The sequence below is a fragment of the Pararhizobium sp. DWP3-4 genome (genome assembly GCF_049898205.1).
In the GTDB taxonomy this organism is placed as follows: domain Bacteria; phylum Pseudomonadota; class Alphaproteobacteria; order Rhizobiales; family Rhizobiaceae; genus Pararhizobium.
This window is the reverse complement of sequence record NZ_JAFCXF010000009.1, coordinates 164,667-206,942: the sequence shown is the minus strand read 5'-3', so window position 1 is coordinate 206,942 and position 42,276 is coordinate 164,667. Positions and strand designations below refer to the sequence as shown.

The window sequence follows — 42,276 nt, the reverse complement described above, 5'->3', positions numbered from 1 at the left end:
ACCCAAAATCGTCGCCATCGTTGCGACAATGCGCAAGCTTCTCACCATTCTCAATGCCATCATCCGGGACAATAAACCATGGCAAAACGCTTGACGAACAAGACAGTCGCTCTCCCCGCCGGGGAGAAGAGGAAGCCGCCAATCAAGCCGCCATCGCCGTCCAGCGTTCGATGTCGTCGCGCTCGCCGATCAGCGCCAGTCCATGGGCGATCGAGAGCAGCTCGCCGCCGCTTTCGATGCGGTCGCTGGCAAAACGGTCTTCGAAGATGCGGCGGATGGCCGGGACGAACGAGGTGCCGCCGGTCAAGAACACCTTGTCGATGCCATCGGGCAGCGTGTTGGTGGTGACCAGCACTTCGTCGAGCGCTTCCTCGATGCGGGCGAGATCCGGGGCGATCCAGCTTTCGAAATCGCTGCGGCGCACCGTCTGCCGGCTCTTTTCGCCCAGCGGCGCGAAGTAGAACTCGGTCTCTTCCTCATGCGACAGCCGCATCTTGGTGGCCGAAATCGCCTGGTAGAGCGGATAACCCTCGTCGTGGTCGACCAGATCGACGAAGGCCTCGAGCTTTTCCGGTTCGACGGCGGAGCGCACCAGCTGCTTCAGGTCGGTAAAGTCCTTCAGCGTCTTGAAGATCGACAGCTGGTTCCAGCGGCCGAAATTGGCGTAGTAGCTGGAGGGCACGTCGAGCAGCTTGTCGAAACTCCTGAACTGGCTGCCCTTGCCGATCAGCGGCGAGACCACCGTGTCGATGATGCGGAAGTCGAAATGATCGCCGGCGACGCCGACGCCGGAATGGCCGACCGGAACCGCCGTCAGCTTGCCGGCATGGCTTTCGAAGCGGATGATCGAATAGTCGGTGGTGCCGCCGCCGAAATCGGCAACCAGCACGGTCGCGTCCTTCTTCAGGTTCTGGGCAAAGTAAAACGCCGCCGCCACCGGCTCATAGACATAGTGGACCTCGGGAAAATCAAACGACGACAGCGCCCGGTCGTAGCGCTCCAGCGCCAGGTTTTCATCCGGGCTCGAACCGGCAAACCGCACCGGACGGCCAACGACGATGCGCTTGTAATCCTGGTGCCAGCCATCGCCGGCATAGTCGGCGATGCGGGTCAGGAAGGCACGCATCAGGTCTTCAAAGCTGTTGCGCCGGGCAAAGATCAGCGTGCCCTGGAACAGCGGGCTTGCGGCAAAGGTCTTGATCGACTGGAGAAAGCGCGCCTCGCCGGGATTGTCGATGAACTGCTGGATCGCCGCCTGGCCTGCCTCGATCGACACGGCGGCGGCACCGAGCTTCGCATGCTTCATGAAGGACAGCGCCGTGCGCATCGAATCGGTGGTTCCGGCGGTGCTGGAAAAACTCAACGACTGTGTCGTGTCGCCCTTAGAGGCGGCAAGCACCGAATTGGTCGTGCCGAAATCGAAGCCGAGTGCCTTGGCCATGAAAGTCTCCGTCTTAGGTGTCCGCCTGCGGGCCGGCGGATGTCGTCTCGCCGGCGCACGCGCAGCCTCGGAATGCCTTGCGGCAACCGGTCTGCGTTTGATGGCGGAGGGCTTGGTTTATTTGGAGGGCGCGTATTCGCATGGGTCGAAGGCCAAAGCAAGGCAGGATGGGGGATTGGCCGTGTGAAAATCCCCTTCCACCGGCGGCTGCAATCGTTCTAGATGCGTGTATTGGGAGAGCCGCATGAGCCAGATACTGATCAACGCCTATTTGAACGATCTTGAACGCTACAAGAAATTTTCTGGCTCTGCGACGGAAGGCATCATTTCGGAAGCTTTCAAGGACCTGTTGAAGGCCTGGGCGCGGTCTTCCAACCTGCATTTCATCAACCAGTACGAATTCCAGTCGACGCAGAAGAACCGCATCCGGCCGGACGGCACCATCCTGCACGACCTGCGCGTACCGCTCGGCTATTGGGAAGCCAAGGACAGCGGCGACGATCTCGATGCAGAGATCGCCAAGAAACTCGCCAAGGGCTATCCGCAGGACAACATCATCTTCGAAGACAGCCGTGTCGCGGTGCTGATCCAAAACCGGCAGGAGGTGATGCGCTGCCCGATGACGGAACCGGCGCTGCTGAAGCTGCTCAACCTTTTCTTTTCCTACGAGCGTGCCGAAATCCGCGATTTCCGCAAGGCCGTCGAGCAGTTCAAGGCCGACATTCCCGCTGTCTTGAAGGCGCTGAGGGAAAAAATCGATACGGCCTATGCCGGCAATCCCGGCTTTCAGGCGGCGGCGAACAAATTCCTCGAACATGCCCGTGACACGATCAATCCTGCCGTCGGCGAGGCGGATGTGCGCGAAATGCTGATCCAGCATATCCTGACAGAGGAAATCTTCGCGCATGTGTTCGACCAGGGCGATTTCCATCGGGAAAACAACATTGCCAAGGAACTTTATGCTCTGGAGGGCAAGTTCTTTACCGGTCAGATCAAGCGGGAGACGCTCAAAGGTCTGGAAACCTATTACGCGACGATCCGGGCCAATGCGGCGCTGATCACCAGCCATTCGGAAAAACAGGCCTTCCTCAAGGTCATCTACGAGAATTTCTACAAGGTCTACGACAAGAAGAAGGCCGACCGCCTCGGGGTCGTCTATACGCCCAACGAGATCGTCAAGTTCATGATCGAGGGCGCCGACTGGCTCTGCGAAAAGCATTTTGGCAAGAACCTGATCGACGAACATGTCGAAATCCTCGATCCGGCAACGGGCACCGGCACCTTCATCTGCGAGTTGCTTGAGCATTTTCGCGGGCATCCGCAAAAGCTTGCGCATAAATACAAGAACGAGCTGCACGCCAACGAAGTGGCAATCCTGCCCTATTACGTCGCCAACCTGAACATCGAGGCGACCTATGCGGCGATCTCCGGCCAGTTCGCCGAATACCCCAATCTTTGCTTCGTCGATACATTGGACAATGTTGCCGGATTGGGCATCAAGGCAGGCTACCAGCACGATATGTTTGCGGGCTTGTCCGACGAGAACGTCGCGCGTGTGAAACGGCAGAATGCGCGGAAAATTTCGGTGATTATCGGCAATCCGCCGTATAATGCCAATCAGGCCAATGAGAACGACAACAACAAGAACCGCGATTATCCGCGCATCGATGAGCTGATCAAGTCGAGCTACATCCGGCTGTCTACGGCGCAGAAGACCAAGGTCTACGACATGTATGCCCGTTTCTTCCGCTGGGCATCGGACCGTATGCACGACGATGGCGTGCTGGCCTTCATCACCAATCGCTCCTTCATCGACAGCCGCACCTTCGACGGGTTCCGCCGGGCGGTGGAGGGCGAGTTCAACGAAATCCACGTGGTCGATCTCGGTGGCGACGTGCGCGCCAATCCGAAACTGTCGGGCACGAAGAACAATGTCTTCGGCATCCAGACCGGCGTCGCCATCGCCTTCTTCGTCAAGCGCCGCAAGCAGAAGGGCTGCAAGATTTTCTACGCCCGCCGTCCGGAAATGGACACGGCGGATGATAAACTGGCGTTTCTGGCCAGCGCGAAATTGTCATCGATGGCATTTGAGCGGATCGTGCCGGACAAAAGCGCCAACTGGATCAATCTGACGGAGAATGATTGGGACAGCCTGATTCCGGTGGCGGACAAGAAAACCAAGGCGGCGAAGACGTCCGGGCAGGAGAAGGCGATTTTCAAACTCTATTCATTGGGGACGGTTAGCAACCGAGATGAATGGGTCTACGGACACTCTAAAGATGATGTTACTTCAAAGGTAAGGCTGCTCTTGGCAACTTACGGTTCGGAGTTGGAGCGTGTCAAAAATGGTGAACTAAACCCCAAAGAACCGGACAAGCTGACCAAAAAATTGAAATGGACACGGTCTTTGAAGGGCGCTTTGGTTAAGCTTCAAAAAATCGAGTTTTTGCCGGATCAAATCGCTGTGTCTCAGTATCGGCCGTTTGTTAGAAGGTCTTGGTATTATGACGCGCGAACAAACGAATTTCTGAATCAGATTCCTAAATTAATTCCCCTTCACAATAGCAACGCCGCTATTCTTTTCTCTAACGCGCGACGTGTGCAGTTCGCCGTTTCTTCAACCAATCATCCTCCGTCTCTAGACATATTCGTTCCTGACGCGACCACAGCGCTCGCATCCTACCGCTACACCGCCGATGGCGAGCGGATCGACAATATCCCGACTGGGGCCTGAAGCAGTTCCAAAAAGCCTATGGCAAGAACGGTTCCGGGTTGATCTCTCCCCTTGAGGGGGAGATGTCGGCCGGGCCGACAGAGGGGGGTGAAACCGCATCCTCCGAGTTTGCCGCGATACCCCCCTCTGCCCCTATCGGGGCATCTCCCCCTCAAGGGGGGAGATCGGCCGCACGCTCTGTGCCCATCACCAAGGACGACATATTCCATTACGTCTATGGCGTGCTGCACGATCCCGTCTACCGCGAGACCTATGCGCAGAACCTGAAGCGTGAGTTTCCGCGCATTCCTTTCTATCCGGACTTCTTCGCCTGGGCCGGCTGGGGCAAGCGGCTGATGGAACTGCATATCGGCTACGAGACCGTCGAGCCCTGGCCGTTGTCGCGGCTTGATACGCCGGACAAAAAGGCCCGCGAAGCCGGTGTGGCGCCCAAGGCGGTGCTGAAGGCCGACAAGGACAACGGCATCATTCGGCTCGACAGCGAGACGGTGCTTTCGGGTATTCCGCCGGAGGTCTGGACCTACCGGCTCGGCAACCGCTCCGGCCTCGAATGGATCCTCGACCAGTACAAGGAAAAGACCCCGAAGGATCCAACGATCCGTGAGAAATTCAACACCTATCGCTTCGCCGACTACAAGGACCACGTCATCGACCTGATCGCTCGCGTCACCCGCGTTTCTGTCGAGACCGTTGACATCACCGAAGCGATGAAATCGGCGAAGCGATAACTCGTCCTTGTATTTTTGACGTTTACGTGCACGTCATATATTTGCAGGTGATAGGACCTCATGTTATAGATTCGCCATACTACGAGGCCGTTGCTCTTTTGCGGGACAGCTTCTCCGGCCTCCGTCACCCCGGACCTGTTCCGGGCTCCAGCACCCGACGTCCGTCGGGTTAAAGACTCTTTTCAGTCCAAGGACTTGGACTGGCTGGATTCCTGTGACAAGCACAGGAATGACGGAGCAGAAAGACGCTATCCTTCCGAGCCGGCGGGTTTCATGGATCGCCGCCGCATGACCTCATGCGCAAATGCGGGTGCCCTCTGTCGCAGACCGGCTCGACAAGTCCGGCTGCATTTGCCATGACGGAAGGCAAAATTGGGAACAAAACCGGGCAAATTCCGGGACAGGACTGGAGACCGACAATGACCGAGACCACTGAACTGCCCGAGCGCGAAAGCATGGAATTCGACGTGGTGATCGTCGGTGCCGGTCCGGCCGGTCTGTCTGCGGCCATTCGCCTGAAACAGGTCAATCCGGAGCTGTCGGTCGTCGTTCTGGAAAAGGGTGCGGAAGTCGGCGCGCATATCCTGTCGGGCGCCGTGGTCGATCCGATCGGCATCGACCGGCTGTTGCCGGGCTGGCGCGAGGAGGAGGGGCATCCCTTCAAGACCAAGGTGACGGACGACCAGTTCCTGCTGCTCGGTCCGGCCGGGTCGATCCGCCTGCCGAATTTCTTGATGCCGCCGCTGATGAACAATCACGGCAATTATATCGTCTCGCTCGGGCTGGTCTGTCGGTGGCTGGCCGAAAAGGCGGAAGGCCTCGGCGTCGAGATCTATCCAGGCTTTGCCGCGACCGAAGTGCTCTACAATGATCAAGGCGCCGTCATCGGTGTCGCCACCGGCGACATGGGCGTCGAAAAGAACGGCGAGCCCGGCCCGAACTTTGCCCGCGGCATGGAGCTGCTCGGAAAGTACACGCTGATCGGCGAGGGCGTGCGCGGTTCGCTCGCCAAGCAGCTGATTGCGAAATTCGATCTCTCGAAAGATCGCGAGCCGCAGAAATTCGGCCTCGGCATCAAGGAACTCTGGCAGGTCAAGCCGGAAAACCACAAACAGGGCCTGGTGCAGCACTCGTTCGGCTGGCCGCTCGGCATGAAGACCGGCGGCGGTTCGTTCCTCTACCATCTCGAGGACAATCTGGTTGCCGTCGGCTTCGTCGTGCACCTGAACTACAAGAACCCCTATCTCTACCCGTTCGAGGAGTTCCAGCGCTTCAAGACGCATCCCTCGATCCGGGGCACCTTCGAGGGCGGCAAGCGGCTGACCTATGGCGCCCGCGCCATCACCGAGGGCGGCTACCAGTCGGTGCCGAAGCTGACTTTTCCCGGCGGCGCGCTGATCGGCTGTTCGGCCGGTTTCGTCAACCTGCCGCGCATCAAGGGCAGCCACAATGCGGTTCTGTCGGGCATTCTCGCCGCAGAAAAACTGTCGGATGCGATCGCCGCTGGCCGCGCCAATGACGAGGTGATCGACATCGAGAACGGCTGGCGCGACAGCGCCATCGGCCAGGACCTGAAGCGGGTGCGCAACGTCAAGCCGCTGTGGTCGAAGCTCGGCACGGCTGCCGGCGTGGCGCTCGGCGGTCTCGACATGTGGACCAACACGCTGTTCGGCTTCTCCTTCTTCGGCACGCTGAAACATGGCAAGACCGATGCGCAGGCGCTGGAACCGGCGTCGATGCACAAGCCGATCGCCTATCCGCGCCCGGATGGCGTCTTGACCTTCGACCGTCTGTCCTCGGTGTTTCTGTCGAACACCAATCACGAGGAGAACGAGCCGGTGCATCTGAAGGTCAAGGACATGGCGCTGCAGAAATCGTCCGAACACGATATCTATGCCGGCCCGTCGACCCGTTACTGTCCGGCCGGCGTCTACGAATGGGTGGAAAAGGACGGGCAAGACGTCTTCGTCATCAACGCCCAGAACTGCGTCCACTGCAAGACCTGCGACATCAAGGATCCGAACCAGAACATCAACTGGGTGCCGCCGCAGGGCGGCGAGGGACCGGTGTATCCGAATATGTGATGCGTGCCGGCGGAGTTGGGGGGCTGTTGAAGACTGCTCATCGCTTTCAGCCAGCTTCTGTTGTTTTTGACGCACCTCATTCCTCCGTCATCCCGGACTTGTTCCGGGATCCAGCGCGTTCAAGTCCTTGAACGCAATAGACTCTATTCACGCCGCAGACGCGCCGTGGCTGGATTCCTGTGACAGGCACAGGAATGACGGCGGAGGGTTTTGACCCCCAAAACAATAAACGCCACTTCGGTGTTAGGCAGGAGGCGGAGAAAAGCTCGCCCTCCCGTTCCATTGAGCACAATTTCAACGGGCTTAACCGGGCATTAACCATGTTTTCCCTATTTTCGGTTGCATCAACCGGATCTTAAGGAAACTCACGATGTCGATCTCCCGCCGTGGCCTGTTGCTCGGCTTGTCTGCTCTTCTTGCCGGTTGTGCCACCAACGGAGCGAACCATGCAGCCAACTATGCTGCTCTGCCGGATGAAAAATTTCCGATGCCGGCCATGCCGCTGGAAAAGGTCAAGCCGGAACTGCGCCGCCAGCAGGTGGCCTATCCGACGAAACATGACCCAGGCACGATCGTCGTCGATACCCCGGCGCGGCGGCTCTACTACATTCTCAGTGACGGGCAGGCCGTGCGTTACGGCATCGGCGTCGGCCGCAACGGCTATGCGCTGGCGGGCTCGGCCTATATCGGCCGCAAGGCGGAATGGCCGACATGGACGCCGACCGGCAACATGATCCGGCGCGATCCGGCCAAGAACCTGAAATATGCCGGCGGCGTTCCCGGCGGGCCGAACAATCCGCTCGGCGCCCGCGCCATCTATCTCTATCAGAACGGCAATGACACGATGTTTCGCATCCATGGCACGACGCAGCCCTGGTCGATCGGCCAGGCGATGTCGAGCGGCTGCGTGCGCATGCTCAACCACGATGTCGTCGATCTCTATGAGCGCGCAACCGTTGGCGGCCGCGTCGTGGTCCTGCAGGCATAGCCCTCGTTATAGGAACACGCCCACTTTGATGGGCCGTAGGGCTTGGTCCGTGCCGCTGAGCCGCGCTGACAAAAACACCTGCAAAGCTTTCCGGCAGGCAAGATTGCCGGCAAACCGCAACCCTTGCAGATCCTGGCTCTTTGCGGATCATCCCAGTACCCCGGTCTCCTCCTTCATACCGGCCCCTGTGACGGGCGTTCGGTCAGTTCAAATCATTGAAAAAATCGTCTTTTGACCCGGCGGACGCCGGGCCGCTGGATTTCCGCCGCAGGGGGCAGCTGGAGCTGCGGCAAGCCGGACTTTGACGACGGGTGCGTCAGAAACCCGCCAGCACCAGCTTGCCTTTGGTCCTGCCGGTTTCGATCAGGGCATGCGCCTTTTTGAGGTTTTCGGCGTTGATCGACCCCAGCGTTTCGGTCAGCGTCGAGCGGATCTTTCCGCTATCGACCAGCCGCGCGATCTCGGTGAGAATCCTATTCTGCTCTTCCATGTCCTTGGTCTTGAACAGCGAGCGGGTGAACATCAGCTCCCAGTGGATGGACACGGCCTTCCGCTTGAATGGCATGACATCCAGCACTTTCGGATCGTCGATCAGCCCGAAGCGGCCCTGTGGGGCAATCAGGGCAATGATGTCTTCCAGGTGATCGGCGGTATTTGTGGTGGAGAAGACGAAGGCCGGGGCGCCGAGCGCCAGCTGGTCGATCTGGTGGGCCAGCGGCTTGGAATGATCGAGCACATGATGCGCGCCAAGATCATAGGCCCATTTCTGGGTTTCGGGGCGGGAAGCTGTGGCGATCACGGTGAGATTGGTCAGCGTCCGGGCAAGCTGGATGGCGATCGAGCCGACGCCACCGGCACCGCCGATGATCAGGATCGCGTTGGCAGCGCCCGGAACCGGATCGTTGACCTTCAGCCGGTCGAACAGCGCCTCCCAGGCGGTGAGCGAGGTCAGCGGCAAGGCCGCGGCCGCCGGGAAATCCAGAGTTTCCGGCTTGTTGCCGACGATGCGCTCGTCGACCAGATGAAATTCGGAGTTGGCGCCCGGCCGGTCGATGGCGCCGGCATAGAACACGGCATCACCCGGCTGGAACAGTTTCACGCCGGGACCGACCGCCTTGACGATACCCGCCGCATCCCAGCCGAGCACTTTCAGCTGATCCGGCTCTGGCTTGGCGTTGGCGCGAATTTTGACATCGACGGGATTGACCGAAATCGCCTTGACCTCGACCAGGATGTCTCGGCCTTCCGCCACCGGCACGGGCAGCTCCACGTCGATCAGCGAGGTCTCGGCGGAAATGGCCTGAGGAATCTTGTAGGCAATGGCGCGCATGGCTGGCTCCTTCATGTTTGAACAGAAGCTAAATGCGCATTATGCTGCAACAGCGCAAGAATGCACAACAAGTGTATATAGTACCCAAAAGGATACCGTGAGTGCCACGTGTTCGCCACAAGCTCCTGACCTGTTCTCCCGGCTGCCCGGTCGAAGGCGTGCTGCATCTGATCGATGGAAAATGGAAGGGCGTCATCCTCTATCACCTGTTGGATGGCACGATGCGCTTCAACGAAATCCGCCGCCGCCTGACCAGCGTCACCCAGCGCATGCTGACCAAGCAGCTGCGCGAACTGGAGGCCGACGGCCTTGTCGAGCGCACGGTCTTTGCCGTCGTGCCGCCAAGGGTGGATTACTGCCTGACCCCGCGCGGCCGCAGCCTTGAACCGGTGATCATGGCGATGAAGCTCTGGGGCGACGAACATATCATCCTGCAGGTTGCGTCATAGCCGGGCGCGCCGGGTCGCTTTTCCGTCCGGAATAATAAACATTCGTCAATTTGCAGGCGCTGGCTGAAAAAGCCTTAGTGCCGCGCCATATGTAGCGCAACGAGCTGCAAGGAGCACGAATGAAGATCAAGGCCATATTCAATCGCGACGGCGGAACATTCCGCACAACCGATATGGACGCCTATACGAAAAAGGCCGAGGAGGTCTTTCGCGCAGCCGGACATGAGATCGAAATCACCATCGCTTCCGGCGATGGTATGGCCGACATCCTCGAAAAAACGGCGCGCCGCGACGATCTGGATGCGATGCTGGCTGGCGGCGGTGACGGTACCATCTCGGCGGCGGCGGCGGTTGCCTGGAAGAACGGCATGCCGCTCGGCGTGGTTCCGGCCGGAACGATGAACCTGTTTGCACGGGCGCTGAAACTGCCGCTCGATATCTGGAAAGTTCTGGACGTGCTTGCCGAAGGCAGGATTGTCGATGCCGACATCGGCAGCGCCGACGGCCGGGCTTTCGTGCACCAGTTTTCCATGGGGCTGCATGCCCGCATGGTGCGCTACCGCGAATCCTTCAGCTTTGCCTCAAGGCTCGGAAAAATCCGTGCCAGCACGCGCGCGGCCCTTGGCGTGATGTTCAATCCGCCGGAGTTCGAGATCGAATTCGAGGTGGATGGCGTTCGCGAGAAGCGCGAAGTATCGGCGATATCGGTATCCAACAATCATTTCGGTTCAAATGCGTTGATGCATGCCGATGATGTGACCGGCGGTCACCTGGGCTTCTACACCGCCCCGCCGCTCAAACCGTCGGGCGTCGCAAAGCTGACCTTCGATATTCTGCGCGGAAAATTTCGCGAGAGCCCGCTGATCACCGAGATGAGCGTCACCACCGTCAACCTGCATTTCCCCAAGGCACGGCACAACACCAACTGCGTCATCGACGGCGAGCTTCTGCCGATCGGCCGCAATGTCGCACTGCGCGTCCATCCCGGTGAATTGAAGCTGCTCGTCGGCAAGTAAGCGGAATTTGCCCCGGGGTTAAGGGTTTTCCTGTGCCACCCAGAGATAGCCGAAACCGTATCGGTCATCGCCTTTGCCGAGATAGTAGGGCGTTGCGCTGTAGAGCGGCTTGATATCGCCGCTCGCCACGCCGCCTTCGATGAGCTTCTGTCGGAAAGCTTCGGAAAAGGCCGGCTCCGGTTCTCCCTGGCCGCGCCAGATCACCAGGACTGGTCCGGCCGAGCGCCAGCCCGCCGCAAGAGGCGTTGGTGGATTGAAAGCCGTGATGACGGTTGCCTGCGGCAATTGCAAACGCACGCTGCCGGCAAGATTTGTGTCGTCGGCAATCACCAAAGCCGGCTGGATTGCGTGGTTTTGCGTGATGTCGCGGATGAATGCCTCGTAGGGAATATTGAGCCTGTTGTAGGAGCCCAGCATCGGTGAGGTCACAACCCGTGCCGAAACGCCGATCAGCACCGCAAAGATCATGATGAAAAGCGGAATGGAGAAGCGCTTGAGCTTTCCGGTCGTTTCGATGCCGGCCGCATCGATCTTCAGGCAGAGATAAAGCGGCAGGAGCACGATGAACACGGCCAGCCATTTTTCGCGGATATGAGTAGCGCCGAGGCCGAGAACGATCAGCAGAACGGCTGCCAGGCAAAAACAGATGATCCGCCCTGTTATCCGGGTCCATTGGCTCTCGGCGAGACAGATGCGTTTGATATCGAAGGGAAAGACAACGGCAAAAAAGACCACCGGCAAAATGCTGGCGCCAAAGATCGCCGAGATCAGCGACAGCGTGCCATGGAACGCCTGCATCAAACGGCCGCCCGACAGGCCTTCCTTCATCTCGTTGATGGTGCCGGCCGAGGCGGATGTGAGATTGTTGAGAATCCAGTAGGCGTGCGGCAGGACGATGACGAAGGCGACCGCCAGGGCCACAATCATCCGCCAGTCGAAGATGCGTTGACGCAGATCCCGCTCCGGGAGAACGGCGAGAACGGCAGCAGCGGGCACGAGCGCAAAGTTGTATTTCGACATCAACCCGATACCGACGGCTATGCCAGTCAAAAGATAGGAAAACAGGCTTGGGCTGCGCAGCGTCCTGAAAAATCCGTAGAGAAACAGCGACACGGCAAAAAGAGCAGCGACGGTGTGCGAAAGGTCCCGCTGAGCCAGAAGGAAAACCGGCGGCAGGGTTAGCACCCCCAGCATAGCCATGGCTGCAAGCGCCCGGTCCTTGATCAGGACTTGGGCGGCCAGGCCATAGAACAGGCAACAGAGAAATAGCAGCAGATGTTTGAGGACGGTCAGCGCTGTGAGGGAAACGCCGAATATCTCTACAACGGCATATTGCAGCCAGTTGTAGAAGGGCGGCTGTGGGCCGTAGCCAAGCGCAAGGAACTGCGAGACGAAGGCCTGTTCGCCTTCGTCGATTTCGAGTGCCGGAGAGATGAACACACGCAGCGCCACGCACAGCGCAAAATACGCGGCGACAGCAAAAATCATTGCGTCGGCGCGACGGAAATCAATGCGAACCATCAGCTCTGTCCTGCTCGAAAACTTTGCGCACGATGTAGGGCGGCGTGTCGTTTTCGCCGGTGTAGAGACGTGCCATCATTTCGGCGAGAATGCCGGTTGTGATCAGCTGGACCGAGGACAGGAACAGCATGATACCGACCATCAGCATCGGCCTTGTGCCGATATCGTTGCCGAGCAGGAACTTGTCGATGAACAGGTAGATCAGGATCACTGCGCTGACGCCGCCGGCAGCCAGTCCGATCGACCCGAAGAAATGCCCCGGCCGCGCCTTGTAGCGCATGAAGAACAGCACCGACAGCAGGTCGAGGATCACCCGGAAGGTTCGCGATATCCCGTATTTCGACGTTCCATGCTGGCGCGCATGGTGGGTGACCGGCATTTCGCCGATGCGGCTGCTCGGGACAACGCCTGCGACCCAGGCCGGGATGAAACGGTGCATCTCGCCCATCAGCTTGACCTGCTTGATGATCGAGGCCTGATAGATTTTGAGGCTGCAACCGTAGTCGTGCAGTTTCACGCCGGTAATCTTGCCGATCAGGTAGTTGGCGCACCAGGACGGGATCTTGCGCAGCAGCAGACCGTCCTGGCGGTTCTTGCGCCAGCCGACCAGAAGGTCGAGTTCGCGGTCCTCGATCGCCTTGACCATCGCCGGAATATCACGCGGATCGTTCTGCAGATCGCCATCGAGCGTGGCGATCAATCTGCCGGACGCGAGGTCGATACCGGCCTGCATGGCGGCGGTCTGGCCGAAATTGCGCTGCAATTCGACGATCTTCAGCCGCAGGCCGCTGGTCAGTTCCTGGCGGGCGCTGACCAGCGTGCCGTCAGTGCTTCCGTCATTGACGAGAATCAACTCCCACGGCTTGTCGAAATTTTCCATGGCTTCCCGGATGCGGGCGACCAGTGGTCCGACGCTTTCCTCTTCGTTGTAGATCGGCACGACGACGGACAACTCGACCGGCGGGGCGGTATCGGTCTCTGCCCTGTTTGCTTCCAATATGGGATCCAAAATCAAAGCCTTTTAAAAACGCTGCAGGTTCTCTCGCCTGGGTTATCGTGATAACCAGCCGTGCCATGGCACCGGACAGGAAAGTACCAAATATATGAATGCAGGAGAGGATGCCAGCCGGGGTTCATGGCTTGTGCGCAACCGGATGACCGCCGTCTCCCTTGCGACCGTCATCGCCTACGCGGCCTTCATCCAGTGGATCTGGGGCTGGCCGGTGCTTTTGCAACAATGGACGCAGATCGGCCTCGTTCCGGTCCTGTCGGCGCTTCTGCTGCTGGTCGGAACCTATTTCATCCGTTGCTACCGGATATACGACTATTTCCCGAACGAAACCCGCGGCCGTTTCCTGCCGCTGCTGCGCGTGACGCAGGTTCACAATCTTCTCAATATCATGCTGCCCTTCCGGGCAGGCGAAACCAGTTTTCCGATCCTGATGCGTTCGGAATTTGCCATTCCTCTGACGCGCAGCACCTCGGCGCTGCTGCTCATGCGGCTTCTCGACCTTCATGCCTTGTTCGCCGCCGCCGGCATCGGCCTGATCATCGGCCGTGACAGCCAGTCGCTGGGCTGGTTGCTCTGGGGGCTCTTTTTCGTGTCGCCGCTGGCGCTGTTCCTGTTGAAGGGGCACGCGCTTGCCGTCCTGCAGCGGCGCCTGCCGGAAAAGCTCGGGCTGCTTTTGGTCGAGGTTGAAGCCGGATTGCCGCCCAATGCGCCGGTATTCGTCAGGGCTTGGCTGATGACCGTTCTCAACTGGTCGACGAAGGTCGCGGTGCTTGCCTGGGTGCTCGCCACCATCGGCGTCCTGCCGCTCGCAGCCTGTTTCGGCGGCGCGCTCGGCGGCGAACTGTCGTCGGTATTGCCGGTGCATGCCCCCGCCGGCGTCGGCACCTATCCGGCCGGTATTACCGCCGGCGCCATATCCTTCGGTGCCCCTGCCAAGGGGCCTGCCTTGGACCTGTTAGCCAGCGCCAGCGTCAACGCGCATCTGATGATCGTCGTGTCGGCGGTTGCCGGCACGCTCTTGTCTCTACTGTTGTCGCCGCGCCGCTGAGGGCTATTGGAACGCCGTTTCGAAGAAGCTGCGCAGCTTGCGCGAATGCAGCTTTTCCGGTGGCATCGCCGCAAGTTTCTGCAGCGCCAGAATACCGATCTGCAAGTGCTGGCTGACCTGCGTCTTGTAGAAGGCCGTCGCCATGCCCGGCAGTTTCAGTTCCCCATGCAACGGCTTGTCGGAGACGCAGAGCAGCGTCCCGTAAGGCACCCGGAAGCGGAAACCGTTGGCGGCAATGGTCGCCGATTCCATGTCGAGCGCTATGGCGCGCGATTGCGACAGCCGCTTGACCGGGCCGCGCTGGTCGCGCAGTTCCCAGTTGCGGTTGTCGATGGTGGCGACGGTGCCGGTGCGCATGATCCGCTTCAGGTCGTAGCCCTCGTAGCCGGTGACTTCCGCCACGGCGTCCTGCATCGCCACCTGAACTTCGGCGAGCGCCGGGATCGGAATCCAGACCGGCAGATCGTCGTCGAGCACATGGTCTTCGCGGACATAGGCATGGGCGAGCACATAGTCGCCGAGCGTCTGGCTGTTGCGCAGGCCCGCGCAATGGCCGAGCATCAGCCAGGCATGCGGGCGCAGCACAGCGATATGGTCGGTTATCGTCTTGGCATTGGACGGCCCGACGCCAATGTTGACGACGGTGATGCCGCCATGGCCCTTCTTCTTGAGATGGTAGGCCGGCATTTGCGGCAGTCGGGTGAGCGTCAGGTCCGAATCCGGCTTGTCCGATCCCGCCTGGGTGATGATGTTTCCCGGCTCGACGAAGGCTGTGTAGTCATTGCCGCCGTCAGCCATTTGCTGGCGCGCCCAGAGGCAGAATTCGTCGATATAGAACTGGTAGTTGGTGAACAGCACGAAATTCTGGAAATGCGTCGCACTGGTCGCCGTGTAGTGGCTGAGCCGCGCCAGTGAATAGTCGATCCGCTGGGCGGTGAACGGCGCAAGCGGCGAGGGTTCGCCGGGTCCTGGCTCGTAGGCGCCGTTGGCGATCTCGTCGTCGGTGGTGGTCAGGTCCGGCGTATCGAACAGGTCGCGCAGCGGGATATCGATATTCTCGGCCATCGCCGCTTCGACATAGGCGCCTTCGCCGAAGGCAAAGTGCAGCGGGATCGGCGTCGTCGATTCGGATACGGTAACGCCGACGCCGTGGCTGCGAATCAGCAGGCCGAGTTGTTCTTTCAGGTAATGCCGGAACAGTTTTGGCCGGGTAACGGTGGTCGTGTAGACCCCAGGCGCGCTGACATAGCCGTAGGACAGACGCGAATCGACATGGCTGAAGCTGCTGGTCTCGATACTGACCTGCGGATAGCAGGCGCGGTAGCGCGAGACCGGCGTTCCGGTCCGGCCAAGCTCGGTAAACGCATCGACGAGAAACTTCGTATTGCGATCGTAGAGCGCCGAGAGCGCGTCCACGGCAGCAAGCGGATCGTCAAACTTCTGCGGTTCGAAAACGTCGGGCGTTGCGATGGAAAGGGCGGAGAGGGAAGAGATTCGATTGTTCATGCGGCATTATAGGATGCCGTTTTTTACAAGCAAACGACAAGATTGGAATGCACAGGCAGCGTTTCAGGAAAAGCCGTTCAGCGCGGCCCGCCGAGGATGATGGCGCTGCCGGCAAGGGCAAGTGCGACGCCGGTTGCATCCCATCGGTCAGGCCGGACCCCTTCGACGATCCAAAGCCAGGCGAGCGATGCGGCGATATAGATGCCTCCATAGGCGGCATAGGCGCGTCCGGCTGCTGCCGTTTCAATCAGAGTGAGAAGCCAGGCGAACAGGGCAAGGCTGGCGATGCCGGGAATCAACCACCAGATTGGCTTGTCGAGTTTCAGCCAGGCCCAGAAGGCGAAGCAGCCAGCGATTTCCGCAACTGCGGCGATTGCGTAGATGGCGAATGACGTGAGGGGCATGACGTTCCTTCCTCGGGAGATTCATAGGAAGGCAGCAGCTGCAAATGCGCAAGTCCGAGAAGACTGGGCGCAGCTCTTAGCTCATCGACTGGCGCTGCAGCGTGACGAACAGGACCAGGCCGGCTCCCTGCTTGCCGATGCCAAGGCCGGAGGCCTTGCTGTAGGCAACTGCGCCCATCGGAGCCATCAAAAGGGCTGCGAGCGTGAGCATGCGCAGTGCGATGGTTGCGGAATGGGCGAGGGAGAACATGGTTTTGGACCTTTAGAGCTTGGCTTGTTCGCAGAACTTCGTGGTGTGCACGGTGCAATCGGCAATCGAGCCGGCATAGTGATGGCGGCGGCGCTGGCTATCGGCGCTGACAGCGGCTGCGAGCGTGAGTGCAAAGACGACCATAAGCATGCTGATGATGGTGAGGCGGCGGGCGAGAATGTCCATGGTTTTGTCCGTTTGGGCTGGTGTGTCGATCGGGGTTCAACTCGATGATGACCTTTTCGCACAAGCAAACTGAACTCTTCCTGAGACCTCGGTTCATCTCCCGTTCATCTTGGCTTTATGCGAGGCCGCTTACGGGATCGGGGGCGCCACCCGGCAGGCTTGCGCGGGGAGAACCGGGCGCGGCGATGGCAATCCGGAACGAATTGATAAACGCGGGGAGGGCGGTGGCGACAACACCTGCCGGAAGACAGAACGTCCGAGGGTTCTGTCCGTTGAGAGAACATGCAGGACAACGGTGCTGAAATGTCAGAAGTGGATCCGGCGGGCATCCCCGCCGGATTGCTGGCCCAGTTACATCCGTGTCCAGGTCTGCGATTTGCAGAGAACCTTCAGAACGCACCCCTGCATTTTCAGCGAGGCGCCGCTGATCGCGGCATTGCCGCTATAGGTCTTGTCATTGGCCGGGTCGGTGATCTCGCCGGAATAGCTGTCGCCGGTGCCGGCCAGGTTGCCGATGCGCTTGCCTGCATGCTTGCCCGTCTTCAGGGTGATGCAATAGCTGCCGCCGCAGGATGCGATGACGGCGGTCTCGCCGCTTGCCGTCTTCCAATTGCCGACGATCGGCTCGGCTGCGAAGCTTGAGGTTGCCATCGTCATGGCTGCCGCGACTATCAATGTACGAATCATCTTGTCCCTCCGGTAATTCGCCGAATACCCGCGCTTTGCCGCTGTATCCGGACGAAATGTTGCCTGAGCCAGTCTCCTCACCGCTCAATTCAAGGAAAATAGCTTACGCGAACGTAAACGTAAATATGTCTGGCGTTTTTTTGACGGATGGTCGCCGTCCAAAACGGCCTTCGCGGCCGTAGTTTTTGCGCGCACACAACAGACGACCGTTTTGCGTGGTTAGCAATTGGTTGAAATCGCCACCTGAATTTTCGGTAAAGATTGAGGCAAAAGCCAGCGTTTCCCGGTGGTCGGATGTTTAACAAAAACCCAAGTTTACCAATCGTTTGAACTTTGTTTGCCGCACATTAATCATGCATTTTAAGCGTGTATTGAAATCACTGCTGCATATTCAAATCCATAAGACGAGCAGGGAAAAACAACCCGCCGACAACCTTCAAGGGGCCAAAGCCGCACAAGACGGCGGCCCCTTCAAGGAGCCTCCAAAAGGCAGATAAAACAGGGACTACGACCGCAAGAAACCAGGTAAACAGGGACAGAGACAATGGCACGCTTTGACATTCAGAATGCTTCGGATGCCACAATGGGTGGCGAAAACCGCGCGGACGTCTTTTGCGAAATGGGCTTGATGTATGCAACCGGACGTGGGTGCGACGTCGATCTCGTCGCCGCGCACAAATGGCTGAACATCGCCGCCATCAAAGGCTCGGACCGGGCAGCAGCGCTGCGTGCCGACCTGACGATGACGATGAGCAAGACCGATCTCGCCACGGCCCTGCGCGCCGCCCGCGAATGGATGACAGTGCATTGAAACAGAATTGCATCGACGACAGGCGGTAGTGGCCGAGACCTCCGAAGATGAGGCGCGGTCTCTATTGCCTGCCTAGCGCTTCCAGGACTTTCGGCAATGCTTCTTCCAGAAGTGCCATGTCCGCCTCCGGTCCGGTGCTGATCCGGATACAGCGGTTTAAAGGCGCAACACCCGGCATGCGGATGAATATGCCGTGGTCGGCCATCAGCCGGTCAACGATCGCCCGCGCAAAGACGGCATCCTCGCCGCAATCAATCGTCACGAAATTCGTCGCCGAGGGCAGGGGCTTCAGCCCGTTGCTCACAGCGATTTCGGCGATTCTGCCGCGCGAGGCGGCAATTCTCTCCAGAACCTCCGCCAGATAATCCTTGTCCGCCAGTGCTGCGACAGCCGCAGCGGTACCGATCATGTTCATGCCGAAATGGTTGCGGATCTTGTCGAAGGCCTGCGCTGTGCCCGGCGTGCCGATGACATAGCCGACCCGCGCACCCGCCAGGCCGTAGGCCTTGGAGAAGGTGCGGGTACGAACGACGTTCGGCATGTCGATCAACGAACCGATCGAAGGAATGGTGCCGGCCGGTGCAGTTTCTCCATAGGCCTCGTCGAGGATGAGAAGGCATGTCTCGGGCAACGCCCGGGCAAAGGCGACAACGCTGTCTTCGTCCCACCAGCTACCCATCGGATTGTCGGGATTGGCAAAATAGACGAGCGGTGCGTCTTCGCGTTTGACGGCGGCAAGCAGCCCGTCGAGATCTTCGCGATCGTTGGCATAGGGAACCGTCACCAGCCGTCCGCCATGCCCCGCCACATGAAAATTGAACGTCGGATAGCCGCCAAGCGAGGTGACGACCGGCATGCCGGGCTCGATCACCATGCGAACGATCTGCCCAAGCAGCCCGTCGATGCCTTCACCGATGGCGATATTGTCCGCCTCGGTGCCGAGATGACCGGCAAGCGCTTTCTTCAGCTCGAAATTTTCCGGATCATTATATTGCCACACGCCGGCGGCGGCCGCCGTCATCGCCGACACAACCGATGGAGCAGGACCAAAACCGCTCTCATTGGCGCCGATCCTTGCTGCGATCGGCCGGCCACGCTGGCGCTCGATCGCTTCAGGCCCGACAAAGGGAATGGTGGAGGGAAGCGAGGCGATAAGCGGGGTAAATCTGGAAAATGCGGACATGCGGATGATCGAGCCTGACAATGGATGAAATCGCCGCGCAGACTAGCGAGGTTTCGCCGTCAGGGAAACCAAATCCATCACGTGAGGGCGCACGTTCATAGCAATACGTGCTCAAATTGCGGCGGCAGCTAGTGTTTTTTCAGCTCGCCGCCGGTGAAGAATTCGTAACGGACGATCTGATGCAGGAATTCCTCGTCGATCGGCTTGATGAAATGCACCTGGATGCGGTTGTCGCGCCGGTAGACTTCAGCACAGCCGATTCGCTTTTTGGTGCCGACGATGGTCAGATAATAGTGCTGCGGAAGGCCGATCGTCGTATTGACGACGAAGCTGGCACCGCCGCGTGAAATCTCGGTCATCTTGCAGGTCCTTGTCGAGACCCCACCAAGTGCCGGCCTCACAGCCATCAACGTGCCGGCCTGGCCGATCTTGAAACGTTCAAAACGCTGCTCGTACAGTTTGGAGCTGACCACCGAATACATCGTCGAGTTCTGCATCGTCACTCCCTCGGTAGCGATGCGGGCTGACGATCCACGTTCGCCGCATCGTTGCGTTCATCGCTCTGACCCTCCTCATGATGGCAGCGTACGACGGAGGCAGAATCGGTGAGGGATATTGCAATCCTTTGAAAGCATTCATTAAAAATTTAATGAGGATGTAAATTGACGCATACTGCTTGTCGCGGTGTCGCGAATCAGGACGCTGAATCGGCAAAATAGCGGCAGGCCAGCAGCCCGCAGGTTGCGGCAAACGCCGTGACGAAGGTGCCCCAGGCCATATCGACCACGCTGACGATGGGCGGCCAGCCCTTCAGCGTCGACAGATTGGTAATGTCGTAGGTGCCATAGGCGGCAAGTCCGAGAACCGCGCCATATCCGAGTGTGGTGAGGAGAGAGCCCGCCTTGACCCCAGGCATCACGGCCAGCAGAACGACGGCCATCGCGAAAAACACATAGAAGATAGCGGCGATAGCGAAGTTCGGCGACGGCAGCATCAGGTCGCCGAGCTGATCGCGGTAAAACGTCCGTGCCACCAGCCCGAGCCAGATGGCATCCGCAATCAACAGGGATACAAGCGTTCCCGCATAGGCGATCAGAACAGTTTTCATGATGATTGATCCTCTTTCACCCTTGCTACGGCAGCCAGCCCCGTCTGGATTGCCACCTGGCGAAAATAGGAGAGGGCTTTTGTGATGACCGGCCGGCGTTCAGATTAGCCCGCTGGTAAAGTTCATCCGGATCAGGCGGCTTAGGAATTCCGGCGCCAGCTGCATATTGAAGCGCACGCCGAGTTCGGTTCGGTGCCGATGAACCTGCGAGCAACCGATCTCCTCCTGAAAACCGTCGATCTGCAGGAAGAAATGCTTCGGCAGCAGGATGCTCGCATTGAAATCCACCATGGCGCCGCCGACCGAGATGTGGCGCAACAGGCACTGATATTTCGTCTTCGTCTTCAAATGCTGTCCGACCACAAGGATGCGGCAGGGGCGCTCGATGTAATAGTGCTTGTAGCTGGTGGTCAGTTGACCCGGCTTTGCCTCGGCGAGATGCATCACCATCGACATGGGAAACTCCGGAAAATCTGCGGCGGCGCGCCGTTACTGCTGGATGTTGCAACTTTGGATCATTCGCGTATGCGCATCTCGTCACGCCGCATGCCGCTAGGGTAGCAGTCTCCAACGCCATCCTTGCACTGAGCTTGCGCTCCCTTTGGCCTTGTCTTCATCCTTGCTTAAAAAAGCCTGAAGGCGGACATTGAAACAGGCCCGCCCATACGTAATACTTTCATGCAAAGCGCGCCGGCAGCAAAAAGGCCGGGCGAAACAGGGATCATGTTTGCGCGGTTCGCAAGGGTGCATTACACCCCGGCAGACTGCACGAGCGCGGAGGGGAAAATCATGTTCAAGCGTCATTTCCATGGCTGGTTGCCGCTCTTCGTTCTGGCGTTGTCGATCATCGCGTGTCAGTCCGGTCCTGCCGAAGCGGCAAAACGCGTCGCCCTGTTGATCGGCAACGAGAAATACGAGGCCACATCGCAGCTGAACAATCCGGCCAACGACGTCGAGCTGATGAAGACCTCCTTTGAGGAGGCCGGCTTCGATACGGTGACGGCGGTCCACGATCTCGACCGCGCCGCAATGGTCCGCGCGCTGCGCGATTTCGAGGACACCGCCGCCGGTGCCGATGTCGCCATCATCTATTATTCCGGCCATGGCATGGAGATGAACGGCCAGAATTTCCTCCTGCCGGTCGATGTCAGCCTGAAGACCGACAAGGATGTGGAAGACGAGGCGATCCCGCTCGATCGCGTGCAGCGCTCGCTCGAAGGTGCAACACGGCTGAAACTGGTCATTCTCGATGCGTGCCGCAACAATCCCTTCGAGCAATCGATGAGCCGTTCGATCTCCACCCGCGCGGTCAGCCGCGGCCTGGCGCGTGTCGAGCCCGAATCGGCCGACCTTCTGGTCGCCTTCGCCTCGAAGGCCGGCACGGTAGCGATGGACGGCGAGGGCAAGAACAGCCCGTTTGCGACGGCGCTGTCGAAATATCTGACCGAACCCGGCGTCGATGTGCGCATCGCGCTCGGCAAGGTCCGCGATGACGTGGTGACGGCGACCAATCGCGAGCAGGAGCCCTTCGTCTACGGTTCGCTCGGCGGCGCGCAGATCTTCCTCAATATCAAGGAAGTGAACATCAACATCACCAACAACGGCAACACCCAGGAAGTCTCGCCGAACGGCCAGTCGGCTGCCGCTGCCGACTGGCAGAATATCCGCGATCTCGCCGACAAGGATCTGATCGAAGTGTTTTTGGCCAAGCACGGCGCCGACCCGGTCTACAAGATGCTGGCCGAAAAGAAATTGAAGCTCTTGGACGAAGCGGCGCAGACGACTGTGACGCCGGATGAAATCGCCTGGGAAGCGCTCAAGCAATCGACCGATGGCGCAGCGCTGACCCGTTTCGTCGAGCGTTACCCCGACAGCAAGCACAGGGCCGAGGCGGAAACACAGATCGCCGCACTTGAGCCGAAGAAGGGCTTGAACATCTCGCAGACCGGCAAGGACACGCAGGCGTCGCGCGATTGCTACTTGCTCGCCGGCGAGCCGCAATCGATGCCCGGCTTCCTCGGCGTCAATTTCCTGAAGATCGATGCGGCGCGTGCACTGACGGCCTGCGCCCAGGCCGTCAACGAAAACCCCGACGACATGATGCTCGTCAATATGCTCGGACGGGCACAGGACGCTGGCCGCAATTATGTCGATGCCCGCAGCAACTATCAAAAGGCAGCCGATGGCGGCAATATGTACGGACTGACGAACCTCGCCTGGTTCTCGATCTACGGCACGGACGGTCCCGTCGATGTCGAGAAGGGCAAGGAAATGTTCGAGCACGCCGCCAACAACGGCAATTCCTACGCCCAGGCATCGCTCGGCTGGCTCTATCGTGATGGCTACGGCAGCGTTCCGCAGGACTACGCGGAATCTCTAAAATGGTACCAGCTTTCGGCCAACCAGGGTTACGCCAATGCCATGGCGACAGTGGGCTGGTTCTACCGTGAGGGCAACGGGGTGGCGAAAGACCTCGACCTGTCGCTCTCCTGGTACCAGAAAGCGGCCGAGGCCGGTGATGCCAATGCGATGTCCTCGCTCGGCTGGGCCTATCAGAATGGTCTCGGCACGCCACAGGATTATGCCCAGGCGAAGGTCTGGTATGAAAAGGCCGCCAATGTCGGCGATGCCTATTCGATGGCGCTGCTTGGCTGGTTCTATGATGACGGCAAGGCCGTGCCGCAGGACTATGCGCAGGCGCGCAACTGGTATGAAATGGCCTCCAATGCCGGCAGCGCCTATGCCATGGGCAATCTCAGCCGCCTTTATGATTGGGGATTGGGTACCAGGGCGGATCCGAAAGAGGCGGTGCGTTGGGCGGCGGCAAGTGTCGAGGGCGGCGATCCGGCCAAGCTGCAGGAGTTGAAGACCTCGCCGGACAATTTCACACCCGCCTTCCGCAAGGAAATCCAGGCACTGCTCAAGGATCGCGGCCTTTACAGCGGCCCGCTGGACGGCGATTTCGGCGCCGCCACCCAGAATGCGATCGACCGCCTGGCGAAAAAGACCTGAGATACAGCTGCCGGTAATGGCCGGAACAGAAAGGGCCAGAGCTGTAGAAACAGCTCTGGCCCTTCTGGCAGCAAGAAAAGCGGATCGGCTTAGCGGTTTTTTTCCAGCGCCTTGAGCGCGGCCTGCCCGGCGGCAATGGCTTCGATCTGGTTGGTGAACTGGCCGTGGGCGGGATAGACGACGGCGCCGCGCTTGAGCACGAAAGCCCATCGGCCATTGCGCAGCTTTTCAATCGTCACTATTATTTCCGGCTTGCTGTCATTGCTCATGGTGGATTCCGAACCTGTGCTTGTCTGCAGCGTTCCCGCTGTCGGCGGACGCGCTTCTATAAAGAGAAGGATTAGCGCAACACCCCTGTTGCGGGCAATCGGCAATACGCAATGCCAATCGTTTCCGTCGCGGCCCATGGCTGGCCATCGCGCCACGGCATCGCCGCCCCATCCTGAACAAAGCTATGGGCCGAACTCTTGATAGAGAGTGCCGCATGCCGCGCGGTCCGCATTTACAGCCTGCGGGACCGCGCCAACCGGGTGCAAAATCAACTTTGTCGCGGGAAACCGCAAAAACCCCTTGCAATGAAAGGCGCCTGACTCTAGTCAGGCGTCAACGGAGAGGTGGCCGAGTGGTCGAAGGCGCTCCCCTGCTAAGGGAGTATACCCGGAAGGGTATCGTGGGTTCGAATCCCATCTTCTCCGCCATCAGACCTCACCCGCAAGATTTTCCGTCAAGAACGCTGGCACGCATTGATTGCCGCATGTGATGTAGGCGTCCAGCTCCGCATCGTCGCTTTCTCCCTTGCATGACCTTGTGTCGCTCCGTTCGATCCCATCCTCCGTTTCATGTTGCCTTGCGCTGCCGACTGCACAGCCGCTCCGTTAAGTCTGAAACAGAAACGGAGTGGCGTTGGCGTTGGCGTCTGCCCATCGCTTGGGGATTTGCCGGATGCTCGCCGATACACGGTACTGCGCAATCCCCGTATTGAACCGGCCACTTTCTCTTCTCCGCATACCGGCTTCGGTCCCGCAGCTCTGTTCCCGGCCATCACCGATACCCGCTTGAGCGGGCCTATCCATTGAAGCGCGGCGTGGGAGCATACGGTTTTGATGGCTTGGCCGATGTCCACGCACGAATCGCCTTCGCCCCGTATCGGACCGTGATTCTGCGAATCTCTCCGTTTGCCGTCCAACCCGGCCTCGCGATTCCGGTTCGTGACTGCCGGAGAGGATCGATGCAGCCGGCGCGACATGCCCCGCCCAACACCGCGAATCCGCTTGTGCAGCGGCGTTTCGCCCCTTTTTTGCCTCGTTCTGATACGCAGAGGGCATCGTTGACCAAGGCTAAGTCCCGGCGAATAAAGGGTTTTCTTAATGTCTTGTTAAGACTATCCGGCCGCTTGGGGCGATTTTGTGTCGTTTCAGCAACAGCGCAGGGGGAAGGGCGGGCCAAACATGACGAACTGGCAAGTTGGTGATTGCGCCAGCGGTCCCGTCTTGTATTTTCAAATCCGGAAGCAAGGGCGGTTGATCGTCCGACTTCTTAAATGTTGGGGATGGGGCAGGGAATACTGTCCTTCAGTATAATACCCAGACCTGTTTGAAACTTTTGACTGGAGGTCAGAAATGAACATCAAGAGCCTTCTTCTCGGCTCCGCTGCAGCTCTCGCAGCAGTATCCGGCGCCCAGGCAGCTGACGCAATCGTTGCTGCTGAGCCGGAACCAATGGAATACGTTCGCGTTTGCGACGCTTTCGGCACTGGCTACTTCTACATCCCGGGCACGGAAACCTGCCTGAAGATCGGTGGTTACGTCCGTTTCCAGACCAACTTCGGTCGTGATCAGTCGGGCACGTCTGACTGGAACACGTTCACACGTGGCCAGCTGCAGTTCGATGCCAAGAACGACACGGAACTTGGCACGCTCGAAAGCACCATCGTTCTGCAGACCAATGCTAGCCAGGCTAGCGGCGCTGAAAGCGACGAAACGGACCGCACATTCTTGGATACGGCTTCGATCTCGATCGCTGGCTTCAAGTTCGGCTACTACTACAGCTGGTGGGACGACGGCATTGCCGGCGAAACCGACGCTCTTGCAACCAACACCCTGTTCAACTCGATCTCGTACACCTACGATGGCGGCGCATTCAAGGCCGGTATCTCGGTTGACGAACTCGAAGGCATCGGCCGCGTTGGTGGTTTCCCCGATTCGCCGAACGATTTCAGCCGCAAGGATAACGGCGTTGGCGTTGCTGCCATGCTGTCCGGTTCGGTTGGTGGCGTAACGGCGACCCTGCTCGGTGGTTATGACACGGAGCGCGAAGAAGGCGCTGTCCGCGCTATCTTGTCCGCTGAACTCGGTGCTGGCACGTTCAGCCTGGCTGGCGTCTGGGCTTCTGACCCGAACGTATACTACAACGAATCCGAGTGGACCGTTGCAGCATCGTACGAGTTCAAGGCAACCGACAAGCTGACCATCACTCCGGCAGCTCAGTACTTCAGCGACTTCGGTTTCTACGACGGTGTTGATGCTTGGCGTGTAGGCCTGACGGCTGGCTACCAGATCACTGATGGTCTGAAGTCGCTCGTAACGGTTCAGTACCAGGACGTTGACGATGGTTCGTTCACACGTTTCGACGGTACGACCAACAACATCGGTGGCGACGAAGTTTCTGGCTTCATCCGTCTGCAGCGCGACTTCTAATCTGATCGTCTGATCAGATTGTAAATTGCCCGCAGCCTCTTCAGAGGTTGCGGGCTGTTGCATTTGAGTAACTGTTGTTGACGGTGCAGACTTTGGTGATCCGTTCGAAGCAGGTTTAAATTGAATACTGAGCGCGGCCGTCTTTGAATAATTCCTCTTTGGAGGGGGTTCTTTGGGCCGAGCACGAGACAAAGCGGGCGGTAACGCCGACTTTGAAAGCGCGGGTATCGGAGCCTATAGTCTCCACTACCAATTCGCTGTCGGCCGCCCCGCCAAACCGGTGGAAAGCGTATCTCTCAAGCTGCTCTTTGAGCGCTATGGAGATTTGCTCTGGGAGCCAGGGTCTCACAAATATAATGTGACGGCCTTTATATATGAACTCCACACTCTGCTGATTACGCCTGAGTTCTCGGTATTCACTGACGAAATGCTCGATGGCCTGATCGCCTCTCTCCGCAAACGCGGCAACAGCAACGCAACCATCAATCGAAAGATGGCGGCACTGAGCAAGCTGTTGCGGAAGGCGTTAAAAATGGGAGAGATACACAGTTTACCCGAATTCCGGCGCCAGAAAGAGAAATCTGGCCGTATTCGTTTCCTTGAATACGACGAGGAAGATCGGCTCTTTGCAGCGATCGAAGGCCATTCAGAACTCTATCATCGCTTTTGTGTCTTTCTCGTTGATACTGGCGCCCGTCTGGGAGAGGCCATCAATTTAAGATGGACAGACATTAACGAAAATCGCGCGACGTTCTGGGTGACGAAATCCGGAAAGAGCCGGTCAGTCCCTCTTACGTCGCGTGCTGTCGCCGCGGTTGCCCGCCAAGCCGGTCAAAACGGACCTTTCGTTACCATCGATCAGCAACAATTCCGCGCGGTGTGGAACCAGTCCAAGCAAGAGGTGGGGTTATCGACCGATAGCGACGTCGTTCCCCACGTGCTCCGCCATACGTGTGCTTCAAGGCTTGTAAGAGGTGGCATCGACATCCGCCGCGTACAGGTATGGCTTGGTCACCAAACGCTTCACGTCACCATGCGATATGCACATCTCGCTCCATATGATCTCGATGGATGCGTGCCGATTCTGGAGCGTCACAAATAAGGGCACAGGGTCTTTTAGCGGTTGGCCTTCCCGCAACTGGTCGGGGTTGTGAAGGGGAGGTCAAACGCGCCTGGTGAGGTATTTCTGACTGGAGGTCAGAAATGAACATCAAGAGCCTTCTTCTCGGCTCCGCTGCAGCTCTCGCAGCAGTATCCGGCGCCCAGGCAGCTGACGCAATCGTTGCTGCTGAGCCGGAACCAATGGAATACGTTCGCGTTTGCGACGCTTTCGGCACTGGCTACTTCTACATCCCGGGCACGGAAACCTGCCTGAAGATCGGTGGTTACGTCCGTTTCCAGACCAACTTCGGTCGTGACCAAGTACAGAAGGGTGCTTTCGCAGGCAACGGTTCGTCCAGCTGGGATACCTTCACACGTGGTCAGCTGCAGTTCGACGCCAAGAACGACACTGAACTTGGCACGCTCGAAAGCACGATCGTTCTGCAGACCAACGCCGATGCAGCTGGCAACAGCGACTCGACCTTCCTTGATACGGCTTCGTTCGCGATCGCCGGCTTCAAGTTCGGTTACTACTACAGCTGGTGGGATGATGGCATCGCTGGCGAAACCGACGCTCTCGCAACCAACACCCTGTTCAACTCGATCTCGTACACCTACGATGGCGGCGCATTCAAGGCCGGTATCTCGGTTGACGAACTCGAAGGCATTGGTCGCGCTGCTGGTTTCCCCGCTTTGCCGAACGATTTCAGCCGCAAGGATAACGGCGTTGGCGTTGCTGCCATGCTTTCCGGTTCGGTTGGTGGCGTAACGGCTACCCTGCTCGGTGGTTATGACACGGAGCGCGAAGAAGGCGCCATCCGCGCTATCTTGTCTGCTGAACTCGGTGCTGGCACGTTCAGCCTGGCTGGCGTCTGGGCTTCGGACCCGAACGTATACTACAACGAATCCGAGTGGACCGTTGCTGCCTCGTATGAATTCAAGGCAACTGACAAGCTGACTATCACACCGGCTGCTCAGTACTTCGCTGACTACGCGTTCATCGACGGCACTGACGCTTGGCGTGTAGGCCTGACGGCTGGTTACCAGATCACCGACGGCCTCAAGGCTCTCGCAACTGTTAACTACCAGGACATCGACGACAACGCCACGTTTGGCGTCGGCGGCGACGAAGTCACCGGCTTCGTCCGTCTGCAGCGCGACTTCTAATCTCTGGTTTCATATCAGTGATGGAAAGCCCGGTCGAAAGACCGGGCTTTTTCCGTTTGGGCGTTTGGCCCCGCTTGCGGCTCGCGCAGCCGGCGCTGTTATCAAATCCTATCGATGAAAGCCGTGATTTCGGCGAGTAGATCCGGGCGATGCAGCAGCGGCGCATGTCCTTGTCCCATAGCTGTCATTGATTTCATGTCCGGATGCCGTTGCCCCATCTCCGCGAAGGTCGCTTGTGACAGAATGCGGGAGTTCTCGCCCCTGATGACCATCAACGGCACTGTCTCAAACCCCTGGTAGAGGGACCAGAGATCCGGAAGCGGGGTGTTTGCATCTATGCTTTTCAGCGGCTCGATGATGGCCGGATCGAAATCAGCGGCGAGAATGCCGTTCCTTTCGCGGAAGATGGCCTCTGCCATATCTCTCCAGTCCGTATCGTCGAGGGCGGGGAAAGCCGCGCCATGTATTTGCTTCAGGCTGTCGACAGCCTCTTCCCACGACCGCAGCGGTTGTTGTGCCTCCAAATACTGCCGGATTTGCAGGAGACCGGCGATGTCGATGACCGGCCCGATATCGTTCAGGACGACGGCGGCGAGCAGCGCCGGCCGCAGGGTTGCGAGAAGATGCAGGATCAGGCCGCCGCGCGAGGTGCCGATGAAAATTGCGCGGGCAATATCGAGGGCGGCGCAGGCGCTGAGGACGTCTTCCGCCTCCACCGGTAGCTGATACCGGCTTTTGTCTGCATCCCAATCCGAATATCCACGCCCCCGATAGTCGAGCGCGATGACCCGGCGTGGTTTGTCGGGATGAGTTGAAAACGCTGCCGCTAGAAGGTGAAAATCGCGGCTATTGCGGCTGAGACCGGGGAGGCAGACGATCGGAAGTGCCGCCGCCGTTCGCGGATCGTCCTCGCCATAGTCGCGGGCGTAAAGCTGCAATCCGTCATTGGCTAAAAAACGGCGTTCCTGAAAACTGGTTTTGGTGGCGCTCGTCACGATGTCTCCCTTCGACGATTGTCGGAAGAACCATAGCTGATCATGACGGGGCCGAAAGAGGGGCGGCGGACTTTGTGCCGTCCGGCAATCCGGGTTCGCTGCCGGAAGGCGGAGAAAGGAATGCCGTCAGCGACCGACGCGCAGATCTTTTACGATATCAGCTGTTTGCCCGAGCCGGGATTTGTAGACCTGATAGTTTTCCATCACCCGCTGCACATAATTGCGGGTTTCGGCGAAGGGGATGCGCTCGATCCAGTCGACCACGTCATCGATCGACTTGCCGCGCGGGTCGCCATAGCGGTTGATCCAGTCGGGAACACGGCGGGGGCCGGCATTATAGGCGATGAAGGTAAGAATGTAGGAACCGCCGAAATCGTCGATCTGTTCGCCGAGATAATGGGCGCCGAGCGTGGCATTATAGGCGGTGTCCGTGGTCAGGCGCTCCTGGGAATAGGCAAGGCCATGCCGTCCGGCCACGCCCTTGGCCGTGCCCGGCAGGATCTGCAGCAGTCCGCGTGCGTTCGCCGGCGAGATCGCCGCCGGATTGAAGGCGCTTTCCTGGCGGGCAATCGCGTAGGCCAGCGCCTTGCCCGCACCACTGATATTGGCATTTGCCGGGATGACGCCGATCGGGAAGGCAAGGGCCGCGACATCGATGCCGCGGCCGAACGCGAGCTTGCCGATCTGCAGCGACAGCTGATGGCCCCCGGTTTTTTCTGCACGGGCAGAAAGGATCGCAAGCTCTCCTGGACTGGTCATCTCCTCGGCCAAGGCGCGGTAGAGATTATCTGCCCGCCAGCCATGCCCTGCCTCTTCCAGCCGTGCGATGGCCTGCACCGCCTCGCGGCCTTCGAAGCGGGACCGATCGTCGGCCGTCGGCGACGGATAGGTGACGTTCAGCCCCTTACGGCCAAGCCGGGCGACCGCAAGCTGCCCATAGAATGTGCCGGGAAAGGCGGCGGCCTTGGCAAAATACTCTTTTGCGTCGCCGGGAGCACCGGCTTCCGCAGCGCGCCCCATCCAGTACCAGGCCCGCGACACCGAAATTGGCCTGTTGGAGGCCTTCAGGATGCGTTGAAAGTGCAGCGTTGCGGCCTGCGCGTCCTTCAGTCCGCGCAGGGCATACCAGCCGGCATGGAATTCAGCATCGACGATATCGGCCGGATTGACGGCGGAATTGTTTGCCGCGATCGCATAAGCCGCCTTGAACTTGCCCTGGTCCAGCAGACCCCGGCTGATGATCCGTTGCTCGACCCACCATTCGCCCGGATTCACCAGCGCGTCCTTGTCTTTCGAAAGGCCGGCCAGAAGCTTGGCTGCTTCTTCGTATTTCTCCTGCTTGCGCAGATATTCGATCCGAATGAACAGGTAGGCCGGTTCGTTGGCCCAGGATCGGTCGACAGCTGCAATCAACGCCGCCGCATTGCCGGCCTTTTTGGCCACGGCGATCCAGGCACGATAAAGCGATTGCGCCTTGCCGAGGTCGCTGAAGCGGGCAGCCTGGTCGAGGCGGGCGCGATACAGCAGCATTTCCATCCGCTGTTTGTGGTCTTCTGTGGTCAGGAAGCCCGGAAACTCTGCAAGGATCTTGGTTTCGGTGTCCTTGTCGAGGACATCCTTCAGCCAGAGGCCACGCAGCAATTTTGCGGCCGCGTTCGTGTCGCCCGCCTGCTGGAACGCGCGCGCCAGAATGATGGTGCCATCGGGCGTTTCCGGCCGCGTCGTCCCAAACGCCGAGAGAACATCGGCAGCGGCCGGGTTCTCTCGGTACATCGCACGCTCGGAATTGGCACGCAGTGCGCCGAGCCCGGGCCAGCCCTTCAGCTCCCGTTGCGCGGCGGCGATTTCATAGGACGGCACGCCCTTTTGTCCGGAGGTGGCTATTGCCCAGGTGAGAATGTGGCGGTCGAGCGTACCCTTGGCCATGGCGTTGCGGGCCACGATCGCTTGTCCCGCATTCTTGTTGGAAAGGGCGTCCAATCCGGCTTTCAGGTTCGCATTGACCGGTATCGAGGCCGTGGCGGAAATGATGGAGCCGGTCACGTCAGGGGAAGGGGCTCGTCCGGTCTTCACCAGTGCCTGCGGCTTTGGCCGGGGCAATGGAGCCTGATGGTCTTGCGCAGAAACGGTTACCGTCGAAAAAACCAATGCCGATGCGCCCAGCATCGCAATCATGTGGCGAAACATATGCCCACGCATCCACAACCCCATGCTTGCCGGCGACATTCTCTCATTTGGCGACGCAATCGCTAACGAAAGGTTACCGGTTTTCATTCAATTCCATAAATATGGGTGCGTCCATTCTGGCAGCTGGCCCGGCTCTGAAATGCGCAAAACGTCCGCTCGCCCCGATGCGATTGAGAGTAACCGGCAACGAATGGCGCGATAGAGTGCTTGCCGCAGGCACTTCACATGATTAAGGTGCGCCAGTTTTCTAACCATGAAATGCGGCTAAAGCGTGGGTTGGTTTCAAGCTCCCGGGCCGTCAGGAGTCGTGCATGTTCAAGGGATCCATTCCCGCACTCGTCACCCCGTTCACCGCTTCCGGCGCCGTGGATACGGATAGCTTTGCCGCGCATGTCGAATGGCAGATCAGCGAAGGCAGTCACGGTCTGGTGCCGGTCGGCACGACTGGTGAATCGCCCACCTTGTCGCATGCCGAGCATAAACGCGTGGTGGAACTGTGCATCGAAACCGCGGCCAAGCGCGTGCCGGTGATTGCGGGCGCCGGGTCCAACAATACGACAGAGGCTGTCGAGCTGGCGCAGCACGCCGAAAAGGCCGGCGCGGACGCCGTTCTGGTGGTGACGCCCTATTACAACAAGCCGACCCAGAAAGGGCTTTTCGCCCATTTCGCAGCGGTTGCCGAAAGCGTGAAGCTGCCGGTGGTCATTTATAATATCCCCGGCCGCTCCGTCGTGGATATGAGCGTCGAGACGATGGCTGCCCTGCACAAGGCCTACCCGTCGATCATCGGCGTCAAGGATGCGACCGGCAAGATCGAACGGGTCTCCGAACAGCGCCTGTCCTGCGGTGCAGGCTTTGTCCAGCTGTCTGGCGAGGATGCGACAGCGCTCGGCTTCAACGCCCATGGCGGCGTCGGCTGCATCTCGGTCACTGCCAATGTGGCGCCGCGCCTCTGTGCCGAATTCCAGGAAGCGACGCTGGCCGGCGATTATGCCAAGGCGCTCGATTATCAGGACAAGCTGATGCCGTTGCACAAGGCAATCTTCATGGAGCCGGGCCTGTGCGGTGCCAAATATGCGCTCAACCGCCTGCGCCAGATGAGCCGCACCGTGCGTTCGCCGCTGCTGTCGACCCTGGAACCAGCAACCGAGGCTGCCATCGACGCAGCGTTGCGCCACGCGGGGCTGATGAACTGATGGCACCCAAAGGCAGCCAGCGTGTGGTCACCAAGATTGTCGCGGAGAACCGCAAGGCCCGCTACAACTACGAGATCATGGATACCTACGAGGCCGGTCTGGTTCTGACCGGCACCGAGGTCAAGTCGCTGCGCGAAGGCAGAGCGAACATCGCTGAATCCTACGCCACCGACGAGGGTGGCGAGATGTGGCTGATCAATTCCTATCTGCCGGAATATCTGCAGGCCAACCGCTTCAATCACGAGCCGCGCCGCCGCCGCAAGCTGCTGCTGTCGAAACGTGAAGCCCACCGGCTGCAAAGCGCGATCAACCGCGACGGCATGACGCTCATCCCGCTCAAGATCTATTTCAACGATCAGGGCAGGGCAAAACTCGAACTTGCGCTCGGCAAGGGCAAGAAGCTGCACGACAAGCGCGAAACCGAAAAGGAACGCGACTGGAACCGGCAGAAGAGCCGGTTGCTGAAGGACCGTTGATCCGGTGGCGGAAGATCAGATTGAAAAAAGGACCGGCTGTGATCAACCGGTCCTTTTTCGCATTCAATCATTGAATTCTTCGGTGACGGGTTCGGTCACCCGGACCGGGCGTTCCGAAGGGTCGCGGCCGACTTCGGCCTTCAGGCTGACAAGCTCGATGAAGTGGTCGGCCTGCCGGCGCAAATCGTCGGCGATCATCGGAGGCTGGGTCGACATGGTCGAGACGACGGAGACCTTGCGTCCCTTGCGCTGCAGCGCTTCCACCAGAGTGGTGAAGTCGCCATCGCCGGAAAAGATCACCAGGTGATCCACCGTTTCGGACTGTTCCATCGCATCGATGGCCAGTTCGATGTCCATATTGCCTTTGATCTTCCGGCGCCCGAGAGAATCGGTAAATTCCTTGGCCGGCTTTGTCACAACCTTGTAACCGTTATAGTCTAGCCAATCGATCAGTGGCCGGATCGATGAATATTCCTGGTCCTCGATCAGCGCCGTGTAATAATACGCCCGAAGCAGGTAGCCACGCTTCTGGAAGGCCTTGAGAAGCTTGCGATAATCAATGTCGAAACCAAGGCTTTTCGACGCGGCGTACAGGTTGGCCCCATCGATGAAGAGCGCGATTTTTTCGCGTGGGTCGAACATCGTAATTCCTTTTTGTTGTCTTAATGTCTTTTGTATTCAACCTTGGCGAGCATAAACGTCCTCGGTAGCAGACAGTTCGAATACATTAAGCTTCCATCATATTCCAGCTTTCTAAGCCAGCATTCGCTTTAGTCTAAGAAAATTCGGCTTGGAATAGCTAGTTCTCGCAGTTTTTTGCTAAAAATATCAGATATCCAGCTCTGATTAGATTTTTTTTCTGATGGGTAAGGCGTGACGCCCTCAGCACAAATGTCAATTTCTCCATGCTTCATCAGGGTTTAACAATATTCAACCATCATTTAGGCGGATGTCAAAGCCAATCGCTCGGGAGTGGTTATTCGGATATCATTTTCGCCTCCGGCACTGCCCCAGCCGGGATTTCCGGATATCTTTTTTTGCATTGCAGGAAAAACTTGAATTTATGCGGTTTTGATTGTATCGGGCAGGGTAATTCCTGAAATCGGAGCCGCGCATGCTGTCAAGCCGACGGCTGGACGGGTTCCGGTGTTGTTAATCAGCGCAGCAGCGGATCGTCCTTATGGCATCCATGATTTCAGCTGCGCTCTTGAGATCCAAAGGACAGGCAATGGCCCGCGTCACCGTTGAAGATTGCATCGACAAAGTCGATAACCGTTTCGAGCTTGTGCTTCTGGCAAGCCATCGCGCCCGCCTGATCTCGCAGGGCGCTGCGATCACCATCGATCGCGACAACGACAAGAATCCGGTCGTCGCATTGCGCGAAATCGCCGACGAAACGTTGTCGCCGGGCGACCTCAAGGAAGACCTGATCCACTCGCTGCAGAAGCATGTCGAGGTCGATGAGCCCGAGCCCGATCCGGCTTCGATGATCAGCGGCGACGCCGGTTCGGTTTTTGCCGACCAGTCGGGCGAAGACGATCAGCCGGAAGTGGTGACCTTCGACCGCATGTCGGAAGAAGAGTTGCTGGCCGGCATCGAAGGCCTTGTTCCGCCGGAAAAAAGCGACGACTATTGAGCCAATGCGATGTCCGGCCTCTTGGCCGGACGCGCTGCTCGGATGCAATGCCGCGTTTTCGTTTGGAATTCGCGCAACGCCGGTATTTGCAAAGCAGTGCGCCACTCCTATGATTGGCGCACTTTTTGTTTCCGGATCTCTCCTGGAGTCCCTCGCGGATGATGCGCCAATACGAGCTCGTTGAGCGCGTTCAAAAATACAAGCCCGATGTAAACGAAGCACTTTTGAACAAGGCTTATGTTTACGCCATGCAGAAACATGGCCAGCAGAAGCGGGCGAGCGGCGATCCCTATATCTCCCATCCTCTCGAAGTCGCCGCTATCCTGACCGAGATGCATCTCGATGAATCGACCATTGCGGTCGCACTGCTGCATGACACGATCGAGGACACGACGGCGACGCGCGCCGAAATCGACGAACTTTTTGGCGAAGACATCGGCGCGCTGGTCGAAGGTCTCACCAAGATCAAAAAGCTCGATCTCGTGACGAAAAAGGCCAAGCAGGCGGAAAATCTGCGCAAGCTGCTTTTGGCGATTTCCGACGATGTGCGCGTTCTTCTCGTCAAGCTTGCCGACCGGCTGCACAACATGCGCACTCTCGACCATATGTCGGCGGAAAAGCGTGCCCGGATTTCCGAGGAGACGATGGATATCTATGCGCCGCTTGCCGGCCGCATGGGTATGCAGGACATGCGCGAAGAGCTTGAAAACCTTGCCTTCCGCCACATAAACCCGGAGGCCTTCCAGACGGTCACCCGGCGCCTTGAAGAGCTTTCGACCCGCAACGAAGGGCTGATCAAGAAGATCGAGGACGAGCTGGGTGAGCTGCTCCAGGCCAGAGGGCTGACGGGCACTCTCGTCAAGGGGCGGCAGAAGAAGCCCTATTCGGTTTTCAAGAAGATGCAGTCGAAGTCGCTGTCCTTCGAGCAGCTTTCCGACGTCTGGGGCTTCCGCATCATCGTTGCCGATATTCCGGACTGCTACCGGGCACTCGGGATCGTCCACACCCGCTGGCGCGTCGTCCCCGGCCGGTTCAAGGATTATATCTCGACACCGAAGCAGAACGACTACCAGTCGATCCACACGACGATCGTCGGCCCGTCCCGGCAGCGCATCGAATTGCAGATCCGCACGCGGCTGATGCACGAAGTTGCCGAATACGGCATCGCCGCCCACACGCTCTACAAGGATAGCGTCGAGCCCGTCGGCGAGGTCAAGCTGTCGCCGAAGTCGAACGCCTATTCCTGGCTGCGCCGGACGATCGAGTCGCTTGCGGAAGGGGATAATCCGGAAGAATTCCTTGAGCATACAAAGCTCGAACTGTTCCAGGATCAGGTCTTCTGCTTCACGCCGAAGGGCCAGCTGATCGCGCTGCCGCGCGGCGCGACCCCAATCGACTTTGCCTATGCCGTTCACACCAATATCGGCGATACCTGCGTTGGCGCCAAGATCAACGGCCGGATCATGCCGCTGGTCACGCGATTGAACAACGGTGATGAGGTCGAGATCGTCCGCTCCGGCATCCAGGTGCCGCCACCGGCCTGGGAAGAGATCGTCGTTACCGGCAAGGCCCGGGCCGCCATCCGCCGCGCCACGCGTGCCGCCGTACGCAAGCAGTATTCCGGGCTCGGCTACCGCATCCTTGAACGCACGTTCGAGCGGGCCGGAAAATCCTTTACCCGCGAGGGGATGAAGCCTGTCCTGCACCGGCTCGGCCACAAGGAGATCGAAGACGCGATCGCCGCCGTCGGACGTGGCGAACTGTCCTCGCTCGATGTCCTGCGCGCCGTCTATCCCGATCACCAGGACGAGCGGGTCACGGTCAAGCCTAATGACGAGGGCTGGTTCAACATGCGCAGCGCCGCCGGCATGGTCTTCAAGCTGCCTGGACGCCCGAAGGACATGTTCGACGTGCTGGACGGCGAGGGGCCGGAGGCTCTGCCGATCCGCGGGCTTTCCGGCAATGCCGAGGTGCATTTCAGCGCGTCTGGGGCAGTTCCTGGCGATCGTATCGTCGGGATCATGGAAAAGGACAAGGGGATCACCATCTATCCGATCCAGTCTCCAAGTCTGCAGAGGTTCGACGAGGAATCCGAACGCTGGATCGACGTGCGCTGGGATCTCGACGAAGCCAACAATACCCGGTTCATGGCACGCATACAGATCAATGCGCTCAACGAACCGGGAACGCTGGCCGAGATTGCCCAGGCTGTCGCCACCAGCGATATCAATATCCGCACCCTGTCGATGGGCCAGGTGGCCGCCGATTTCAGCGAGTTCCAGCTGGATATCGAGGTCTGGGACCTGCGTCAGCTCAACCACCTCATCACACAGATCCGCGACCTGCCGAGCGTTTCCACGGTCAAGCGCGTCTTCGAGTAATGCCGCCTCTCAGGCGTCATCGTTTCTCTTTCCATCGGGGCGATACCGATGGCCAGCCGCAAGTCTCATACTCATCAGGCGACGGCTGGCAGAGGCTCGTGTCCATGTTTCGCCATGATTGACGGCCGTTGCGCATAGCCTGGCGGCAATTGCACTCCGATTGTGCATTTTTTAAAGCGAAAACGTGCAGGTCATGCGCGCAGTGCATGGCTGCCGCCTTTTTGTAGCTCTGGTGAAGAGAGCCTGCTTTGACTATCTTCAGCGTCGGGAGGTAAACGAAAGAAGGTTTACCATGTTTAAGCAACTGAAGAAGATCACCAACGCCCTGCGCGTCCCGTCTGTTGAAGACCGCGAACTCAACTACCTCAATGGTTCGCTCGACCGCATCGACCTGGAATACCGTCAGCGTCAAATCGACCGCGGCCTGTTCCGCAACTCGTTCTAAACTATCGTCTTGTCCGGCTGCCTGCATCGCCAGGCTGCCGGGACCTATGCGTATAGCGTATGGCCGATCGGCTTTCTGTGCATGAAGCGCAGATATGATCCGCTTTGCGAATGCTGTCCGAATGGGCTGTCTGCACGTGCGGCGCTGGAAATGCAGTTTTTCGCGCCGAATGCCATTGAACAGCCATATCCCCATCGTCTATCAGATAGTTATGTTGTTCAGACGCAAGAAGCCGGCCACGTGGTCGGGAAAGCTCCGTGAATTCCTGTGGCCGCGAAAAGGTTTTTCGCGCGGGCTGCGTTATCTGTCGATGCGTGTGCTGAGGCTGTCGTCGTCGCCTCATTCGATCGCGGTCGGCGTTGCTGCCGGCGCTGCGTCCTCGGCGACCCCGTTCGTCGGCTTTCACATTCTCATCGCGCTGGCTTTTGCCTATCTCTTGTCCGGCAACATGATCGCGGCAGGCATATCGACGGCGCTGGCCAATCCTTTGACCATTCCGTTCATCCTGGCGGCCACTTACGAGCTTGGCTTGATCATGCTGGGCACGGAGGGCAACGGCGCCATGGCCGGTCAGGACATCCTCCACATGTTGCGCCATCTCGAAATTTCCCATCTGTGGGAACCTGTTTTGAAGCCGATGCTGATCGGCTCGGTGCCGCTTGCAGCCGCCAGCGCCGTGGTTTTCTACGCGGCGGCTTATTATGCGGCAAGACTGTTCCAGTCCCGCCGGCACATCCGCCGCCAAACCAAGATGCAGGCACGTGCCGTCGCCTGGGCCGATGATGTTTGATTTCTGACGAATTTTTAACTTGGCAGAGGGCGCACCGTTTGCTCTTGTTGCGTTTCACTAGGGTATTTTCATTTCGATGATTATCGGCATCGGCAGTGACCTGATCGACATCCGGCGTATCGCCAGTTCGTTGGAACGTTTCGGCGAGCGTTTCAGCCATCGCTGCTTCACCGATATCGAAATCCGCAAATCGGAAGGCCGCAAGAACCGCGCCGAATCCTATGCCAAGCGGTTTGCCGCAAAGGAGGCCTGTTCAAAGGCTCTTGGCACCGGCCTGGCGCAGGGGGTGTTCTGGAAGGACATGGGCGTCGTCAATCTGCCGGGCGGCAAGCCGACGATGCAGTTGACCGGAGGCGCTGCCGAGCGGCTGGCCGAAATGCTGCCGGCTGGCCATCGCGGCGTCATTCACCTGACCATCACCGACGATTTTCCGCTGGCGCAGGCCTTCGTCATAATTGAGGCTCTGCCCGTTGCTCAAGATTGAGGAAGCGTTTAGAGCATGTCCAAATGAAACGGACCGTACAATCGGGCTTGCGTTCATTTGAAAGGACGGCGCCGCGCAGGATATGCGTCAGGCAGCCGCTGATCGGATGGCCATCGGGGTACGGAACCGTAGCGAATAGATCCACCCGGCTTTGATGCGCGTGTGGTGATCAGATCAAGGAACAAGTGGCGTGGCAGAAAACATCGACAAGAAGCAGGCTGGCGGCCTTTGGGAGAACGTCAAGGTCATCATCCAGGCGCTGCTGCTCGCCGTAGTGATCCGCACCGTGTTCTTCCAGCCCTTCACCATTCCGTCGGGCTCGATGATGCCGACGCTTTTGGTCGGCGATTACATCTTCGTCAACAAGTTCGCCTATGGCTATTCGAAATATTCCCTGCCGTTTTCGCCAGACCTGTTCGAAGGCCGCATTTTCGCCAGCGAACCCAAGCGCGGCGACGTCGTGGTGTTCCGCTTCCCGCCGAACCCTGACATCGACTACATCAAGCGCCTGATCGGCTTGCCGGGTGACAAGGTCCAGGTTCGCGACAGCATTCTCTACGTCAACGACACGGCCGTTCAGCGCGTTCCGGACGGCATGTTCCGCGCCGACGACCAGTACGACACCGGCGCCGAGGTGCCGGTTTTCCGCGAAACGCTCGACAACGGCGTCAACTTCGACACGCTCGACCAGTTTCCGGATTCGCGCGGCGACAACACCCGCGAGTTCATCGTTCCCGAAGGCCATTATTTCATGATGGGCGACAACCGCGATAATTCGGCCGACAGCCGCTTCGACGTCGGCTTCGTCCCGGCACAGAACCTTGTCGGCCGCGCCTCGATGATCTTCTTCTCGCTCGGCAACGACACATCGTTCCGGGAAATCTGGAAATGGCCGGCCAACCTGCGTTACGACCGCCTGTTCAAGAGCGTCGAATGAGCAAGGGCCGTTCGCTGAACACCGAGGACCGGCAGCGGCTTGAGGTCGCGATCGGTTACAGCTTTGGCCAGAAGGAACGGCTCGACCGGGCGCTGACCCATGCCAGCGCCCGCAACGCCAAGGGCTCCAACTACGAGCGGCTGGAATTTCTGGGCGACCGGGTGCTCGGGCTCTGCGTCGCCGAACTGCTGTTCGATACCTTCAAGGATGCCGACGAGGGCGAGCTTTCCGTTCGCCTGAACCAGCTCGTCAGTGCCGACAGCTGCGCGCTCGTCGCCGATACGCTGTCGCTGCACCTGTTCATCCGCACCGGCGCCGACGTGAAGAAGCTCACCGGAAAATCGATGCTCAATGTGCGCGCCGATGTGGTAGAGTCGCTGATCGCGGCGATCTATCTCGACGGCGGGCTGGAGGCTGCACGTGGCTTCATCCAGCGCCACTGGTTGTCGCGGGCAAGCCGGGTCGATGGCGCGCGGCGCGATGCCAAGACCGAACTGCAGGAATGGGCCCACGCCAAATTCGGCTTGACACCGAGCTACCGCATCGACGACCGCTCCGGCCCGGATCACGATCCGCGCTTCACGGTGACGGTCGATATACCCGGTATAGGTCCCGAGACGGGCATCGACCGGTCCAAGCGCGCTGCCGAACAGGTGGCCGCCACGAAAATTCTGGAACGCGAAGGCGTCTGGAAGAAAGCGACGACGGCCTGATCTGTCCGGTGGCACGGTTCCTCCCGAAAGATCAGGCAATCCTTTGACAGACAATGCGATTTTGCGCGCCTCGGCGGCGCCCGGTCGCCCAATCGGAAATTACGGACACCATGAGCGAAACAGAACCAACTGCAGTAGAAACCGAAAAGGGCCCGACCCGGTCCGGTTTCGTCGCCCTGATCGGCGCCACCAATGCCGGCAAGTCGACGCTACTCAACAAGCTGGTCGGCGCCAAGGTGTCGATCGTCAGCCACAAGGTGCAGACGACGCGCGCCATCGTGCGCGGCATTGCCATCCACAAACGAGCCCAGATCGTCTTCATGGACACGCCCGGCATCTTCAAGCCGCGCCGCCGTCTCGACCGCGCCATGGTCACGAGCGCCTGGGGCGGCGCCAAGGATGCCGATGCGATCATGATGCTGATCGACAGCGAACGCGGCCTGAAGGGCGACGCGGAAACCATTCTCGAAGGTTTGAAGCATGTCGAGCAGCCGAAGATGCTGGTTCTCAACAAGATCGACCAGGTCGAGCGCGAAGATCTGCTGAAACTTGCGACGGCCGCCAATGAATTCGTCGATTTCGAACGCACCTTCATGATCTCGGCGCTGACCGGCTCCGGCTGCGACGACGTGCTCGATTATCTCGCCATGAAACTGCCGGAAGGTCCCTGGTACTATCCGGAAGACCAGATTTCCGACCTGCCGATGCGCCAGCTCGCTGCTGAAATCACCCGCGAAAAGCTGTTCCTGCGCCTGCATCAGGAATTGCCCTATTCGTCGCATGTCGAAACGGAAAAGTGGGAAGAGCGCAAGGACGGCTCGGTGCGCATCGAACAGGTCATCTATGTCGAGCGCGACAGCCAGAAGAAGATTGCGCTGGGCAAGAACGGCGACGCCATCAAGGCGATTTCCATGGCGTCGCGCAAGGAACTGTCGGAAATCCTCGAACAGCCGGTCCACCTGTTCCTGTTCGTCAAGGTTCGCGAAAACTGGGGCGACGACCCCGAGCGTTTCCGCGAGATGGGCCTGGAATTCCCGAAGTAATTTTGTCTGCAACAAACCCTGCCGGCGCCTCCGTCAGCAGGGTTCTGCCACCGCTGGTTCTGGTCGCGGCCAGCGGCCGATCGCCGTGAATGCCACGACCGCGCCGATGCCGAGAACAACGACCGATGACAATGCCACCCACGCACCGCCCTGTTCGATGAGCACGGCAAAGGCGAAGGGGGCCGCCGCCGAGACCGCCAGCCGGACGGCGGCCAGTTTTCCCAGCATTTCGCCATAGCCCGAAGCGCCGAAAAGAAACAGCGGCAGCGATCCCTGCACGATGCTGGCAAGGCCCGAGCCGAGGCCGACGAGCAGGGCAAACAGGATTGCTCCCCAAAGGTGGTCGCCGGAAACGATCAGCACCGAAGCGCCGCCGATGATGAAAACCGCCGAGAGAATGGCGAGCGTCAGCGGCGATATATTCCGCCCCATCAGCATGTTGGTGAAGCGGCTGAGCACCTGTGCTGGTCCGAACAGGGTTCCGACCAAGACGGCGCTTGCGCCAAGCCCGACCGCCCCGAGCAGAGGCAC

The 42,276-nt window shown here is 59.2% G+C and carries 40 protein-coding genes and 1 tRNA gene (1 of these 41 cut by a window edge); 23 read left to right on the top strand and 18 right to left on the bottom strand.

Annotation, left to right across the window (positions count from 1 at the left end):
- Positions 1-142: 142 nt before the first annotated feature.
- Positions 143-1,441: an Hsp70 family protein gene (locus ACP7E6_RS22580; RefSeq protein WP_426231946.1), complete on the bottom strand. Its 1,299-nt coding sequence runs from the start codon at positions 1,439-1,441 to the stop codon at positions 143-145.
- A 244-nt stretch (positions 1,442-1,685) separates the two neighbouring features.
- Here ACP7E6_RS22580 and ACP7E6_RS22575 point away from each other — a divergent pair, with 244 nt between their 5' ends.
- The 4 genes from ACP7E6_RS22575 (at position 1,686) to ACP7E6_RS22560 (ending at position 7,975) form a co-directional block, all read left to right on the top strand.
- Positions 1,686-4,175 (top strand): type ISP restriction/modification enzyme, encoded by a 2,490-nt coding sequence (locus ACP7E6_RS22575; protein WP_426231945.1) that lies wholly within the window; start codon positions 1,686-1,688, stop codon positions 4,173-4,175.
- A 179-nt stretch (positions 4,176-4,354) separates the two neighbouring features.
- Positions 4,355-4,903 carry a type ISP restriction/modification enzyme gene (locus ACP7E6_RS22570; RefSeq protein WP_426231944.1) on the top strand — a complete coding sequence of 183 codons (549 nt, stop codon included), beginning with the start codon at positions 4,355-4,357 and terminating at the stop codon, positions 4,901-4,903.
- Positions 4,904-5,322: 419 nt separating this feature from the next.
- Complete coding sequence (locus tag ACP7E6_RS22565) at positions 5,323-6,987, top strand: electron transfer flavoprotein-ubiquinone oxidoreductase (RefSeq protein WP_426231943.1); 1,665 nt, start codon at positions 5,323-5,325, stop codon at positions 6,985-6,987.
- Positions 6,988-7,357: 370 nt separating this feature from the next.
- Complete coding sequence (locus tag ACP7E6_RS22560; RefSeq protein WP_426231942.1) at positions 7,358-7,975, top strand: L,D-transpeptidase; 618 nt, start codon at positions 7,358-7,360, stop codon at positions 7,973-7,975.
- A 316-nt stretch (positions 7,976-8,291) separates the two neighbouring features.
- Here the strand turns inward: ACP7E6_RS22560 and ACP7E6_RS22555 are convergent, their stop codons facing one another.
- On the bottom strand, positions 8,292-9,305 hold the full coding sequence (locus ACP7E6_RS22555; RefSeq protein ID WP_426231941.1) for a zinc-binding alcohol dehydrogenase family protein: 1,014 nt from the start codon (positions 9,303-9,305) through the stop codon (positions 8,292-8,294).
- 101 nt (positions 9,306-9,406) lie between these two features.
- Between ACP7E6_RS22555 and ACP7E6_RS22550 the strand changes: the two genes are divergently transcribed.
- Positions 9,407-9,754 (top strand): winged helix-turn-helix transcriptional regulator, encoded by a 348-nt coding sequence (locus ACP7E6_RS22550; protein WP_426231940.1) that lies wholly within the window; start codon positions 9,407-9,409, stop codon positions 9,752-9,754.
- Between the two features lie 119 nt (positions 9,755-9,873).
- Positions 9,874-10,770: a diacylglycerol/lipid kinase family protein gene (locus tag ACP7E6_RS22545; RefSeq protein ID WP_426231939.1), complete on the top strand. Its 897-nt coding sequence runs from the start codon at positions 9,874-9,876 to the stop codon at positions 10,768-10,770.
- Positions 10,771-10,788: 18 nt separating this feature from the next.
- On the opposite strand, the gene ACP7E6_RS22540 is transcribed toward ACP7E6_RS22545, so the two are convergent.
- Complete coding sequence (locus ACP7E6_RS22540) at positions 10,789-12,291, bottom strand: ArnT family glycosyltransferase (RefSeq protein ID WP_426231938.1); 1,503 nt, start codon at positions 12,289-12,291, stop codon at positions 10,789-10,791.
- Positions 12,278-13,288, bottom strand: a complete 1,011-nt coding sequence (locus tag ACP7E6_RS22535) for a glycosyltransferase family 2 protein (RefSeq protein WP_426231937.1) — start codon at positions 13,286-13,288, stop codon at positions 12,278-12,280. Before ACP7E6_RS22535 ends, ACP7E6_RS22540 begins: the two co-directional genes overlap by 14 nt.
- Positions 13,289-13,394: 106 nt before the next feature.
- Between ACP7E6_RS22535 and ACP7E6_RS22530 the strand changes: the two genes are divergently transcribed.
- Complete coding sequence (locus ACP7E6_RS22530) at positions 13,395-14,351, top strand: lysylphosphatidylglycerol synthase domain-containing protein (protein WP_426231936.1); 957 nt, start codon at positions 13,395-13,397, stop codon at positions 14,349-14,351.
- Positions 14,352-14,354: 3 nt separating this feature from the next.
- Here the strand turns inward: ACP7E6_RS22530 and ACP7E6_RS22525 are convergent, their stop codons facing one another.
- From ACP7E6_RS22525 to ACP7E6_RS22505, 5 genes are all read right to left on the bottom strand, one after another.
- On the bottom strand, positions 14,355-15,857 hold the full coding sequence (locus tag ACP7E6_RS22525) for an AMP nucleosidase (protein ID WP_426231935.1): 1,503 nt from the start codon (positions 15,855-15,857) through the stop codon (positions 14,355-14,357).
- A 77-nt stretch (positions 15,858-15,934) separates the two neighbouring features.
- Positions 15,935-16,261: a YnfA family protein gene (locus ACP7E6_RS22520; protein ID WP_426231934.1), complete on the bottom strand. Its 327-nt coding sequence runs from the start codon at positions 16,259-16,261 to the stop codon at positions 15,935-15,937.
- 76 nt (positions 16,262-16,337) lie between these two features.
- Positions 16,338-16,511: a hypothetical protein gene (locus tag ACP7E6_RS22515; protein WP_426231933.1), complete on the bottom strand. Its 174-nt coding sequence runs from the start codon at positions 16,509-16,511 to the stop codon at positions 16,338-16,340.
- 12 nt (positions 16,512-16,523) lie between these two features.
- Positions 16,524-16,697, bottom strand: coding sequence for a hypothetical protein (locus ACP7E6_RS22510; RefSeq protein ID WP_113312591.1), 174 nt, complete (start codon positions 16,695-16,697; stop codon positions 16,524-16,526).
- A 351-nt stretch (positions 16,698-17,048) separates the two neighbouring features.
- On the bottom strand, positions 17,049-17,384 hold the full coding sequence (locus tag ACP7E6_RS22505; RefSeq protein ID WP_426231932.1) for a DUF2147 domain-containing protein: 336 nt from the start codon (positions 17,382-17,384) through the stop codon (positions 17,049-17,051).
- Positions 17,385-17,928: 544 nt separating this feature from the next.
- Between ACP7E6_RS22505 and ACP7E6_RS22500 the strand changes: the two genes are divergently transcribed.
- The gene (locus ACP7E6_RS22500) at positions 17,929-18,195 is read left to right on the top strand and encodes a tetratricopeptide repeat protein (RefSeq protein ID WP_113246086.1); all 267 of its coding nucleotides are present in this window, start codon (positions 17,929-17,931) and stop codon (positions 18,193-18,195) included.
- Between the two features lie 61 nt (positions 18,196-18,256).
- Here the strand turns inward: ACP7E6_RS22500 and ACP7E6_RS22495 are convergent, their stop codons facing one another.
- The 4 genes from ACP7E6_RS22495 to ACP7E6_RS22480 all read right to left on the bottom strand — a co-directional run bounded on the left by ACP7E6_RS22495 (position 18,257) and on the right by ACP7E6_RS22480 (position 20,942).
- A complete protein-coding gene (locus ACP7E6_RS22495) occupies positions 18,257-19,378 on the bottom strand; it encodes a pyridoxal phosphate-dependent aminotransferase (RefSeq protein WP_426231931.1) in 1,122 nt (373 codons plus the stop codon).
- Positions 19,379-19,506: 128 nt separating this feature from the next.
- Positions 19,507-19,875: a PilZ domain-containing protein gene (locus tag ACP7E6_RS22490; protein WP_426123395.1), complete on the bottom strand. Its 369-nt coding sequence runs from the start codon at positions 19,873-19,875 to the stop codon at positions 19,507-19,509.
- Positions 19,876-20,072: 197 nt separating this feature from the next.
- Positions 20,073-20,486 (bottom strand): DUF2177 family protein, encoded by a 414-nt coding sequence (locus tag ACP7E6_RS22485; RefSeq protein ID WP_426231930.1) that lies wholly within the window; start codon positions 20,484-20,486, stop codon positions 20,073-20,075.
- A 99-nt stretch (positions 20,487-20,585) separates the two neighbouring features.
- Positions 20,586-20,942, bottom strand: coding sequence for a PilZ domain-containing protein (locus tag ACP7E6_RS22480; protein ID WP_426231929.1), 357 nt, complete (start codon positions 20,940-20,942; stop codon positions 20,586-20,588).
- A 333-nt stretch (positions 20,943-21,275) separates the two neighbouring features.
- Between ACP7E6_RS22480 and ACP7E6_RS22475 the strand changes: the two genes are divergently transcribed.
- Complete coding sequence (locus ACP7E6_RS22475; protein WP_426231928.1) at positions 21,276-23,498, top strand: caspase family protein; 2,223 nt, start codon at positions 21,276-21,278, stop codon at positions 23,496-23,498.
- An 89-nt stretch (positions 23,499-23,587) separates the two neighbouring features.
- On the opposite strand, the gene ACP7E6_RS22470 is transcribed toward ACP7E6_RS22475, so the two are convergent.
- Entirely contained in the window at positions 23,588-23,767 is a 180-nt protein-coding gene (locus tag ACP7E6_RS22470; protein ID WP_426231927.1) for a hypothetical protein, read from the bottom strand.
- Positions 23,768-24,106: 339 nt separating this feature from the next.
- Here ACP7E6_RS22470 and ACP7E6_RS22465 point away from each other — a divergent pair.
- From ACP7E6_RS22465 to ACP7E6_RS22450, 4 genes are all read left to right on the top strand, one after another.
- A tRNA-Ser gene (locus ACP7E6_RS22465) sits at positions 24,107-24,196 on the top strand.
- Positions 24,197-25,117: 921 nt separating this feature from the next.
- Entirely contained in the window at positions 25,118-26,194 is a 1,077-nt protein-coding gene (locus tag ACP7E6_RS22460) for a porin (RefSeq protein WP_426231926.1), read from the top strand.
- A gap of 172 nt (positions 26,195-26,366) precedes the next feature.
- Entirely contained in the window at positions 26,367-27,296 is a 930-nt protein-coding gene (locus ACP7E6_RS22455) for a tyrosine-type recombinase/integrase (protein WP_426231925.1), read from the top strand.
- A 101-nt stretch (positions 27,297-27,397) separates the two neighbouring features.
- Complete coding sequence (locus ACP7E6_RS22450) at positions 27,398-28,462, top strand: porin (RefSeq protein WP_426231924.1); 1,065 nt, start codon at positions 27,398-27,400, stop codon at positions 28,460-28,462.
- A 101-nt stretch (positions 28,463-28,563) separates the two neighbouring features.
- Here ACP7E6_RS22450 and ACP7E6_RS22445 read toward each other — a convergent pair whose 3' ends face one another.
- Entirely contained in the window at positions 28,564-29,457 is an 894-nt protein-coding gene (locus ACP7E6_RS22445) for an alpha/beta fold hydrolase (RefSeq protein WP_426231923.1), read from the bottom strand.
- A 126-nt stretch (positions 29,458-29,583) separates the two neighbouring features.
- The gene (locus ACP7E6_RS22440; protein ID WP_426231922.1) at positions 29,584-31,656 is read right to left on the bottom strand and encodes a transglycosylase SLT domain-containing protein; all 2,073 of its coding nucleotides are present in this window, start codon (positions 31,654-31,656) and stop codon (positions 29,584-29,586) included.
- Positions 31,657-31,955: 299 nt separating this feature from the next.
- Between ACP7E6_RS22440 and dapA the strand changes: the two genes are divergently transcribed.
- The gene (gene dapA / locus ACP7E6_RS22435) at positions 31,956-32,840 is read left to right on the top strand and encodes a 4-hydroxy-tetrahydrodipicolinate synthase (RefSeq protein WP_426231921.1); all 885 of its coding nucleotides are present in this window, start codon (positions 31,956-31,958) and stop codon (positions 32,838-32,840) included.
- Entirely contained in the window at positions 32,840-33,316 is a 477-nt protein-coding gene (gene smpB / locus ACP7E6_RS22430) for an SsrA-binding protein SmpB (RefSeq protein WP_426231920.1), read from the top strand. Before dapA ends, smpB begins: the two co-directional genes overlap by 1 nt.
- A gap of 63 nt (positions 33,317-33,379) precedes the next feature.
- Here smpB and ACP7E6_RS22425 read toward each other — a convergent pair whose 3' ends face one another.
- Positions 33,380-33,958 carry an NYN domain-containing protein gene (locus ACP7E6_RS22425; protein ID WP_426231919.1) on the bottom strand — a complete coding sequence of 193 codons (579 nt, stop codon included), beginning with the start codon at positions 33,956-33,958 and terminating at the stop codon, positions 33,380-33,382.
- Positions 33,959-34,544: 586 nt separating this feature from the next.
- Between ACP7E6_RS22425 and rpoZ the strand changes: the two genes are divergently transcribed.
- From rpoZ to era, 8 genes are all read left to right on the top strand, one after another.
- Positions 34,545-34,952, top strand: a complete 408-nt coding sequence (rpoZ, locus tag ACP7E6_RS22420; RefSeq protein WP_113246076.1) for a DNA-directed RNA polymerase subunit omega — start codon at positions 34,545-34,547, stop codon at positions 34,950-34,952.
- 158 nt (positions 34,953-35,110) lie between these two features.
- Complete coding sequence (locus ACP7E6_RS22415; RefSeq protein WP_426231918.1) at positions 35,111-37,333, top strand: RelA/SpoT family protein; 2,223 nt, start codon at positions 35,111-35,113, stop codon at positions 37,331-37,333.
- A gap of 292 nt (positions 37,334-37,625) precedes the next feature.
- Positions 37,626-37,778, top strand: coding sequence for a DUF3563 domain-containing protein (locus ACP7E6_RS22410; protein ID WP_082546971.1), 153 nt, complete (start codon positions 37,626-37,628; stop codon positions 37,776-37,778).
- A gap of 211 nt (positions 37,779-37,989) precedes the next feature.
- Positions 37,990-38,568, top strand: coding sequence for a DUF2062 domain-containing protein (locus tag ACP7E6_RS22405; RefSeq protein WP_426231917.1), 579 nt, complete (start codon positions 37,990-37,992; stop codon positions 38,566-38,568).
- A gap of 76 nt (positions 38,569-38,644) precedes the next feature.
- Complete coding sequence (acpS, locus tag ACP7E6_RS22400; RefSeq protein WP_113313566.1) at positions 38,645-39,052, top strand: holo-ACP synthase; 408 nt, start codon at positions 38,645-38,647, stop codon at positions 39,050-39,052.
- 190 nt (positions 39,053-39,242) lie between these two features.
- Positions 39,243-39,989, top strand: coding sequence for a signal peptidase I (gene lepB, locus ACP7E6_RS22395; protein WP_426231916.1), 747 nt, complete (start codon positions 39,243-39,245; stop codon positions 39,987-39,989).
- Positions 39,986-40,702, top strand: a complete 717-nt coding sequence (rnc, locus tag ACP7E6_RS22390) for a ribonuclease III (protein WP_426231915.1) — start codon at positions 39,986-39,988, stop codon at positions 40,700-40,702. The genes lepB and rnc overlap by 4 nt, the downstream gene beginning before the upstream one ends.
- 110 nt (positions 40,703-40,812) lie before the next feature.
- A complete protein-coding gene (gene era / locus ACP7E6_RS22385) occupies positions 40,813-41,745 on the top strand; it encodes a GTPase Era (RefSeq protein ID WP_113313569.1) in 933 nt (310 codons plus the stop codon).
- Between the two features lie 33 nt (positions 41,746-41,778).
- On the opposite strand, the gene arsK is transcribed toward era, so the two are convergent.
- On the bottom strand, positions 41,779-42,276 hold the final stretch of the coding sequence (gene arsK, locus ACP7E6_RS22380; protein ID WP_426231914.1) for an arsenite efflux MFS transporter ArsK. Its footprint extends 729 nt past the window's final position; the window shows 498 of its 1,227 coding nt (coding positions 730-1,227); its start codon lies beyond the right edge, outside the window; its stop codon occupies positions 41,779-41,781.

Coding starts and splice junctions, on each gene's coding strand:
- ACP7E6_RS22490 (WP_426123395.1), bottom strand. CDS start 19,875: ATGCAGAACTCGACGATGTATTCGGTGGTCAGCTCCAAACTGTACGAG.
- ACP7E6_RS22515 (WP_426231933.1), bottom strand. CDS start 16,511: ATGTTCTCCCTCGCCCATTCCGCAACCATCGCACTGCGCATGCTCACG.
- ACP7E6_RS22415 (WP_426231918.1), top strand. CDS start 35,111: ATGATGCGCCAATACGAGCTCGTTGAGCGCGTTCAAAAATACAAGCCC.
- ACP7E6_RS22500 (WP_113246086.1), top strand. CDS start 17,929: ATGGCACGCTTTGACATTCAGAATGCTTCGGATGCCACAATGGGTGGC.
- ACP7E6_RS22530 (WP_426231936.1), top strand. CDS start 13,395: ATGAATGCAGGAGAGGATGCCAGCCGGGGTTCATGGCTTGTGCGCAAC.
- ACP7E6_RS22485 (WP_426231930.1), bottom strand. CDS start 20,486: ATGAAAACTGTTCTGATCGCCTATGCGGGAACGCTTGTATCCCTGTTG.
- ACP7E6_RS22470 (WP_426231927.1), bottom strand. CDS start 23,767: ATGAGCAATGACAGCAAGCCGGAAATAATAGTGACGATTGAAAAGCTG.
- ACP7E6_RS22425 (WP_426231919.1), bottom strand. CDS start 33,958: ATGTTCGACCCACGCGAAAAAATCGCGCTCTTCATCGATGGGGCCAAC.
- ACP7E6_RS22545 (WP_426231939.1), top strand. CDS start 9,874: ATGAAGATCAAGGCCATATTCAATCGCGACGGCGGAACATTCCGCACA.
- dapA (WP_426231921.1), top strand. CDS start 31,956: ATGTTCAAGGGATCCATTCCCGCACTCGTCACCCCGTTCACCGCTTCC.
- rnc (WP_426231915.1), top strand. CDS start 39,986: ATGAGCAAGGGCCGTTCGCTGAACACCGAGGACCGGCAGCGGCTTGAG.
- ACP7E6_RS22510 (WP_113312591.1), bottom strand. CDS start 16,697: ATGGACATTCTCGCCCGCCGCCTCACCATCATCAGCATGCTTATGGTC.
- ACP7E6_RS22410 (WP_082546971.1), top strand. CDS start 37,626: ATGTTTAAGCAACTGAAGAAGATCACCAACGCCCTGCGCGTCCCGTCT.
- acpS (WP_113313566.1), top strand. CDS start 38,645: ATGATTATCGGCATCGGCAGTGACCTGATCGACATCCGGCGTATCGCC.
- ACP7E6_RS22495 (WP_426231931.1), bottom strand. CDS start 19,378: ATGTCCGCATTTTCCAGATTTACCCCGCTTATCGCCTCGCTTCCCTCC.
- smpB (WP_426231920.1), top strand. CDS start 32,840: ATGGCACCCAAAGGCAGCCAGCGTGTGGTCACCAAGATTGTCGCGGAG.
- ACP7E6_RS22560 (WP_426231942.1), top strand. CDS start 7,358: ATGTCGATCTCCCGCCGTGGCCTGTTGCTCGGCTTGTCTGCTCTTCTT.
- ACP7E6_RS22475 (WP_426231928.1), top strand. CDS start 21,276: ATGTTCAAGCGTCATTTCCATGGCTGGTTGCCGCTCTTCGTTCTGGCG.
- ACP7E6_RS22540 (WP_426231938.1), bottom strand. CDS start 12,291: ATGGTTCGCATTGATTTCCGTCGCGCCGACGCAATGATTTTTGCTGTC.
- ACP7E6_RS22525 (WP_426231935.1), bottom strand. CDS start 15,857: ATGAACAATCGAATCTCTTCCCTCTCCGCCCTTTCCATCGCAACGCCC.
- ACP7E6_RS22555 (WP_426231941.1), bottom strand. CDS start 9,305: ATGCGCGCCATTGCCTACAAGATTCCTCAGGCCATTTCCGCCGAGACC.
- ACP7E6_RS22450 (WP_426231924.1), top strand. CDS start 27,398: ATGAACATCAAGAGCCTTCTTCTCGGCTCCGCTGCAGCTCTCGCAGCA.
- rpoZ (WP_113246076.1), top strand. CDS start 34,545: ATGGCCCGCGTCACCGTTGAAGATTGCATCGACAAAGTCGATAACCGT.
- ACP7E6_RS22520 (WP_426231934.1), bottom strand. CDS start 16,261: ATGCCCCTCACGTCATTCGCCATCTACGCAATCGCCGCAGTTGCGGAA.
- ACP7E6_RS22575 (WP_426231945.1), top strand. CDS start 1,686: ATGAGCCAGATACTGATCAACGCCTATTTGAACGATCTTGAACGCTAC.
- ACP7E6_RS22580 (WP_426231946.1), bottom strand. CDS start 1,441: ATGGCCAAGGCACTCGGCTTCGATTTCGGCACGACCAATTCGGTGCTT.
- ACP7E6_RS22405 (WP_426231917.1), top strand. CDS start 37,990: ATGTTGTTCAGACGCAAGAAGCCGGCCACGTGGTCGGGAAAGCTCCGT.
- ACP7E6_RS22440 (WP_426231922.1), bottom strand. CDS start 31,656: ATGCGTGGGCATATGTTTCGCCACATGATTGCGATGCTGGGCGCATCG.
- era (WP_113313569.1), top strand. CDS start 40,813: ATGAGCGAAACAGAACCAACTGCAGTAGAAACCGAAAAGGGCCCGACC.
- ACP7E6_RS22460 (WP_426231926.1), top strand. CDS start 25,118: ATGAACATCAAGAGCCTTCTTCTCGGCTCCGCTGCAGCTCTCGCAGCA.
- ACP7E6_RS22505 (WP_426231932.1), bottom strand. CDS start 17,384: ATGATTCGTACATTGATAGTCGCGGCAGCCATGACGATGGCAACCTCA.
- ACP7E6_RS22480 (WP_426231929.1), bottom strand. CDS start 20,942: ATGTCGATGGTGATGCATCTCGCCGAGGCAAAGCCGGGTCAACTGACC.
- ACP7E6_RS22565 (WP_426231943.1), top strand. CDS start 5,323: ATGACCGAGACCACTGAACTGCCCGAGCGCGAAAGCATGGAATTCGAC.